42 protein-coding genes and 1 pseudogene (1 of these 43 only partly in view) are annotated in these 57,671 nt (G+C 74.0%); 11 read left to right on the forward strand and 32 right to left on the reverse strand.

The annotated features are described in order from the left end of the window. Window positions 1-340, reverse strand: a pseudogene (locus tag IE312_RS38515) (Ig-like domain-containing protein); the annotation flags it as partial. 192 nt (window positions 341-532) lie between these two features. Between IE312_RS38515 and IE312_RS01945 the strand changes: the two are divergent. Next, complete coding sequence (locus IE312_RS01945; RefSeq protein WP_229898887.1) at window positions 533-1,225, forward strand: phosphatase PAP2 family protein; 693 nt, start codon at window positions 533-535, stop codon at window positions 1,223-1,225. A 17-nt stretch (window positions 1,226-1,242) separates the two neighbouring features. Here the strand turns inward: IE312_RS01945 and IE312_RS01950 are convergent, their stop codons facing one another. The 24 genes from IE312_RS01950 to IE312_RS02065 all read right to left on the reverse strand — a co-directional run bounded on the left by IE312_RS01950 (window position 1,243) and on the right by IE312_RS02065 (window position 33,977). Then, a complete protein-coding gene (locus tag IE312_RS01950; protein ID WP_189977661.1) occupies window positions 1,243-2,568 on the reverse strand; it encodes a glutamate-1-semialdehyde 2,1-aminomutase in 1,326 nt (441 codons plus the stop codon). Between the two features lie 8 nt (window positions 2,569-2,576). After that, the gene (locus tag IE312_RS01955) at window positions 2,577-3,128 is read right to left on the reverse strand and encodes a dTDP-4-dehydrorhamnose 3,5-epimerase family protein (protein WP_189977663.1); all 552 of its coding nucleotides are present in this window, start codon (window positions 3,126-3,128) and stop codon (window positions 2,577-2,579) included. After that, on the reverse strand, window positions 3,125-4,345 hold the full coding sequence (locus IE312_RS01960) for a polysaccharide pyruvyl transferase family protein (protein WP_189977665.1): 1,221 nt from the start codon (window positions 4,343-4,345) through the stop codon (window positions 3,125-3,127). Before IE312_RS01960 ends, IE312_RS01955 begins: the two co-directional genes overlap by 4 nt. Further along, window positions 4,342-5,289, reverse strand: a complete 948-nt coding sequence (locus IE312_RS01965) for a glycosyltransferase family 2 protein (RefSeq protein ID WP_189977667.1) — start codon at window positions 5,287-5,289, stop codon at window positions 4,342-4,344. Before IE312_RS01965 ends, IE312_RS01960 begins: the two co-directional genes overlap by 4 nt. Continuing rightward, window positions 5,286-6,584, reverse strand: a complete 1,299-nt coding sequence (locus IE312_RS01970) for an MATE family efflux transporter (RefSeq protein ID WP_189977669.1) — start codon at window positions 6,582-6,584, stop codon at window positions 5,286-5,288. Before IE312_RS01970 ends, IE312_RS01965 begins: the two co-directional genes overlap by 4 nt. After that, on the reverse strand, window positions 6,581-7,864 hold the full coding sequence (locus IE312_RS01975) for a DUF4910 domain-containing protein (protein WP_189977671.1): 1,284 nt from the start codon (window positions 7,862-7,864) through the stop codon (window positions 6,581-6,583). The genes IE312_RS01970 and IE312_RS01975 overlap by 4 nt, the downstream gene beginning before the upstream one ends. Beyond that, a complete protein-coding gene (locus IE312_RS01980; protein ID WP_189977673.1) occupies window positions 7,852-8,877 on the reverse strand; it encodes an NAD-dependent epimerase/dehydratase family protein in 1,026 nt (341 codons plus the stop codon). The genes IE312_RS01975 and IE312_RS01980 overlap by 13 nt, the downstream gene beginning before the upstream one ends. Before the next feature lie 3 nt (window positions 8,878-8,880). Then, window positions 8,881-9,528, reverse strand: coding sequence for a PIG-L deacetylase family protein (locus tag IE312_RS01985; RefSeq protein ID WP_189977675.1), 648 nt, complete (start codon window positions 9,526-9,528; stop codon window positions 8,881-8,883). Then, window positions 9,525-10,322 (reverse strand): sugar phosphate nucleotidyltransferase, encoded by a 798-nt coding sequence (locus tag IE312_RS01990; protein ID WP_189977677.1) that lies wholly within the window; start codon window positions 10,320-10,322, stop codon window positions 9,525-9,527. Before IE312_RS01990 ends, IE312_RS01985 begins: the two co-directional genes overlap by 4 nt. Then, the gene (locus tag IE312_RS01995) at window positions 10,319-11,554 is read right to left on the reverse strand and encodes a class I SAM-dependent methyltransferase (protein WP_189977679.1); all 1,236 of its coding nucleotides are present in this window, start codon (window positions 11,552-11,554) and stop codon (window positions 10,319-10,321) included. Before IE312_RS01995 ends, IE312_RS01990 begins: the two co-directional genes overlap by 4 nt. Continuing rightward, window positions 11,551-12,759, reverse strand: coding sequence for a glycosyltransferase (locus tag IE312_RS02000; RefSeq protein ID WP_189977681.1), 1,209 nt, complete (start codon window positions 12,757-12,759; stop codon window positions 11,551-11,553). Before IE312_RS02000 ends, IE312_RS01995 begins: the two co-directional genes overlap by 4 nt. 2 nt (window positions 12,760-12,761) lie before the next feature. Next, window positions 12,762-13,994 carry an O-antigen ligase domain-containing protein gene (locus IE312_RS02005; RefSeq protein WP_189977682.1) on the reverse strand — a complete coding sequence of 411 codons (1,233 nt, stop codon included), beginning with the start codon at window positions 13,992-13,994 and terminating at the stop codon, window positions 12,762-12,764. A 1-nt stretch (window position 13,995) separates the two neighbouring features. Further along, a complete protein-coding gene (locus IE312_RS02010; RefSeq protein WP_189977684.1) occupies window positions 13,996-15,531 on the reverse strand; it encodes a right-handed parallel beta-helix repeat-containing protein in 1,536 nt (511 codons plus the stop codon). Between the two features lie 8 nt (window positions 15,532-15,539). Beyond that, complete coding sequence (locus IE312_RS02015; protein WP_189977687.1) at window positions 15,540-17,483, reverse strand: alginate lyase family protein; 1,944 nt, start codon at window positions 17,481-17,483, stop codon at window positions 15,540-15,542. Further along, complete coding sequence (locus tag IE312_RS02020; protein ID WP_189977689.1) at window positions 17,480-19,672, reverse strand: bi-domain-containing oxidoreductase; 2,193 nt, start codon at window positions 19,670-19,672, stop codon at window positions 17,480-17,482. The genes IE312_RS02015 and IE312_RS02020 overlap by 4 nt, the downstream gene beginning before the upstream one ends. Before the next feature lie 17 nt (window positions 19,673-19,689). Further along, window positions 19,690-21,624, reverse strand: coding sequence for an asparagine synthase (glutamine-hydrolyzing) (gene asnB / locus IE312_RS02025; protein WP_189977691.1), 1,935 nt, complete (start codon window positions 21,622-21,624; stop codon window positions 19,690-19,692). A gap of 3 nt (window positions 21,625-21,627) precedes the next feature. Next, window positions 21,628-23,178 (reverse strand): Wzz/FepE/Etk N-terminal domain-containing protein, encoded by a 1,551-nt coding sequence (locus tag IE312_RS02030; RefSeq protein ID WP_189977692.1) that lies wholly within the window; start codon window positions 23,176-23,178, stop codon window positions 21,628-21,630. After that, entirely contained in the window at window positions 23,175-24,527 is a 1,353-nt protein-coding gene (locus IE312_RS02035) for a Wzz/FepE/Etk N-terminal domain-containing protein (RefSeq protein ID WP_189977693.1), read from the reverse strand. The genes IE312_RS02030 and IE312_RS02035 overlap by 4 nt, the downstream gene beginning before the upstream one ends. Further along, window positions 24,517-25,782: a glycosyltransferase family 4 protein gene (locus IE312_RS02040; protein WP_189977694.1), complete on the reverse strand. Its 1,266-nt coding sequence runs from the start codon at window positions 25,780-25,782 to the stop codon at window positions 24,517-24,519. The genes IE312_RS02035 and IE312_RS02040 overlap by 11 nt, the downstream gene beginning before the upstream one ends. After that, window positions 25,772-27,097 (reverse strand): nucleotide sugar dehydrogenase, encoded by a 1,326-nt coding sequence (locus IE312_RS02045; protein ID WP_189977695.1) that lies wholly within the window; start codon window positions 27,095-27,097, stop codon window positions 25,772-25,774. The genes IE312_RS02040 and IE312_RS02045 overlap by 11 nt, the downstream gene beginning before the upstream one ends. A gap of 76 nt (window positions 27,098-27,173) precedes the next feature. Next, complete coding sequence (locus IE312_RS02050; RefSeq protein ID WP_189977696.1) at window positions 27,174-28,652, reverse strand: sugar transferase; 1,479 nt, start codon at window positions 28,650-28,652, stop codon at window positions 27,174-27,176. A gap of 611 nt (window positions 28,653-29,263) precedes the next feature. Further along, window positions 29,264-30,586: an MFS transporter gene (locus tag IE312_RS02055; protein WP_189977697.1), complete on the reverse strand. Its 1,323-nt coding sequence runs from the start codon at window positions 30,584-30,586 to the stop codon at window positions 29,264-29,266. Between the two features lie 8 nt (window positions 30,587-30,594). Then, window positions 30,595-32,607 (reverse strand): PEP/pyruvate-binding domain-containing protein, encoded by a 2,013-nt coding sequence (locus IE312_RS02060; protein WP_189977698.1) that lies wholly within the window; start codon window positions 32,605-32,607, stop codon window positions 30,595-30,597. After that, window positions 32,604-33,977 carry an ATP-grasp domain-containing protein gene (locus IE312_RS02065; protein ID WP_189977699.1) on the reverse strand — a complete coding sequence of 458 codons (1,374 nt, stop codon included), beginning with the start codon at window positions 33,975-33,977 and terminating at the stop codon, window positions 32,604-32,606. Before IE312_RS02065 ends, IE312_RS02060 begins: the two co-directional genes overlap by 4 nt. A gap of 270 nt (window positions 33,978-34,247) precedes the next feature. Between IE312_RS02065 and IE312_RS02070 the strand changes: the two genes are divergently transcribed. The 4 genes from IE312_RS02070 to IE312_RS02085 all read left to right on the forward strand — a co-directional run bounded on the left by IE312_RS02070 (window position 34,248) and on the right by IE312_RS02085 (window position 39,922). After that, complete coding sequence (locus tag IE312_RS02070) at window positions 34,248-35,534, forward strand: PAS domain-containing protein (protein WP_189977700.1); 1,287 nt, start codon at window positions 34,248-34,250, stop codon at window positions 35,532-35,534. Between the two features lie 136 nt (window positions 35,535-35,670). Further along, the gene (locus tag IE312_RS02075; RefSeq protein ID WP_189977701.1) at window positions 35,671-37,137 is read left to right on the forward strand and encodes a hypothetical protein; all 1,467 of its coding nucleotides are present in this window, start codon (window positions 35,671-35,673) and stop codon (window positions 37,135-37,137) included. 101 nt (window positions 37,138-37,238) lie between these two features. After that, window positions 37,239-38,495, forward strand: coding sequence for an AAA family ATPase (locus tag IE312_RS02080; RefSeq protein WP_189977702.1), 1,257 nt, complete (start codon window positions 37,239-37,241; stop codon window positions 38,493-38,495). A gap of 38 nt (window positions 38,496-38,533) precedes the next feature. Then, window positions 38,534-39,922 (forward strand): vWA domain-containing protein, encoded by a 1,389-nt coding sequence (locus tag IE312_RS02085; protein WP_189978217.1) that lies wholly within the window; start codon window positions 38,534-38,536, stop codon window positions 39,920-39,922. Between the two features lie 33 nt (window positions 39,923-39,955). Here the strand turns inward: IE312_RS02085 and IE312_RS02090 are convergent, their stop codons facing one another. Further along, the gene (locus IE312_RS02090; RefSeq protein WP_189977704.1) at window positions 39,956-40,525 is read right to left on the reverse strand and encodes a GNAT family N-acetyltransferase; all 570 of its coding nucleotides are present in this window, start codon (window positions 40,523-40,525) and stop codon (window positions 39,956-39,958) included. 67 nt (window positions 40,526-40,592) lie between these two features. Further along, on the reverse strand, window positions 40,593-40,913 hold the full coding sequence (locus IE312_RS02095) for an alpha-amylase inhibitor (protein WP_189977706.1): 321 nt from the start codon (window positions 40,911-40,913) through the stop codon (window positions 40,593-40,595). Between the two features lie 442 nt (window positions 40,914-41,355). Here IE312_RS02095 and IE312_RS02100 point away from each other — a divergent pair, with 442 nt between their 5' ends. The 3 genes from IE312_RS02100 (at window position 41,356) to IE312_RS02110 (ending at window position 44,478) form a co-directional block, all read left to right on the forward strand. After that, the gene (locus IE312_RS02100; protein WP_189977708.1) at window positions 41,356-41,508 is read left to right on the forward strand and encodes a hypothetical protein; all 153 of its coding nucleotides are present in this window, start codon (window positions 41,356-41,358) and stop codon (window positions 41,506-41,508) included. Between the two features lie 64 nt (window positions 41,509-41,572). Then, the gene (locus IE312_RS02105; protein ID WP_189977710.1) at window positions 41,573-42,187 is read left to right on the forward strand and encodes a hypothetical protein; all 615 of its coding nucleotides are present in this window, start codon (window positions 41,573-41,575) and stop codon (window positions 42,185-42,187) included. 134 nt (window positions 42,188-42,321) lie between these two features. Then, window positions 42,322-44,478, forward strand: a complete 2,157-nt coding sequence (locus tag IE312_RS02110) for an ATP-binding SpoIIE family protein phosphatase (protein WP_189977712.1) — start codon at window positions 42,322-42,324, stop codon at window positions 44,476-44,478. Window positions 44,479-44,503: 25 nt separating this feature from the next. Here IE312_RS02110 and IE312_RS02115 read toward each other — a convergent pair whose 3' ends face one another. After that, window positions 44,504-45,691, reverse strand: coding sequence for a beta-ketoacyl-[acyl-carrier-protein] synthase family protein (locus IE312_RS02115; protein WP_189977714.1), 1,188 nt, complete (start codon window positions 45,689-45,691; stop codon window positions 44,504-44,506). Between the two features lie 401 nt (window positions 45,692-46,092). Here IE312_RS02115 and IE312_RS02120 point away from each other — a divergent pair, with 401 nt between their 5' ends. Beyond that, window positions 46,093-47,097: a hypothetical protein gene (locus tag IE312_RS02120; RefSeq protein ID WP_189977716.1), complete on the forward strand. Its 1,005-nt coding sequence runs from the start codon at window positions 46,093-46,095 to the stop codon at window positions 47,095-47,097. Window positions 47,098-47,175: 78 nt separating this feature from the next. Here IE312_RS02120 and IE312_RS02125 read toward each other — a convergent pair whose 3' ends face one another. The 4 genes from IE312_RS02125 to IE312_RS02140 form a co-directional block, all read right to left on the reverse strand. Further along, window positions 47,176-49,641 (reverse strand): ATP-binding protein, encoded by a 2,466-nt coding sequence (locus IE312_RS02125; protein WP_189977718.1) that lies wholly within the window; start codon window positions 49,639-49,641, stop codon window positions 47,176-47,178. Window positions 49,642-49,763: 122 nt separating this feature from the next. Then, window positions 49,764-50,579: an intradiol ring-cleavage dioxygenase gene (locus IE312_RS02130; protein WP_189977720.1), complete on the reverse strand. Its 816-nt coding sequence runs from the start codon at window positions 50,577-50,579 to the stop codon at window positions 49,764-49,766. Window positions 50,580-50,697: 118 nt separating this feature from the next. Continuing rightward, on the reverse strand, window positions 50,698-53,571 hold the full coding sequence (locus IE312_RS02135; RefSeq protein WP_189977722.1) for a SpoIIE family protein phosphatase: 2,874 nt from the start codon (window positions 53,569-53,571) through the stop codon (window positions 50,698-50,700). Between the two features lie 48 nt (window positions 53,572-53,619). Next, complete coding sequence (locus tag IE312_RS02140; protein ID WP_189977724.1) at window positions 53,620-56,001, reverse strand: SpoIIE family protein phosphatase; 2,382 nt, start codon at window positions 55,999-56,001, stop codon at window positions 53,620-53,622. 141 nt (window positions 56,002-56,142) lie between these two features. Between IE312_RS02140 and IE312_RS02145 the strand changes: the two genes are divergently transcribed. Next, window positions 56,143-56,736, forward strand: coding sequence for a PadR family transcriptional regulator (locus tag IE312_RS02145; RefSeq protein WP_189977726.1), 594 nt, complete (start codon window positions 56,143-56,145; stop codon window positions 56,734-56,736). A 122-nt stretch (window positions 56,737-56,858) separates the two neighbouring features. After that, window positions 56,859-57,671, forward strand: the 5' end (the start) of a protein-coding gene (locus IE312_RS02150) for an acyl-CoA dehydrogenase family protein (RefSeq protein ID WP_189977727.1). It continues 912 nt past the right edge of the window; the window shows 813 of its 1,725 coding nt (coding positions 1-813); the start codon lies at window positions 56,859-56,861; its stop codon lies beyond the right edge, outside the window.

Genomic DNA, 57,671 nt, shown 5'->3' on the forward strand with positions numbered 1-57,671 from the left:
AGTGGGAGCCGTCCGCGGACAGGGTGCCCGGCACCTCGGCACCGGTCGCGACGGCGGTCATGGTCACCTTGGTGAGCGTGCCGTCGCCGACGGTGACACCGACCGGGCCGTCGACCGCGACGCCGTGGGCGCCGTACCCCGGGGTGATCGCTATGCGGGCGTCGGAGGCCTCCTGGGAGCCCGCGGGGGTCGCCTGAGCCGGCGAGGCCGGGCGGTTCCCGGCGTCGTTGCCGCCGGTGGCGGCGGTGCTCGTACCACCGAGGGCCGTGACCGCGAGGACTCCGCCGAGTACGCCGGCCGTGGCGACCAGCCCGGTGCGTCGTTTACTGGGCGTGATCAAACGCTTCTCCAAGCCGTTGTCCGTGCATCCGTGCGCCGATCGCCCCTGGTGGTGCAATCGGCTCTGAAACCACTTATAGACATGCTTACCCCCAAAAAGGGGCAATCTGTGGGGAAGGCCACGCGTGGTAGGGGTCACGCGGTGCGGCTAAGGTGGGGGCCCAGATGCCGGTCCGACACGACGGGGGGCTCCTTGGTGTGGAGGAGCGGGCGGTCCGAGGGCGCGGTGCTGCCCGCGTCGCTGCGCGCGGGGACGGCATGGGCCGCGGTGCTCGCCGCGCTGGTGGTCGCCGTGCTCGGCGTCCGGTACGCCGGGAACAGCCGGCCCGGCAGGCTGGACACGCGGATCTCCGCGGCGGTGGACGGTGTGGGGCCGCCGTGGCGGCAGGTGGCCCTGGTCCTGGACTTCCTCGGCGAGCCCGCCGGATCGGTGCTCGTGATCACCGCCGCCGTGACGTGCTGCCTGCTGCTCCGGCGTCCGCGCGCGGCGGTGCTCGTCGGCGTCGGCGTCGGCGCGACCGTGGGGGCGGCGACGCTGCTCAAGCACCTGGCGGGACGCACCATCCACGGCGACGGCAACCTCTCCTACCCGAGCGGGCACACCGCCTACCTCACCGCGCTCGCCCTCGTCGCCGCGCTGGCCACGACCGGCCGGCTCGGCCTCGGCAGGACGGCCGGCACGTCACTCGTGCTCGCCGCGGCGCTGGTGGCCGGCGCCGCCATGGGCTGGGCGGAGGTCGCCCTGGGCGCGCACTACCCGACCGACGCCCTCGGCGGCTGCTGCACCGCGCTGGCGGTGACACCGGCGACCGCCTGGCTGGTCGACGCGGCGGCCGGCCGGCCCGCCCGCCGGTCGGCCGACGCCGGTCGGCGGGTGCCCCGCTGACGCCACGTCACCACACGTCACACCAGGCGGCGGAAGACGGGCTTCACCGGCCGTCCGCCCAGCCAGGGGGTGGGATCGGCGGCGTCCAGGGCCTTGCGGTACACCGCGCACGCCTGGGCCACCACCTCGACGGTGTGGTCGATGTCGGCGTCGCCGAGCGCGCTGCTCACCACGAACGAGGGGGCCAGCACCCCGCCCGCGAGCAGCCGGCGCAGGAACAGGGTGCGGTACCGCTGCGACGGCTGCCCGTTCTCGTCGAGGGTGGCGAAGACCAGGTTGCTGGCCCGGCCCCGCACCACGACGTGGTCGCCGACGCCCGCGGCCGCCGCGGCCTCGCGGATCCCGGCGGCCAGCCGCTCGCCGAGGGCGTGCAGCCGCGCGGTGACGCCCTCCTCGACGTACGTGTCGAGCACCGCCGTCGCGGCCGCCAGGGAGTGGGTCTCCGCCCCGTGCGTGGTGGACAGCAGGAACACCCGCTCGCCGGAGTGGCGCAGCCCGCCCAGCTCCATCAGCTCGCGGCGTCCGGCCAGCGCGGAGACGGCGAACCCGTTGCCCAGCGCCTTGCCGAACGTGGAGAGGTCGGGGACCACCCCGTACAGGCCCTGGGCGCCCGCCTCGGACCAGCGCAAGCCGGTGATCATCTCGTCGAAGACCAGGACGCAGCCGTGCCGGTCGGCCAGGGCGCGCAGGCCCTCCAGGTACCCGGGCGGCGGCTCGGTGTGGGTGGCGGGCTCCAGGAGCAGGCAGGCGACCTCGTCCCGGTACCGGGTGAGCAGCTCCTCGGTGGCGGCCAGGTCGCCGTAGGGAAACGTCACGGTGAGCTCGTTGACGGGCTCCGGGATGCCGGCGGACATCGGCGTGGTGCCGATGAACCAGTCGTCGACGGAGAAGAACGGGTGGTCGGCGCAGAGGGCCACCCGCGGGCGCCCGGTGGCGGCGCGGGCGAGGCGCACCGCGGCGGTGGTGGCGTCGGAGCCGTTCTTCGCGAACTTCACCATCTCGGCGGTCGGCACCGTGGCCAGGAAGCGTTCCGCCGCCTGGAGCTCCACCACGGAGGGCCGGACGAAGTTGCTGCCGCGGTCGAGTTCGCGGCGCACCGCCTCGGTCACACGGGGATGGGCGTGGCCGAGGCTGACCGACCGCAGGCCGGAGCCGTACTCGACGTAGCGGTTGCCGTCGAGGTCCCACACGTGGGCACCGTGGCCGTGGCTGATGACCGGGGCGAGGTTCTCGGGGTACTGGTCGTCGCCCTTGGCGTAGGTGTGGGCGCCCCCGGGGATCAGGCTGTGCAGTCGTTCGTTCGCCGCCCGCGACCGGGGCAGGTGGAACTCTCCAGTGTCCAAGTCCGACGTCATCCTTCCTGGTGCTGCAGGACCTCGGCGAGGCTCGGTGCCTCCCGGTCCCGCCGGGACATCGAGGTGACCGGCAGTGGCCATGGGACGGCCAGGTCCGGGTCGTCGTGGGCGATCGTCACGTCCTCGGCCGGATCGTGCGGCCGGTCGATCCGGTACGAGGTGTCGGCGGTGTCGGTCAGCGCCTGGAATCCGTGTGCGCAGCCCGCCGGGACGTACAGGGTCACCTGCGTCTCGCCGGACAGCTCGAAGAAGGCCCGGCCCAGGTAGGTCGGCGAGTGGGGCCGCAGGTCCACGACGACGTCGAAGATCCTGCCGTAGGAGCACCGCACCAGCTTGGCCTCGCCGGCGCCGGAGCGCAGGTGGAGGCCGCGCAGCACGCCCCGGACCGAGCGGGACAGGCTGTCCTGGACGAAGGCGTCCGGGTCGAGGCCCACCGAGCGGACCACGTCGGCGTCGAAGGTGCGGCAGAAGAAGCCGCGCTCGTCGCTGTACGGCGTCGGCTCGAACAGGTACGCGCCGTCGATCTCCGGCACGTCGATCGCCTTCATGAGGACTCCCGCGGGGTGTGGACGTGACCGGTCGCCGGGAACAGGGCCGCGGTCAGGGCGGTGAACTGGTGGTCGAGGCGGCGGACGGCGGCCCGGTTCCGCTCGACGAGGGTCTGCCGCAGCTCCGCCGAGCGCTTCTCCAGCGCCCGGAACTGCTCCAGCAGCCGCTCGGCGTCGAACGCGCGCGCCGGGTGGCAGTACGCGGCCAGTCCCATCTCGGCCATGAGCGCGTCGCTCTTCGCCGCGTAGGTGACGGCGAGGGTCGGTGTGCCGGTCTTCAGCGCGCAGATCAGGTTGTGGTAGCGGATCGCCACCACCGAGTCGGCCGGCGCGATCTCCTTCATCAGGTCGGCCAGCGAGGCCGTCTCGGCGGCGGTGACCAGCGGCGAGTCCACCGCGTCCAGGATCGCGGCGACCACCGTCGCGTCGCACCGGTCGCCGGTGAGCAGCCGGACCGGCCGGCCCTCCTCGACCAGCGCCCGGACGAACCGGATCGTCCCGTCGAGGTAGCGCCGGTGGATCTCCTCGGCCCGGGCGCGGTCGTCGTCGCCGCCGTGGAAGTCCATGACGCCGACGCAGACCCGTCCCGGCGGGCCCGGGGCCGCGCCCGCCGGCGGCGTGGGCAGCGAGAACGCGAGGTCCGGGTAGACCTCGTCGTGCGCGGTGTCCACGCCCATCGCCCGCAGCGCGTCACGGGACTGGGCGTCCCGGTAGGACCGGTACGCGGCCAGCCGCGCCGACCAGCGCACCAGGGCCCGGGTCGACCGGTTGCCGATCCCGGCGGCGCCGACACCGACCAGCGCCACCTTGGTGCCGAGCAGCCGGCCGCTCGCGCACAGCAGGAACAGCGCGTACGGGAAGCCCCACGGGCGCAGCGGCAGCGTGGCCTCCAGGACACCCATGCCCGGCACGATCACCACGTCGTGCCGGCGCACCCAGGCGGCCGTGCGGACGGCGTCGACGAGCTTGCCCAGCCCCTTCGTCGCGACCGCGCCCGCGCGTGAGGCGGTCCGGTACTCCCCGCGGTTCCAGTGCATGCGCGTCGCGGGGATCCCGAACCTGGCCGTGACGGCCTCGGGCCCGCCGCACAGCGCGTCCACCACCGCCTCCGGGTGCTCGGCGCGCAGGTACCCGAGCACGGCTTCGAGCGACCCGTCGTTGCCGAGGTTGCCGGAACCGAGCAGACCGAACACCCCCACCCGTGTCGCCGGCCTCATGCCTGCCTCCCCTCCCGCCCGGCGACGAGGGCGTCGACGGAGACGGTGACCCGGTCCGGGTCGACCGGGGCGCGGTCCTCGACCCGCTCGCCGGCGCCCGGCCGGACCCGGCTGGTCAGCCACGCGGCCAGGTGGCGGTGGCAGGCGCGCCGGTCGGCCGGGGACAGCGGCGCCCGCCGGATCGCCGAGGCGAAACCCCAGAGGTACTCGGCGAGCAGCCGGGGCGTCGGGTGCAGCGGGCCCGCCCGGCGCGGGTCCAGGTTGACGCAGCGGGACCGCTTGGAGGGGTTCGCCCGCTCGGCGCGGGCCGGGTGGTCGCGGCGGAAGTACAGCAGCTCGGGCACCTGGTGGAAGCGTCCGTGCAGGGTGATCTCGGCGACGAAGGTCCGGTCCGCGTGGTGGTAGCTGTCGAGGGGCTTCACCCGGCGCAGCATGTCGGCCCGCATCACCCCGTAGAAGTCGTCGCCGCCCGGCTCGAACAGCAGGCTGCGGAAGCGGTCCGGCGCGTGCGGCGAGGAGGTGGCGAGCGTGTACTCGTAGGGGACCTTCACCCGCCCGGCGCCGTCGATGACCGCCTGGTCGGCGTGCGCCAGGATCACGTCCGGCCGCTCGTCCAGCGCCTGGACGCAGCGCCGCAGCAGGTCCCGGCCGTACAGGTCGTCGTGCGAGGCCCACTTGAACAGCTCGCCGCGGGACTCGGCGAACACGTGGTTGTGGTTCGGCGTGGCGCCGATGTTCCGGGACAGCCGCAGGTACCGGATGCGCGAGTCCTTCGCGGCGTACCGGCGGCAGATGTCCCGGGTCCCGTCGGTCGAGGCGTTGTCGGAGATGATCAGTTCGTAGTCCTCGTAGGTCTGGCCGAGCAGGGCGTCGAGCGATTCGGCCAGGTACTCCTCGCCGTTGTACACGGGCAGGCCGATGCTCAGCCTGGGTCGGTCGGTCATGCGGTCCTCACTTCGGGAAGGGGGGTGCGGCGGTGCTCGCCGAGGGCGGACCGCAGCTGCAGCCACCACACGGCCGAGCCGCTGACGGTCGCGGCGGCCACGCCCCAGGCCGAGCCGACCGTGCCGGCCCCCGCCGCCCCGCCGAGCCCGCCGCCGACGTAGCAGACGGAGGCGAACAGCTGGCAGCGCAGGCTGCGCCGGGCCGCGCCGAGCGCGCGCAGCCCGGCCGCCGCGCCGGTGCCCAGGCCCGCGCCCGCGACCCCGAGGGTGATCGGCACGATGAGCCGCGAGGCGGAGTGCCAGACGTCGCCGAGCACCAGCGCGCCGAGCCGGTCCGGCAACAGCAGCACCGCACCGCCCCACAGCAGTGCGGCGGCGGCCTGCCCGCCGCCCAGCAGCAGGCAGAACGAGCGGAGCCGGTGCGGTGCCCGGCGCAGCACCCGCGCCGCCTCCGGGACGGTGACCAGCGACAGTCCCATCAGCACGGCGAGGAACGGCCCCATCAGCAGCTCGGCGCCCCGCACCGCGCCCACCGCGCCGACGCCGGCGAGCGCACCGAGCCCGTACGCCCGCAGCTGGCTCGCGCCGCTGAGGCTGACGTTCTCGACCAGGTAGCGGTAGCCCAGGTCGCGCTGCTCGCGGAGCCACCCGCGCGCCCGGGCCGGCCCGGGCCGGACACCGGACTGCAGGCAGCCGTAGGCGGCGGCCACCGCGGCCGACGCGCCCCAGGCGAGCACGAACGCGGCCACGGTGGCGGCCCGGGCCGCCACCACCATGGCCGGGACGAGCGCGACGCCCCACACGAGGTCGTTGACGAACGCCTTCCGCCCGGCGCCGGCGGCGAAGAACGCGAACCGCCAGGCGTCCTGCAGCAGCAGCCCCGGCAGCGTGACGCCGAGGCAGACGAACGCGGGCCCCACCCGGCCGCCGAGCGCCGGCCCGGCCGCCAGGCAGGCCGCGCCGATGGCCGCGCCGACGCCGAGGGCGGTCCCCGTCGACCGGACCACCGCCCCGCGCCAGGAGGCGTCCGGGACGCCGCTGAAGCGCACCACGAGCGGATCGGTGGCCAGCCCGCGGGAGACATTGAGGACCACGCCGTACGTCACCCACGCCAGGCTGAACACGCCGAACGCGCTCACCCCCAGCGAGCGGGCCACGTAGACGCCCACCACGAAGTTGCTGATGCTGGAGGCCGCCTGGTCGGCCAGGCCCCAGGACAGCCGCCCGGCGAGGGCCCGCCGCGCGGACCCGGCCGGTGCCGTCGCCCTCTCCTCCCCGGTGCTCACCGGCGTCACGCCTTGACCAGTCCGGCGCCGTGCAGGGCGTCGGCCGCGGCGGCGACGGTGTCGAACGGCAGCCCGGCCCGCTCGGCGACGTCCAGCAGGGCGTGCTCGCCGTCGGAGAGGCTGAGCACCCAGAGCATGGCCATCTGGGCCTCCTTGGCGTCGCTGCGGCCGCCGAGCGAGTCGTACAGCCCGCGCCTGCCCAACTGCGGTTCGCCGTACGGGCTGAGGTTGACGTACCGCCGGTTGCGGTCCAGCACGGCGAACGCCTCGCGGCAGACGGCGAGCGTGTCCGCCATCGCCTCCGGGGAGACGAAGTCCAGGTCGTCCGCCGAGGTGTGGTACTCCGGGTAGCCGGCGTACGGGGTCCGGCTGAGCGAGCCCACACCGAGGTCGAAGCCGGGCGAGCAGAACTGCCGCTCGTCGTAGCCGTACGGAGTGAACTCGGTGACGCGGTGCGGGCGTCCGGAGGCGGCCAGCACGTGCCGCATCACCCGGTCGATCTCCGCGTCGCCGCGCCTGCTCTGCTTGTACGTCAGCTCGCCCCGGTCCCCGGCGCAGGCCAGCACCAGTCCGTGCTTGACCCGGTCGACCCGTTCCGCGTTGCGGGCCAGCCAGGTGATCGCCCCGATGGTGCCGGGCGCGAAGAGGAACCGGTAGGTGTAGTACGGCGTCCGCTGTGCCAGCGCCCGGGCCAGGAAGGTGGCCACCGCGATCCCGGCCAGGTTGTCGTTGGCCAGCGACGGGTGGCAGACGTGGCAGGAGACGATCACCTCGTCGGAGACCTGCCCGGGGACCACGTGCTCGGCGTAGGTGAGGTGACCGTCGGCGAGGGTGGAGTCGATGCGCACCTCGTACATGCCCTCGGGCAGCGCGTCCAGGGTCTCCTGGGACAGGCAGAACCCCCACTCCGGCCGGTAGTAGCTGGTGCGGTACGGCACCCAGGACGGGTGGTCCGGCAGCGTGTGCAGGTGTGCGCGCAGCTCGGCCAGCGGCATGGTCGCCGACACCGGCACGCTGTAGCCGAGCACGTGCAGGCTGGACGCGGCGAAGTCGACGACCCGGTGGCCGGCGCTGTCCGCGACGTAGGCGTCCCGGATGTTCCACTCCTGCGGCACCGTCCAGTCGAGCACCTGCGTCCCGGTCGGCACCTCGTGCACCCGCAGCGGCAGGTACTCGCCGACGATCTCCAGGGTGGCGCGCACACCGTCGCCGGTGATGCTCCGGCACAGCGGGTACAGCCGCTCCACCAGCGCGTGCATCTCCTCACCGGCCGCGGTCACCGGCGCCACCGCAGGGTGTCGTCGACCGCGCCGGCGTCGGACGCCGCGCGCAGCACGGCCAGCCGGGTGAAACGCCGGTCGAAGTCCTCCTGGGTCAGCCCGTGCGCGCGGTAGGCCTCGGCGAGTTCGAGCGCGCCGCGCTTCACCGTCCACTCGCAGTCGAAGCCGGGCACCGCGGCACGGAAGCGGGAGAAGTCCACCCGGTACGAGCGCGGGTCCGCACCGGTCTCCCCGGTGATCACCACCTTGGAGCCGGGCACCGCCTCGGCCACCTGCCCGGCGATCTCGGCGACCGTGACGTTGTTGGTCTCGCTGCCGATGTTGAACGCCCGGTCGTGCACCGCCTCCCGCGGCGCGGTCAGCGCGGCCGTGAAGGCCCGCGCGATGTCGGCGGCGTGCACCAGCGGCCGCCACGGTGTGCCGTCGGACAGCACCCGCACCTCGCCGGACAGCAGCGCGTGGCCCACCAGGTTGTTCAGCACGATGTCGGCGCGCAGCCGGGGCGAGAAGCCGAAGGCGGTGGCGTTGCGCAGGTAGACCGGGCTGAAGTCGCCGTCGGACAGCTCGTGCAGGTCGTCCTCCACCCGCACCTTGGACTCCGCGTACGGCGTCACCGGGCGCAGCGGGGCGTCCTCGGTCACCAGGCCGGCGCCGCCGGCGGCGCCGTAGACCGAGCAGGTCGACGCGTACAGGAACCGCCGCACACCGGCGTCGCGGGCCAGCCGGGCCAGCCGTACGGACGCGTGGTGGTTGATGTCGTAGGTGAGTTCGGGCGCCAGCGCGCCGAGCGGGTCGTTGGACAGCGCGGCCAGGTGGATCACGGCGTCCACCCCGGCCACGTGCTCCGCCGTGACGTCGCGCAGGTCCACCCGCGCCCCCGGCGGGTCCGCGGGCGCCGGGCCGAGGACGCAGTCCGCGAACAGGCCGGCGTCCAGGCCGACGACCTCGTGCCCGGCGGCGGCGAGGACCGGGGCCATGACGGTGCCCAGGTACCCCTGGTGTCCGGTCAGCAGTACGCGCAAGGTTCAACCCCCCAGGTTGAGCGTGAGTTTGGTGACGGTGAAGGCCTCGGCGTAGCGCGCGTGGCATTCGATGCCGCGGATCCGGGCGAGACCGAGGAAGGCCTCGCGGTCGTACCAGGGCCGGTGCCGCTGCGAGGGGTAGTGCTCCTGCAGCAGCCGCACCTTGCGTTCGGCGGTCTCCGGCGACAGCGGCTGGTACGCCGCCGGACGGCCCAGATCGCCGTCCCACTTGACGATCTCGTAGCCGAGGACGAGGTGGTCGCGGAAGGCGGTGGGCACCAGCCTCGCCAGGCCGCGGTGGTCCTGGTGGGCGTCCTCGGTGCGCGGGGCCAGGACGAGGTCCGGCTCGGTCTGCCCGCGCAGCTCCTCGACCGCGGCCTTGGCCTCCTCCCAGTGCACGGGCATCCGCCCGTCGGGCAGCTTGAGCACGGTCAGCCGCAGGTCGGCGCCCGGGCAGAAGGCGGCGAGCGCGGCCCGCTCCTCCTGCTCACGCTCGCTGCCGCCGCCGGAGAGCACCAGCGCGTCGACGCGCAGACCCGGCCGCGCCAGGCACAGCGTCAGCAGGGTGCCGCCGGCGCCGATGGCGATGTCGTCGCAGTGCGCGCCCACCGCGGCGATCCGGTCCAGGGGCCCTGCCCCGAGCCGGATCACGCGGTCCTCACCCCGGCGCCGTCGCGTTCCCACACGGCCCACGGGCGGTCGCCCCGCGCATAGGCCTCGTCGAGCGCGGCCCGCTCCTTCACGGTGTCGGTCGGCTTCCAGAAGCCGCGGTGCTGGTGCGCGACCAGCCGCCCCTGCTTGGCGAGCCGGGCGCACCCGTCGGCGACCAGGTCCCCGCCCTCGGGGATGAGGTCGAAGACTTCCTGGCGGAGCACGAAGTAGCCGCCGTTCTCCCACAGCGGCAGTTCGCTCACCGGGGTGATGCCGCCGACCAGGCCGTCCTCGCCCAACTCCACGCAGTGGAAGGAGGACTGGGGCGGCACCACCATCATGGAGGCGCCCGCGTCCCGCCGGGCGAACCGGTCGATCATCTCCGGCAGCGGGGCGTCGGTGAGCACGTCGGCGTAGTTGGCGAGGAACATCTCGTCGCCGTCCAGGTAGGGCCGCACCCGGCGCAGCCGCTCGCCGATCGGCGACTCGATGCCGGTCTGCACGAACGTGATCGTCCAGGAGGCGATGTCGGTGGACAGCAGCTCGGTCCGGCCGCCCCGCAGCACGAAGTCGTTGGACGTCGTCTCCTCGTAGTTGAGGAAGAAGTCCTTGATGTGGTGGGCCCCGTACCCGAGGCACAGGATGAACTCCGTGTGCCCGAAGTGCGCGTAGTAGCGCATGACGTGCCAGATCAGCGGCCGCGGACCGACCATCGCCATCGGCTTGGGCACGTCGTCGGAGGAGCCGTTGCGCATCCGCATCCCGTAACCGCCGCAGAACAGGACGACCTTCATGACGTCACCTCGACAACGCTCAGTTCCGGGATCGGGAAGACCAGCCGGCCGCCCCATTCGTGCACGAAGGACAGCTGCTCGACCAGCTCGTCCCGCAGGTTCCACGGCAGCACGAGCACGTAGTCGGGCCGGTCGGCGGCGATCCGCTCGGGCGGCAGGATCGGGATGCGGGTGCCCGGGGTGAACCTGCCGTGCTTGTAGGGGTTGCGGTCGACCGTGTACGGGAGCAGGTCGGGCCGGACACCGCAGTGGTTGAGCAGGGTGTTGCCCTTGCCCGGGGCGCCGTAGCCGACGACCCGCTCGCCCCGCTCGGCCGCCTCGACGAGGAACCTGAGCAGGTCCCGGCGCACCTTGGCCACCCGCGCGGAGAACTCGGTGTACCCGGACAGCTCCTGCAGCCCGGCGGCCTTCTCCCGGTCCAGTACGTCGGCGACTTGCCGCGTCGGCTCGGCGGCGGCCTCGGCCGGACGGGCCCACAGCCGGATGGAGCCGCCGTGCGTGGGCAGCAGCTCGACGTCCACGAGCGTGAGTCCGCCGCTGGCCAGGGCCCGGATCGCGGAGGCCACCGTGTAGTACTGGAAGTGCTCGTGGTAGATCGTGTCGTACTGGTTCTCCTCGATCAGGGTCAGCAGGTGCTGCACCTCGATCGAGACCCAGCCGTCGTCGGCGACCAGGGCGCGCAGCCCCTGGGTGAACCCGATGACGTCGGGGATGTGCGCGTACACGTTGTTGGCGACGACCAGGTCCGCCGGACCGTGCTCGGCGCGCACGGCGGCACCGGTGTCCGGGCCCAGGAACTCCGTGACCGTCGGCACACCGGCGTCCCGCGCCGCGGCGCCCACGTTCACCGACGGCTCGATGCCGAGGCAGCGGATCCCGCGGTCCACCACGTGCCTGAGCAGGTACCCGTCGTTGCTCGCGACCTCGACCACGAAGGAGTCCGCGCCGAGCGCCAGGCGCCGCACGGCGTCGGTGACGAACGTGCGCGCGTGCTCCACCCAGGAGGTCGAGTACGAGGAGAAGTAGGCGTACTCCTTGAACGTCTCCTCCGGCGTGATCAGCGGCGGGATCTGCGCCAGCCAGCACTCGGTGCAGACCCGCAGGTGCAGCGGGTACGCCGGTTCCGGCAGGTCCAGCTGGTCCGCCGCGAGAAAGCTCTCGCACGGCGGGGTCGCCCCCAGATCGACGACGCTCTCCAGCGCCGCCGAGCCGCAGAGTCGGCATCGTGTCATGTACTGCCCCCCATTGGTTCCGACCGACCCGCGATCGCGGTGCGGTACTCCTCCACCAGGCGCTCCAGCCCGACGGCCGGGCTGAAGTCCTGTTCGTAACGGCGCCGGGCCGCCCGCCCCATCTCCCGGCCCAGGGCCGGCCCGGCCGTGATCCGGCGCAGGCAGGACACGAGCGAGGCGGTCTCGCCCGGCCGGTGCAGCAACCCGGTCACCCCGTCCTCCACGAGTTCGACGAAGGCGCCGTGACCGGCGGCGACGACCGGGACCCCGGCCGCCATCGCCTCCACGACCACCAGGCCGAACGCCTCCAGCCAGGTGGAGGGGGCCACCACGGCGACCGACCGCGCGACGGCCTGCCGGCACTGGGCCGTGTCGTACAGGCCGGCGTAGCGCACGTCGTCCCGGCCCGCCGCCCAGGCGGCCACCTCCCGCTCCAGCGGTCCCGTGCCGGCGATCACCAGCGGCACGCCCACCCCGCCGCCGGCGGCGATCTCGTCCCACGCGGCCATCAGCAGCCGCACGCCCTTGGCCTCCGCGAGCCGCCCCAGGTAGAGCAGGTGCTCGCCGGCTCCGGTCCGGCAGGCACCCGGGTCGGGCACGAAGTTGTGCTTCACCGCGAGCCGTTCGGCCGGCATGCCGGCCCGCACCAGGACCGCGCGCTGCGCGGCGGAGATGCACAGGAACCGCTCCACGCCGGACCACCACCGCCGCCGGTTGACCGACAGGCTCACCGCGAGCGGCACCGTCGCCAGCCGGGAGCCGCGGTAGCAGCCGTGCCGGACGGCGGGCAGCGGCGCGGACCCGACGCACTCGGCGCAGGGCCGGCCGTCCCGCTGCAGCGTGCCCGGCGGGCAGACCTGGGTGTAGTTGTGCAGCGTGGCGACGGCGGGCACACCGGCGTCCGCGCAGGCGGCCAGCACCGCCGGTGACAGCAGCGGGAAGACGTTGTGGACGTGCACCACGTCCGGCCGTTCGGTGCGCAGCCGCGCGGCCAGTTCGGCGCGGACCGCGGGGTTCCACGGCACCAGCAGCGGCAGCGCGGCCTTGCCCAGCAGGGACCGGTCGGCGATGTCGTCGCTGCGCCGCTCGAACACCTCCACCCGGTGGCCGGCCGCGCGCAGCAGCGCCACCTCCTGGTCGACGACCTTGTTCTCCCCGCTCGGCTGCGCCGAGGCGTAGCGGTTGTGCACGACGAGCACGCGCATGCTCAGACCACCTCCGAGGTCCGGGCCCAGCTCGGGGCGCGCCGCCGGCGGACGCCGGGCGCCGGGCCGGGAGGGGCCGGGACCGGCGTCGCCAGCAGCGAGGCGGCCACGGTGAGGTGCAGCAGGTACGGCGAGGCGTCACCGAGCCCGGCCTCGGTGTACGAGGCGATCGCGCAGTAGCTGATCAGGAAGATCGAGCAGGCCCGCTGCAGCGACGGCGGCCGCAGCAACGCCACGGCGCCCAGGACCACGACGGCCGCCGCGACCAGGGTGACGCCGATCAGGCCCTGCTCGTTGTAGACGGCCAGCCAGCTGTTGTCGATCGGCAGCCCGCCGAACGACTTGTCGCCCAGGCCCACGCCGAACAGCTTCTCCGGGGTCGACCGGGGCGCGGCCAGCAGCGCGTCCCAGACCTTGGCCCGGCCCGTCAAGTTGGAGAAGTTCTCCTTGCTCTGTCCGCGCAGGAACCACGCCTGCAGCGCGGAGGCGAACCCCACCCCGGCCACCAGGACGCACAGCACCGCCCAGGTGAAGAACCGGCGGGCGGCGGCGCTGGTCAGCAGGAGCGAACCGATCGCCAGGGCCAGCCCGATGAGCAGGCCGAGCGTGGCCGTGCGGGTGTGGGTCAGCGCGAGCAGGACGAGCGAGGGGACGATGACGATCGCCGCGCTGGTCCTGTCGGTTCGGCGGCCCAGCAGGAGCAGCACGGTGAGCCCGGTGATCACGGCGGCGTACTGGCCGATCTGCGGCGGCGTGAGCGGCCACAGCGCGCCGACCAGCCGCCCGCCGTAGAGGTCGGGCAGGGCGGCGCCCGGCGAGACGACCAGGCCGGCGGCCACCGACCCGAGCACCGCGAAGTACATCCGGATGTGGTGCCGCACGAACGTCAGACCGCCGTCCCACCAGCGGGTGAGCAGCCACAGCGTGCCGACGAAGAGCGCCAGCCGGGCGCAGCGGAACAGCGCGCCGAACCCGGACTCCAGGTGCACGCTGGAGATCACGCTCGCCGCCAGCAACAGCGTGAGCAGGAGCAGGAAGGCGCTGGCCCGGACGCGCAGCCGCAGGTTGAGCGCGAGCGCCAGCGCGAACGCGGCGACCAGCGCGCCCATGGTGACCATCTGGATCAGGGAGCGGGGCAGCGGGACGATGGTCTTCGCGCCGGCGGAGCCGAGCGTGTTGAGGACCAGCAGCCCCCACACCGTCCCGACGATCCTCGCGGCGGGGTCGGCACGCATCTCAACCACCGTCCCGCGCGCGGAAGGTGCTGCCCGCGTCCTGCCGGTACGGCCCGCCCTGCCACTGCCCGGAGTCGACGACCCGGCTGGGGTCGTGGACGACGAAGGTCCACGGTCCGACGTACACGTTGTCGTGCCAGCGGTTGTGCTGCCGGCCGGTGATCGCCTGCGCCACCCGGTCGCCCTTGTACGGCGACCAGTCCGGGTACGTGCCGTAGTTGGCCAGCACCGCCATGCGGTCGCACTTCACCGTGCAGTCGACCACCGACTTGTCCAGCACGAAGCGGTTGCCGTGGATGTCCACCCGCTGGGTCTTCCACCGGCAGTCGGAGTAGAGCGGCTGTCTGGCGATCGCCGGCTGTGCGCAGCGCTTGGTGTTCTTCACCAGCAAGGTGCAGTCGCCGGAGGAGGTGTTGGCCGGGCTGTTGCAGAACCGGTCGGCGTTCTCCCACAGGGTGATACCGGACCAGTTGTTCTCCAGCACGTTCCGGTAGATCTCGATCTTGTCGGTGCGGGCCGGGACCCGTGGTTCGCCGCCGGACTCGGACAGGTAGACGGTCGCGAACGGGAAGTTGTCGCCGCGGGCGGCCGCCTTGCGGCCCTCGACCCAGTTGTTCCGCCGGATCGTGTTGCCGCGGATGACCGCGTTGTAGCTCGTCTCGTATATCAGCGCGGCTCCGTCGTTGGACTCCAGCACGTTGTCCTCGATGCGGAAGTCGTTGTTGTCGGTGTCCGCCCACAGCCCGGCGCCGCGGTTGTCGTGCACCCAGTTGCCGCGCACGTCGGCGCCGTCGACGGCCCAGAACTTCACGCCTCCGGTGCAGCCGCAGCCCGGCCGCCGCCGCTCCCAGTCGTCCTTGTTGTTGCCGGCGATCTCGTTGCCGTCGAGCACCAGGCCGCCGATACGGCCGCCGGCCTTGTACGCGTTCATGCCGTACTGGCCGTTGCCGCGCAGGCAGCTGGCGCGGACCTGCTGGCGGGCACCGGCCATCAGGCCGGCACCGGAGTTGTTCTGGATCGTCGTGTGCTCGATCACCCACCCGTCGGCCGAGTCGTGGTTGACCACGCCCTCGTTCTGCGGGGCGACGAAACCCTGCACGGTCAGGTAGCGGAGGACGACGCCCCGGGCGGTGCCGCCGAAGGCGTACTGGTTCTTCTTCCGGCCGTCGAGCACCGCGCCCGGCGCGCCGAGGTAGGTGTCCCCCTTCTTGGGGATGACCTGGGCGTAGCGGTCGGCCTCGAGCCGGTGCCTGCCGGGCCGGAGCCAGAACGTGGTGCCCGGGGGGGACTTGCTGGTCTTCGCCGCCAGGTCACCGACCACCCCGGGGTCGACCGTCACCGCGCCCGCCGGCGCCTTCTCCGGCCCGGCCGCGGGCCTGGCGCACACCTGGGCCACGGACCGGGCCGCGGACGTGGACGGTGCGGCGGACGGCTCGGCCGCCCGGGCGTCCGGGCCGCTCTCGCAGCCGGTCGCCGTCAGCAGGGCCAGCACCAGCGGTACCGCCACCGGCGCCCAGTGCCCTCTCGTGAATGCCACGCGCCCCCCTAGCCGCGGAACCTGAGCACGGTGGTGAAGCCCTCCGTGCCGTCGGTGACACCGGTGCCGACCAGCGTGGTGGCGGGTTCCCTGCGCCCGAAGCCGGGGGAGTACCAGCCCAGCGGAGGGTCGGTCTCACCGCGGTGCGCCCGCCAGGACAGCCGCTCGGGCAGGTCCAGCACGGCGGAGCGGTCCTCGCCGGCCCGGGTCCAGGTGAGCACGGCCCTGCTGCCCGTCAGATCAGCGGTGACGGCCGGACCGAGGTGGAACGCCAGACGTGCCTCCCGGCGCGGTCCGGACACCTCGTCGACCACCCTCAGCTCCCGGGTCGCGGCCGTCAGCTCCACCCGGCGGCGGTGCACGGAGGGCCGGTAACCGTCGTGTTCGGCGCACCAGCGGGCCGTCCCACCGGTGGACGCGTCCGCGACCAGGACGCGGCTGCGGGCGTGCCGGGTCCACAGGAACGGGCCGCCGGAGACGGACTGGTCGGTGCCGTCCAGCTCCAGGGTGTTGTGGCCGAGCGTCGACCGGAAGTACCGCCGCCACTCGGGCTGCCCGTGGTAGCAGTACGTCCCCGGGTCGGCGAGCACGTCCACCCCGTCGTGCCGTACCTCCACGGACAGCGCGTCCGCGTGGGCGTGCGCGGCGATGGCCAGGAAGCCGTGCGGACCGCCGTCGCAGCGGCACCAGATCCCGCCCGCCCCCCGCAGGATGGTCATGCCCGCTTCGGCGAAATGCGCCGGCCGGCTCGCCGGCCGGGACACGGACGGTTCCGTACGGTTGACGAGCCCGGCCAGCAGCGCGGTACGCACATCGCTGCCGGGCACCTCCGGCCACCAGTCGCGCCTGCCGAACACGGCGTCCCCGGTGGCCAGCAGCGAGGCCCAGCGGTCGGTGCCCGCGCCGTCCACGACCAGCCCGAACCCGTCGTCGCCGTCCCCCTGACGGGGCGGCCGCAGCCGGTCGTCCACCACGGCCGCGAGCGCGTCGGTCATCCGCAGCAGCACCAGCCGTACCGTCGCGGGGACCGGCACGCCCGCCGCATCCGCCTCCGCCAGCGCGGCCAGGCCGAGTTCCAGCACCAGCCCGTGGTACTCGGAGGCCAGCTCCCGGTTGAGTCCGCAGAGGAAGGTGTTGCCGCGCAGCTCCCGCTCCAGCGACCGCAGCGCGTCGGCCCGCCAGCGCGCCGAGGCGGGGAACCACCCGAACGCGCAGGCCGCGGCGAACTGCCCGGCGGCCTCGGCGATGACGTGGTTGTTCGCCGAGGACCCCCGGCTGGGGAAGGCGGCCAGCCAGCGCTGGTGGTGCCAGATCTGTCTCAGCGCCACCGGGTTGCGCTCGAACAGATCGGCGGCGCCCGGCCAGCCGTCGAGCAGCCGGCGGATCCACACCCAGGACAGCAGCCGGATCCCCAGCTCGATGCCGCTGGTCCAGTGCACCCCGCGCAGCGGCGCGTTGCCCGCCCACCACGACCTCAGGTGCTCGGCCACCCGCTCGGCGTACCGCTCGTCCCCGGTGACCGCGTAGGCGGCGGCGAGCACGGTGAGGTACTGGTGCCGGGACGGCTCCCAGATCTGCTTGATGTCCCCGACCGCGTCCTCGTCGCGGTACGGCACGTCGAAGGCGTACCCGAACGGGGCCCGGCGCCCGGTCTTCGGGTCGAACCACCAGTCCGGGGCGGCCATGTCGTCGCGGACCACCCCGAAGTACTCGGCCTGCCCGGACAGCAGCCGGTCCGCCTCGGCGACGAGACGTTTGGCGGCGTCCGGCGGCACCGCGGCGATCGTGCCCGCGGGCAGCACGGCGGTGAACCGGGCGCCGGTCACGCTCGGGCCGGCCGGCCGCGCGGACCGCCACCGACGCCTGCGCACCGCGTCGCCCACCCGGCCGCCGACCTCCCGCGGCCCCATCCGGGACAGCCGCCGCAGGTACCAGCCCGCGCTCATGCTCATGGCGTCCTCGCCAGCGTCACCGGCGCCCCGCCGGCCAGACCGGCCTGCACGGCGAGGGTGGCCGCGGTGGTGGCGACCAGCGACCGGAGCGGCACCGGCATCGGGCCGCCGGTCCGCACCGCCTTGACGAACGCGGCCAGTTCGGCGTTCTGGCCCTTGTCCCGCGCCTTGGGCAGCCGCGAACTGACCCAGCGCTTGCGGCCGTACACCGAGGCACGGACGAAGTCGTCGAGCCGCAGGGCCTTGCCGTCCGCGACCAGGTCCAGCGTCTCCTTGGGGAAGCCGGCCGGGCCGCTGGTGACGTAGCTGATGGTGGCGGTGGATTCGTCCGGGTAGCGCAGCACGACCTGCAGGTCCTCGTTGCCGGACGAGGCGACCGCGTACACCGACACCGGGTCGGCGTCCAGCAGCCAGCTCGCCGTGTCGATGAAGTGCCCGCCCTCACCGGCGAACCGCGAGCCCTCGGTGCCCTGCCGGAGATACCAGCTGCCGTGATCGAGGCGGCCCGCGTTGACGAGGTAGCGCAGGTGCGCCGGGCCGGTCCGGGCACCGAAGCGCTGCCTCGCCTCCCGCAGCAGCGGCGCGAACCGGCGGTTGAAGCCCACCTGCAACCGGTCGTTGCCCGACTCCTCCACCGCCGAGAGCACCCCGGCCAGCTCCTCCTCGGTGAGCGCCAGGGGCTTCTCCACGAACACGGCCTTGCCGGCCAGCAGGGCCCTGCGGGTCAGTTCGGCGTGCGAGCTGTGCCGGGTGACGACGAACACCGCGTCCACCGACTTGTCGCCGAGCACGGCGTCGAGGTCGGTCGTCGCCTCCTCGAAGCCGAACTTGCGCTGCGCGTTGGCCGCGGACAGTGCCGTCGTGGTGACGACGGTCGACAACTCCACACCTTCGCGTCCGGCCAGGTGCGGCAGCAGCATCGACGTCGCGTAGTTGCCGGCGCCGACGAACGCCAGGCGCACCGGGGCGCCCGCGGCCCGGGCCGGGGCGGGCACCCGGCCGTCGCGCGGGCCGGCCGCGGGCACGGCCACCACCGGGGCGGCCGCCTCCCGCGCCGTCCCCGTGTCACCGGGGTAGCGGAACAGCACGGCCACGGCCTTCAGCTCGCCGTCCTTCAGGCGCTGGTACGTCCCGACCGCGTCGGCGAAGTCGGCGATGTGCGAGACCAGGGGCTCCACGTCGACGCTCCCACGGGCCAGGAGGTCGAGGAAGCACGCCAGGTTGCGGCGCTCGGTCCAGCGCACGTAGCCGATCGGGTAGTCGCGGCCCTCCAGTTCGTACTCCGGGTCGTAGCGCCCGGGGCCGTAACTGCGGGAGAACCGGACGTCCAGCTCCTTCTCGTAGTACGCGTTCCACGGCAGGTCCAGGCGGCACTTGCCGATGTCGACGACCCGGCCGCGGTCCCGGCACAGCCGGGCGGCCAGCTCGACGGGCTCGTTGCTGCCGCCGCCGGCGGCCAGGTACACCTGGTCCGCGCCCAGACCGCCGGTGAGTTCGGCGACGGCCGTCTCCACCGCCGCGGACGCCGGGTCGCCGCAGGCCGCCGCGCCCAGGCGCTCCGCCAGCTCGCAGCGCGCCGGGTCCGGGTCGGCCCCGACGACCCGGACCCCGGAGGCGGCCAGCAGCTGGACCACCAGCTGACCGATCAGCCCGAGGCCGATGACCAGCGCCACCTCGCCCAGCCGCGACTCGCCCTGGCGGACGCCCTGCAGCGCGATCGACCCGACCGTGCCGAAGGCGGCATGCCGCGGCGCGAGACCGTCCGGGACCCGGGCGTAGAGGTTCTTCGGCACCCAGTTCAACTCGGCGTGCAGCGCGTGCTCGTTGCCGGCGCAGGCCACCAGGTCACCGACCGCCACGTCGTCGATCCCGGCGCCCACCTGCTCGACCACCCCGCACAGCGAGTAGCCCAGCGGCGTGTAGGAGTCCAGCTTCCCCATCACCTTGCGGTAGGTGGCGGGCACCCCGTTGACGGCGACGCTCTGCACGACCTTGGCCACCTGGTCCGGCCGGGAGCGGGCCTTGCCCAGCATCGACATGCCGGCCTCGGACACCTTCATCAGCTCGGTACCGGTGGAGATCAGCGAGTAGGCGCTGCGGACGAGTACACCCCCCGGCTTGCAGCCCGGCACCGGCACGTCGAGCAGCGCCAGCTCACCGCTCTTGTAGTTCTGCACTACCTGTTTCACCTGAAGTCCTCTTGTCTCTACACCGTCGACGGGGAGTGCTGGCCGGACCGGGAGGTCGCGCCGCGGTACCAGTACTCGAGGGTCAGCACATGCCACAGATGCTTGGAGAAGTCCCGCTGCCCGGCGGCGTCCTCGGCGACGAGCCGGGCCAGCGCGTCACGGCGCAGGAACCCGGAGCGGACCAGTTCACCGTCGTTGACCACCTCCCGGACCAGCGGTGCCAGGTCCCGGCTCATCCAGGCGCGCAGCGGGGCGCTGAACAGGCCCTTGGGCCGGTACACGATCTCCCGGGGCAGGACCGAGGTGGCCGCCTCCTTCAGGACGGCCTTGCCCTGCCGCCCGACGATCTTTTGGTCCCCGGGCACGGCGAACGCCGCCTTGACCACCTCCACGTCCACGTACGGCACCCGCACCTCGGTCGACGCGGCCATGCTCGACCGGTCGGTGTACGCGAGGTTCAGGCCCGGCAGGAACATCCGGGCGTCGGTCAGGCACATGCGGTTGACGAAGTCGTCGAGGTCGTTGTCCCGGTAGGTGTCCGCGTGCTCGGTCAGCACGTCCTCGACCGTCCCGGCCAGGTCCGGATCGAGCAGGGCGAGCAACTCGCCCCGGTCGTACATCGTGTAGCTGCGCCGGAACGCGGTCTCCTCCGGCAGGTCGGCGAAGGAGAGGAACCGCTTGGCGAAGCGCACCGACCGGTACCCCCGGCGGCTCGTGGCCACCGGCAGCCGGTCCACGGCCGCGGACATCCCGCGCCGCAGGGGCCGCGGGACCCGCTGGTAGCGCAGCGCGATCAGGTTGGCCAGGTGCTTGCGGTAACCGGCGAACAGCTCGTCGGCGCCCATCCCGGACAGCATCACCTTGACCCCGGCCTCCCGGGCGGCCGAGCAGATCAGGAACGTGTTGATCGCGGCGGGATCGCCGATCGGCTCGTCCAGGTGGTACGTCATCCGCGGCAGCAGGTCGAGCACGTCCGGGGCGATCTCGATCTCGTGGAGGTCGACGCCGAACCGCTCGGCCACCCGCCGCGCGTAGCGCAGATCGTCCGGCATCGCCTCGAACCGGGCGTCCTCGGCTCGGAACCCGATCGTGTAGGCGGAGATCCCGGGCCGCTCGCGCGCCGCCAGCGCGGTCAGGTAACTGGAGTCCAGGCCGCCGGACAGGAAGGTCGCCACGGGGACGTCGGAGAGCAGGTGACGCCGCGTCGACTCCTCGACCACGGCGGCGATGTCCGGTCGTTCGCCCTCGCGGGCCCGCTGCCGGGCCTCGGCGGCGACGTCCCTCAGCTGCCAGAACCGGCCGCGTTCCACCCGCCCGTCGGGCCGGCACCGCAGCCAGCTCCCCGGCGGCAGCTTCTCCGCCTCGCGGAACGCGCACCGCGAGTCCGGCACCCAGTAGTACAGCAGCGAGGCCACCAGCGCCGCGGGGTCCACCTCCAGCGAGCCGCCAGCCACGGCGGCCAGCGCCTTCAGCTCGGAGGCGAACACCAGGCCGGCGCCGCGCCGGAGCAGGAACAGCGGCTTGATGCCGAGCTGGTCGCGGGCGAGCACCAGCTCACCGCTGCGCTCGTCGAAGATCCCGAAGGCGAACATGCCGCGCAGCCGGGGCAGACAGTCCGTGCCCCAGCGCCGCCACGCCTCCAGCAGCACCTCGGTGTCGGAGGTCCCGCGGAAGCGCACCCCGGCGGCGGCCAGCTCGGCCCGCAGCTCCGGCGCGTTGTACAGCTCCCCGTTGTACGTCAGGGCCAGGCCGTCCGAGACCATCGGCTGGGCGCCGGTCCCGGACAGGTCGATGATGGCCAGCCGCCGGTGCCCGAGGTGCACCTCGCCGTCACCGGCGGGGTGGCTGTAGCGGCCCGCCCCGTCCGGTCCGCGGTGGGCGAGTATCTCGGTGAGCCGGTCGGTCACGGCCTTTCCGTCCGGCCACCGGTACGTGCCTGCGATGCCGCACATGTGTTACCGCGCCTCCTGCTCGCTGTCCGGGACGCGGGCCGCCCTGATCGGCAGCCGCTCCGTCCGATGCCGGCCGTCCCCCACCGACGGGACGGCGTGGGAGGCCCCCCCACCGCTCTGCTGGGCCGGGAGTTCGTGGTGGCCGCGCAGCGCGGTGTACGGCCCGTCCCACAGCGTGCCGTCGGTCCGGTCCCGCGGATCGGGGTCGACCAGCACCACACCGGCCACCGCGATCCGCTGGTCCGCGAGCTGCCGGGCCACGGTGTGCAGCCAGGCCGCGCTGCCGTGCCCGGCCCGCACCACGAGCACCGTCCGGGTGCCGAGGTACCGCAGGTCGGTCCAGGCCGTGCCGGGCGCCACCGAGCCGACGCCGAGGCGGCGCTCCCCGGGCGGCAGGGCCGCGGCACGCTCGGCGCCGACCACCGCGGGGTCTCCCGGCTTCGGGCGGCGGCCCGCGAGCTGCGGACCGGGCAGACCGTCGACGACGGCCACCGGGCCCTGCGCCGCCAGCACCCGGGCGAGGTCCAAAGCGATCCCGCTCGCGCTGCGCGCGCAGCCCAGTTCCAGCAGTGACACCGGTTCCGCGGAGGTGCGCACGGTGCGGGCCAGGGACCCGGTGAGCCGTTCCCGCACCGCCCGGGCCCGCCGGCGCCGCCACGGTCCCGGCCGGCCGGGCAGCTCGGCGACGACCGAGGCACCGAGGTGCGCCGCGATGTCCCGGCGCAGCACGGGACGGTCGGCCACCACCGTGCCGACGGCGGCCACCGCGAGTCCCAGGACGAGTCCGAGGACGAGCCCGATCACACCGTCCGTGGCAGCCGTCCCGGCCAGGGAGTGCCGCACCGCGTGCGGGGCGTCCACCACCTGTGTGCCGGCGACGAGCCGGGGCGTGCCGACGCGTGCCTCGGCGGCCCGCTGGGTGAAGTCGGCGATCCGGGACGTGAGTTCGGCCCGGCGGGTGAAGAGTGACTCCAGGTTCGCCGCCGCCTTCGGTCCGCTCTGCGGCGATCCGTCCCCTATGGCCTTGTTGACCTGGGTGAGTTCGCGCTGCAGCCGGTCACGCTGGTCGAGCAGGCTCTTGGACTCGGCGTCCGCGGCCTCCCGCATCCGCTTCACGTGGTCCGTGACGAAGGCGTCGGCGAGCGCCCGGGCGCGGGCCACCGCCTCGGCGTCGCTGTCGGCCGATGCCGTGATCTGCAGCAGGTTGTTGGTCAGGCCGACGCCCCCGTAGTCCTGCATGAAGTCCTCCGGCTTCACCGGGGACCCGAGGGACTTCAGGGCCGCGCCGGCGATGCGCGTGGTGTGCAGCAGCGCGACGTCGGTGCGGATCAGCGTTCCGGGGTCGTTCGGCTGGTCCTCCTGGTGCGCGACCAGCACCTTGGTCACCGCGGTCGGCCGCGGTGGCAGCAGGACCGCCACCGCCACACCCACGAGCAGCCCCAGAAGCGCCGCGCAGTACCACAGACGGCGCCGTCTGCGCACCGCCACGACCAGTGCCTGCAGGTCCAGCAGCGGAGCGGCGGCCGACGGCTCCGGTGTCGTACTCGTCGTCACCTCGTACCTCCCCCCGCGTCGGCGCCGACCGCGAGCGGCGGCCCGGCCGCGTCCCGGGGACGGCCGGCGCTCCGCGCCGCACGCACCCGGACGGTGCCGGCGACGACGATGCCGACGACCTTGTGCCGGGCGTCCGCGCACGCCTCGGTGACGCCGGCGAGCTCCCCCGCCGTCCAGCGGCCCGCGCTGACCACGGCCAGCACACCGGACTCGTGCTCGCGGTCCGGTACCACCGGCTCCGACAGCGAGACCTCCGCCACCCGCAGCAGCGGGTCGCTCCCCGCCGCGGCGACGAGCTGCTCGGCGGCCCGGCGGGCGGTCCCGTCACCGTCCGGTACGACGACCAGCAACCGCCGGGGGGCGGGCAGCCGGTCCCGGACACGGGCGCACACCCGCCGGTAGCGGAGCTGCCTGGCCGTCTCGTCGGACGAGTGCGGGGCGGGCATGTCCCACCGGACGTCGATGCCCAGCAGCCGGCGGATCCGGGTGCGCGGGCCACGGTCCTGCGGCCGTTCTTCCGGTACGTCGACGCTGCCGAGGACCGCCGAGCCCAGGGCCGCGGCGATCTCCGGTTCGGTGCGCGGGCGGCGGTTCAGCCGTGCGGCGGTGAGCAGGCCGATGAACCCGAGCAGCAGGAACAGCAGCGCCCCGCCGGCGGCGAGCTGCGTCCGTGTCGGCGGTGCCTCGCCGGCCGGCCGGGGCGCCGGCCCCATGACGACCATGCCGGCCTTGTTGGCGGCCGGGTCGGCCTGGTCCAGCTTGGTGATGGCCTCCTGCAGCGTGGTGCGCAGCTTCTCCAGGTCGGTGCGGGCCTGCACGCTCTCCACGGTCCGCCCCGGGTCGGCCGCGCCGGCCAGTTCCGTGATGCGACGGCTGGTCTGCTTCACCGTCTGCCGCAGCGCCTCCAGCTGGGCCGCCGCCTCGGGGTCGGTGTTGTCGCCCACGATCTCGGTGGCGAACGAGACGAACTGCCGGGCCACCTGGTCCGAGAGCTGCTGTGCGCGCTCCGGGGTCTCGGCCGTGCCGGAGATGTCGATGATGTTGCCGTCGGCTGCCCGGGCGCTCACCCGGTCCCGCAGCTCCCTGCCGTCGACCCCGGCCCAGCCGAGCTTGGCGGCAGCGCGGTCGGCCACCACCGAACTGGTCGCGATCTCCGTCTGGGTGAGCAGCTCGCGCTCCTCCCACGCACCCGGCAGCAGCACCGACGCCGACGTCGTGTAGCGCGGCGGGAACAGCAGCGAGGTGCCGTAGCCGGCGAGCGCGCCCACGAGGGCGAGGAGGACGAGGAGCCGCCAGCGGCGGCGGACCATCCGTCCGATCGTGACCAGGCGTATCGTGTCATCGCTCAACTGCGCTGCCTCTTCCCTGCGCGGATCCGGGGGCCGGCACCGCGGAGCGGTCACGGCAGGCAGCGGCGTAGGCGGCGAGCAGCGACGCCTGCGAATTGCGCCAGGAGAGCGGTCCGCTGACCCGCTCCCGGCCGATCTCGCCCATCCGGGCCCGCTTCTGCGGATCGTCCAGCAGCAGCGCGACGAGCTCGGCGAACCGCGCCTCGTCGTTGGCGGGCGCGTAGACGGCGGCGTCACCGGCGGAGACGCGCGCCTCCTTCAGGTCGAACGAGACGATGGGCCGGCCCATCACCATGTACTCCAGGACCTTGTTCATGGTCGACACGTCGTTGAGCGGATTGCGCGGGTCGGGGGAGAGGCACACGTCCGCGGTGGACAGGTAGCGCACCAGGTCGGCGTCCGGGATGCGCCCGGTGAACTCCACGTGGTCCGCGAGCCCGAGTCGCCGGGACAGCTCCACCATCTGGTCGAAGGTGTCACCGGCGCCGACGAACACCGCGTGCCAGTCCGTCCGCCCGACCTCCTCGCGCAGTCTGGCCAGGGCCCGCAGGGCGTAGTCGACGCCGTCCTGCGGGCCCATGACCCCGAGGTAGCACAGCAGGTGGGGCTTGCCGCGCTTCAGCTCCGGCTCGGCCGGCACCGGGCGGAACCGGTCGACGTCGGGCGCGCTGCGCACCACGAAGACGTCCCCCGGCCGCCGGCCGCCCCGGCGCACCGCGACGTCCCGGTAGCTCTCGTTCGTGGCGAGCACGACGTCCGCCGCCCGGTAGGTCAGCCGTTCCAGCGCGCACACGGCGCGGTAGAGCAGGTCCTCGCCGCGGTGGAACCGGGAGAGGTACAGCTCGGGTACCAGGTCGTGCTGGTCGAAGACGAACCGGGCGCCGCGCCGCTTCAGCCACAGCGCGGGCAGGAACAGCAGGTCGGGCGGGTTGCAGGCGTGGACCACGTCGACCGGGCCGACCTTGCGGGCCAGCCGGGCCGTGTGCCACAACGCCGTGCCGTACTCCCGCAGGTAGCCGGCCGGCCCTCCGGTGGCCGCGCGCAACGGGTAGCGGTGGATCCGCACCCCGTCGACCACGGCCTCGGCCTCCGTGTCCCGCTTCGTCCCGCGGGGGCAGATGACGTGCACCTCCCAGCCCGCGTCGCGCAGCGTCGTGCACTCCTGCCACACCCGCCGGTCGAACGGCACCGACAGGTTCTCCACCAGGATCAGCGCGCGCCGGCCCCGGCCGCCGCCGGTCGTGTCACCAAGCAAGGCCCAGGTACCCCGGTTCGGCCCGGCGCGCTTCGGCGTCGGGAAGGCGGACGAGGTCGACGATCACCGGAGCGTCGCCATGGGGGAGCGCCGACAGCACGGCCGGGTCCCGGGTGCCCACCAGGCACACCTCGCCGTGTTCGAGCACCTCCTCGACGGACTCCGCGAGCAGCTGCGCGAGGTGCGGCAGCCGGGTCTCGATGTACTCGCGGTTCGCGCCCAGCAGCCGGGAGAGGCTCACGTTGGCGTCGTAGATCTTCAGGTCGTACCCCTTGCCGAACAGCCGCTCCGCCAGCTCGACGAGCGGGCTCTCACGGAGGTCGTCGGTGCCGGGCTTGAACGACAGCCCGAACAGGCCCACCCGGCGCTTGCCGGTGCGCTCGACCAGCTCCACCGCGCGCTGCAGGTGGTCGGAGTTGGAGGGCAGCACGTGGGCGAGGATGGGCACCGAGACGTCGGCCCGGTGCGCCGCGTGGACCAGGCTGCGCAGGTCCTTGGGCAGGCACGAGCCGCCGAAGGCGAAACCGGGCCGCAGGTAGGCGGGGCTGATGTTCAGCTTGCGGTCCGCCAGGAACACGTCCATCACCTGGTGCGAGTCCACCCCGAGGGCCTGGCACACCGCGCCCAGCTCGTTCGCGAACCCGATCTTGAGGCCGTGGAACGCGTTGTCCGCGTACTTGATCGCCTCGGCGGTCGGGATCGGCACCCGGAACACCTCGCCGGGCAGGCCGGCGTAGAGCGCCGTCACCGCGTCACCGCTCGCCGGGTCGAGCTCGCCGATGACGGTCTTGGGCGGGTCGAAGAAGTCCCGCACGCTCGTGCCCTCGCGCAGGAACTCCGGATTGACGGCGATCCCGATGTCCGCCCCGGCGGTGCCGCCCAGGTACTTCTCCAGGATCGGCACCAGCAGGTTCAGGCAGGTGCCGGGCAGCATGGTGCTGCGGAAGACGACGGTGTGCCGGCCCCCTTGCCCGCCCCCCTCGGCGAGCGCGGCGCCGATCTGCTCGGTGACCCGTTCCAAGTAGGTCGTGCACAGGCTGCCGTTGGGCTCCGACGGCGTGCCCACGCACACCAGCGACACCTCGCTGCCCAGGACCGCCTCGCGCACGTCGCCGGTGGCGCGCAGGGCCCCGCTCCGCACGACGTCGGCGATGAGCTCGCCGATGCGCTCCTCGACCACCGGGGCCTTGCCGTCGTTGACCAGGTCGACCTTCACCTGGTTGACGTCCACCCCGATGACCTCGTGTCCCATGCTGGCCAGGCACGCGGCCGACACGCAGCCCACGTAGCCGAGCCCGAAAACGCTGACCTTCATGACTCGTTCCTCCCCCCAAGGCAGGCCTCCTGGCCTGCGGTTCGCATGCCGGGCCGGACGACGGCCCGGCACGCATTCAGTAGGCGCCCTGCCCGTGGAGCACCGCCCGCAGCGTCTTCCACAAGATCACTGTGTCCAGGGCGAGCGACCAGTCCTCCACGTACCGCAGGTCCAGCCGGACCGCCTCCTCCCACGACAGATCGCTGCGTCCGCTGATCTGCCACAGGCCCGTGAGTCCGGGTTTGACCAGCAGCCGCCGCCGGATGTCCGGGCCGTACGCGGCGCACTCCTCCGGCAGCGGAGGCCGCGGCCCGACGAGCGACATCGATCCGGTGAGGACGTTGAAGAGCTGCGGCAGCTCGTCCAGCGAGTACCGGCGCAGCACCGCTCCCACCCGGGTCACCCGCGGATCCCGGCGCAGCTTGAACAGCGGGCCGGCGCCCTCGTTGCGGTCGGCCAGCTCGGCCCGCGCCCGGTCGGCGTCGGGGACCATGGTGCGGAACTTGAGGATGGTGAACTCGCGCCCGTCCTTGCCGACCCTGCGCTGGCGGTAGAACGCCCCGCCCCGGCTGTCCACCAGCACGAGCAGCCCGACGAGCACCATCAGCGGCGCGAACAGCACCAGCAGGAGCGCGGCGCCCGTCCGGTCGACGACTCCTTTGACCGCCCGGCGGCCTCCGGTGAAGGTCGGCATGCTGACCCGCAGCAGCGGTATGCCGAGCACCGCGTCGACGTGCAGCCGTGGGCCCGCCACCTCCATCAGCACGGGGGCCACGACCATCTCGGCCTCACTGCCCTCGAGGTTCCAGGCCAGCCGCTGCAGCCGGTCCGGTGACCAGTGCGGGTCCGGGGTGACCGCGACGACGCGGTAGCCGTCGTGCCGGACGTGCTGGGCGACGTCCGGCAGCCGGCCGACGACCGGCACTCCGTCCAGGTGGTCGCCGTCGAACCCGAGCCCGTCCGTCGTGCACACCGCCTCCACCCGCCAGCCGAGGTGGGGGAACTTGCGGGTCCGGGTGATCAGGTCGAGCACGGTGGCCGGGCTCCCGGCGGCCAGCACCGGCCGCAGGCACCGTCCTTCCTTGCGCTGCTTGTGCAGCCAGAGGCGCAGCAGATAGCGCGCGGTCATGGTGACGAGCGCGATCGCGGGGATCGCGACGAAGATCCAGAGTTTGATGTTCCGCGAGGTCAGGGCGATTCCGCCGAGAGCCAGTACGACAGTCGCCGTGAACAGTGAGCGGCCGAGCCGGCGGAATTCCTCGGCTCCCTGGCCGAGCACGGCCGGAGCCCACGCCCGGCTGACCGCGAGCGCCCCCAATACCAGCAGTTCGGTGCCGAAGGCGAGAATTCCCCACTTCTCGTGCCAGTTGGCCGCGTCCCGGGCCCCGAAGAAGTTGCCGATGGCCGCTACCACGAAGGCGGTGGCCGCGGTATCGCTGATGATCACGGTACGGCGGTACCGCTGTTCCCATTCGATCGCGGGCCGGCTGATCGCCCCGTTCTCCAGACGCCCGCGCGTCGACGGAAACGAGCTGACAAGTCCCCCTTGCCGCACAGAACCCCCCAGGTTCCCAGTGATTCGACGTTTTCGCCCAACACTGTTTGCTCCCCTCGGGAGGCCCCCGCCTCCCGCCCCCCCTAGCGCGTGACGTCCAGGGTGATTTCAAAAGCCCCAGGTGCTCCCCGCACCCGACGCCCTCTCGTGGCAGCAGTAATGGATCAACCCCCTGAGATCATTACTGGTCGCCTTGCCTCCCAACAGCTGAAGCACGGTCAATGTAGACCATCACAACGGCCATGGAGAGGGGATGTGTGTAATTCGTGTTCAAGGTTTGGAGCTTGATCAATTGAACGGTCACCCATCAAGGGCGCCTTCACGCCACCGCGCGCTCCGGCGGCCCGGCCGGCCGAACACCGTGGAATCGAGCCACTTCATGATCTGAGCTGGTGGATCACGAGAGACGGGGCGCTCTCCCGGTGATCGAATAGGAGATCCGTCGAACAGTGCCCCGTCGATGATCCTTTCCATTCCGGAGCGATCTTCGAACGTATGGGCGGGGAACTGAAGTCCAGTGCGCATGGCCGGAAACAATCCGTACGCCGGAAAGACCGGTGGGCAGTAGTCCGGTTGTCGCAGACACATTTCCGGCCCGCGCGCGGGGGACCTCAGCGGGGTGCCGCACCCTCGTCGGCCGGCAGGGGGACGGGCTGCGCTGCCGCGGCGGTGCCGCCCTTCCCGTGCGGGGGCCTGGTCCGGCCGGCCCGGTGCAGCGCCAGGTGGAGGGCCGGCATCAGGAGGCAGGTGAGCGCGGCACTGTGCCACAGCAGCGCGTCCAGCCGGCCCGCCGCCAGATAGGCGCCCGCGGCCACCGCGGCCAGCGCGCACACCGCACGGTCCACGATGCTCTCCACCGACAGCAGCGTGGCACGCGGCGCGTTCGCCGGCACGGCGTCGTTGACGAGCTTGCGCTGCACCGGGTAGACGAACCCGGTGATCGCGGCGAACGCGCACAGCAGGGCGACCACGGTCCACGGCCCGCCCACGGCGGTGCCCGCCAGGGCGGCGGCGAGAGCCACGCTCAGCAGGGACACCCAGACGACCGGCGGCACCCGGCGGCTCAGCCACTGCGGGCGGGCCGACGCCACCGCCTCGGCGACCGTCATGGCCGCGAGCACGCTGCCGTGCGCGCCCTCCCCGATGCCGTGCCGCAGGAGTACCGGCTGGAACAGGTTGACCTGGCAGATCCGGGACAACGTGAACACGGCGACGCCCTGGACCATGAGCAGGGCCAGCCACGGCGAGGACCGCAGGGCACGCAGGGCGGCGCCCGTGTCCCGCAGGAAGCCCGCGCCCGGCCGCGCCGGGGACCGCGGCCGGACGCCGGGGCCGCCCCCGGCGAGCCGCGGCAGGACGAGGGCGCAGCCGAGGGAACCGGCCGCGCTCGCCGCGCTCAGCACGTACGGGGTCTGCGGCGCCAGTGCCATCAGCGGCCCCACGAGCGGCCAGCAGACGACCTTGGCGCCGAGCCCCAGGGCCCGCGCCGTGCCCTCGGCCCGCAGGTAGTGGGCGCCGGCCCGCTCCGCGCGCAACCCGTCGTAGAGGTAGGCGCTCGCCGCGCCCGACGTCAGCGACCGGCCGGCCGCGATGGCCAGGAAGTGCGCGAGGAAACCGGTGTACGTGGGCGCCAGCACCGGCAGCAGGTTCGCCGCCGTCATCACCACCGCTCCCGCGCGCAGGCAGTTGCGGGCGCCGATGCGGTCGGCGACGATCCCGGTCGGTATCTCGAACAGGCAGAAGGCGATGTAGTAGATGCTCTGGATGCCGAAGATCTGCCCGTCGGACAGGCCGGCGTCGCGCTGGTACGCGTAGAAGACGGGCATCCACCACAGCAGGTTGAACAGCAACTGGAACCCGTTGTTCAGGCGGATGATCCGGCGGGCGGCCGGGGACGGCGCCGGCGCGGAGGAAGCCGACCGCGACGGGGACATACGGCGCCTCACCGGGCGTAGGGGCGGACCTGGACCAGGTGGAAGGTCCCCTCCGCGGTCATCAGCCACTCGATGTCCAGGGCCTCGTCGCAGTCGGCCTCGCTGAAGTGCGACTGCAGCAGGCGCCCCGTCAGCGCGAGCCGGCCCAGCGCGGTGCGTACCGCCGCCGGCAGGTCCTCGCGCGAGGAACCGAGGTCCACCGTGCGCCCGCCGCCCTCGACGGTGTTGTACAGGTACTGCTGGGGCAGGACGGTGCCGTCGACCACCCGCTCGGGCGACCCGGGGGTGCAGTTGAGGTACACGTTGCGGAAGTCCTCGGGCCGGGTCGGGTCGCAGGTCACCAGCACGCCCCCCAGCTCGGCGGGCGTGTACTCCTGGACGATCACCCCCATGTAGGTGTCGTCCAGGGGGATGCCCGCCTGGTGCCGCAGGCGCACGCTGCGCGGCGACAGCAGCGACGCCCACACCTGCCGTACCGCGTCCATGAGCTGGTCCGTGCCGTGCACCGTGGTGACCGAGTCGTAGATGCCGGCGGCGGAGAAGCCGGGCAGGTCCTCCGCGTTGGACGAGGAGCGCACCACCAGCCGGCGGCCGTCCGCGGTGAGGTCCGCCACGGAAGCGGTGATCGCCCGCGCCACCTCCTCGGGCATCGCCGTGGCGCACGTCAGGCGCTGCAGGTGCAGGGACAGCGAGTCGACCACGTCCAGCGCGTCGAGCTCCAGCGCCATCTTCAGCCTGCCGATGCCCTGTTGCAGCGCGGGCGAGGAGGTGAGGAACAGGTGGTGCAGCCGGAACGGCAGCGCCACCCCTCGCGGTGCGCGGACCGTCCGGGCCACGTGTTCCGCCGCGGCGGCCCGCAGCCGCTCCCGCGACGCGTCCGGCTCGCCGAGCCGGGCCGCGAGGTGGCCGAGGAGATCGGGCCGCGGCGGACGCGGGCGGGCGTGGAACCTCGTCAGGTCGGCGGTGCGGCTGTCCAGGACGTGGTGCAGTTCGCCGAGGTTGGCCGCCTTGGTGCCGTACCCGTCCCGGTCGGTGCGCCGCAGCCGGTGCAGCGCCAGGACCGGGGCCTGCCGGAGCAGCGGTGTCTCGATACGGATGCGCTGCCGGTGCCAGGCGGGCCGTTCCAGGGCCGGCGGCCCGGGCAGCCGTTCCAGGGTGACGGCGTCCTCGCGCACGCGGTAGCGCACCCACGCGCCGTCCAGGCCCTCGCGCCGCACGACGGCGTCGAGGTCGCGGACGATCGCGTTCGGGATGCCCCAGCCGGCGGCCAGCACGTTGGTGTGCGAAAGCGGCGTGGTGGGCGCGGTGTTGACGAATCCGGCGGCGCGGGGCACGTCGTCGGGCAGGCGGGGCATGGCGATGATGTCCGGCCAGCCGAGGTCCGCGGCGGCGCTCTCGTACTCGGCGGCGGTGCGGAAGTAGCGCAGCCGTCCCTCTGCCTCACCCGGGTTCAGGCAGGTGCGCGTCCGGTTGCCGAAGAGTTCGTGGCTGAGGACGCGCGGCACCCGGGCCTCGCCGATCGCGGCCAGTTCCTGTTCCTGGCCGTGGTTAGCGGGCTTCAGCAGCAGCGGCAGCCGGCCGTCCACCCGTCCGCGCACGAAGTGGTAGAACTCCTCCAGCAGCGGGCCGGGCATGGTGTCCGCCTCGGTGGTCTCCAGGACCAGGAAGGGCCGTTCGGAACCCCCGGCCTCCTCCTCCGTGTGCAGCGACAGCACGCCCAGCAGGAACCGGCGTTCGGGGTCCATGTACACCGAGGCGTTGAACGCGTCCAGCTCGGCGTCGAGTTCGTCCAGCGTCCTGCCGAGGACACGGGTCGCTATGTAGTCGACGTGGAAGGGGTGCACCCGGGTGTCGAGCAGGTGCCAGGTGTGCTCGGCGCGGTCCACGACCACCTTCAGGTACGGGTGACCGGCCAGCACCCCGGACAGCGCGCGGAACAGCGGCAGCGACAGGTTGGCGCCGACGACCGTCCGGTCGCCCGCGGCGTCCGGCACGCCCGTCTCGTGCAGTGTGCCCGTCATGCCCGCACCGCCTGGGTGACGTCCGTCGGCAGGATCCGCGGCAGGGCGTCCACCACCGCCGTGAAGTCGTCCACCACGGTCTGCGGCCGGTCGGCCGACAGCAGGCACACCGCCGCCATGGTGTTGGCGCCGGCGGCCGGGTCGTACACCGGCACCAGGGAGCCGTCCGGCAGGGAACTCTCGGCGACGACGGACAGCGTGCTGCCGGCGCCGACCGGGGCCGAGCGGACCACCGCGGCGGAGTCCCACCGGTGGCGGCGGGTCCACGGCGAGCCGTCCGCGTTCACGGCGAGCACCACCAGGGACCCGGCCGCACCGTCGGCGTCGTCCGGGGTCAGCGCCCGCGCCGGCCAGGCGGGAGCGCCACCGAGCAGCTGATCGGTGAACATGCCGATCAGGTCCAGCCCGAAGACCTGCTCGATCTGCGGCACCGTCATTGCGCCGCCGAACCGCGCGGCCGTCTCGATCAGCCACATGCGGCCGTCCGCGCCCAGCTTGATCTCCGTGTGCGTGCCGCAGTCCTCCAGGCCCAGGGCGTCCACGGCCTGCCGGGCCAGCTCCACGATCCCCGCCTGCGCGGCACTCCCGAGGGCCGCCGGGGTGATGCCGGCGCGCTCGGTGAACGGCGCCACCGTCGGCATCCGTCCGCTCACGCACACCGGGCGGAACACACCGCCGGCAACGACGCCCTCGACACTGACGTAGTCGCCCCAGCCGGAGCCGTCGAACCACTCCGCGGCGCAGCCGCTGACGATCTCCTCCACGATGAAGTCCCCGTCGGCCCCGGCCACGTGCAGCTCCGCGAAGCCGAGCAGCGCCGACTCCGCCATCACCGCACGCGACCGCTGCCAGGCCTCACGCAGGTCCCCGGGCGTGCCGATGATCTGGTGCGCGGTGGAACCGGCGCTCCACGCCGCCTTCAGCAGCAGCGGGAACGTCAACTCCGCTGCCGCGCGCTCCAGTTCGTCCTCAGTGGTGACCGAGCGGAACCGGGGCTGGGGCAGTCCGCGGCGCTCCCAGGCCGCGCGCATCAGCCGCTTGTCCCGGGCGAGCGCGGCGGTGGACCCGGCGCCCCGCAGCCCGAGCCGCCGGGACGCCTCGGCGACCGCCACCACCGCGTACTCCGAGAAGGTGACGACCGCGTCGGCACCCACCTCGCGGGCGCGGGCGGTGATGAGCTCGACCAGATCGCGTTCCTCCGTGCCGGCGCGGGTGACGACCGAGTGGCACAGCCGCGCGGCATGCGCCGCCACGCCGGCCGGCAGCTCGCTCAGTGCCAGCAGGTGCACCGCGGACCTCGCGGCCACCCGGCTCAGGGCGTGCCCCGCCGGGGGGCCGCCCTTGGCATGCACGTACAGCACCCTGCTCACGAAAAACCCAACTCCCTCGATCGTCCCGACGTCCCGGGCGCGGGCCGCGCCCGAAACGGCTGCGGCGGCCGGCGACGCCCCCCGGTCCGCAGTCCGCCGCGCCGCGCTCTCCTTCCAGCGAAACAGCCGCAACTCACCCCGCCGGCACCGCAATCCGCGGGGCGTTCAGGCAAATGCCGCAATGCCGCGACCGCGCATGACCGGTGCGCTACGGGATACGCATGAGGTGTCACTCACCGTGACATGGTGGACAATTGAAGGAGTTGGGCCGTGGACGAGGCCGATTTCAAGACGCTGCTCGCGCCCCTTCCGGTGTCCTGGTGGGAAGCCGACTGCGGGCAGAAAGTGGTCGACAGCGGAGGCGGCGCGTTCGCCGACGAGCGGACCGCCCGCCGCTTCCTGGAAGCCCTCAGCGCCGACCGCTCCGGACCGTCCGGGGACCCGGACGCGGGTCCCTACCAGACGTCCTTCGAGGGCCGCACCTTCGACGTCAACTGGCCGGCCCGGCAGGCCGGCGGCGCCCGGCAGGGCAGCAGGGGAGTGGCGGTCGAGGTGAGCGGCCGGCCGGAGCAGAACCCGTACGCCGCGTTCGCCGAGCTCACCCCGGCCGCGGCTTTCGTGCGCGACGCGACCGGCCGCTACCTGTGGGCCAACCACGCCTACGCCCACCTGTACGGCACCACGCGCGACGCCGTGATCGGCCGCCACCTCGCCGACGTCGACGGACCCGGCGACGCCACCCGGTTCCTGGCCCTGGACCAGGAGATCCTGACCGGCGCCGGTCCCGTACGGCACACCCTCGCCTACCGGCGCCCCGACGGCTCTCCCGGACAGGCCGCCGGGTACCGCTTCCCCGTCCGCTGGGCGGGCCGCCGCTGTGTGGCCGGCATCTACGTCGACGTCACCGACGCCACCCGGGCCCTGGACCAACGACGCCGCGCCGAACAGGACTTACGGACCCTGCGCGACCACAGCGGGCTGCTGTGCGCCCGCCTGTCCGCCGACGGACTGGTCGGAGAGGCCGGCACCACCGTCGCCGACCTCCTGCGCGTCCGCCTCCCCGAACTCATCGGGCTGCCCGCCGACCGCCTCCTCGCGCGAACACCCGAACGCGGGGCCCTGCACCGGATCTGGGACGACCTCGTCGGCGGCCGGCGCAGAAGCGCCCGGACCGCCGCGGTCCTGGTCGACGGGGACAGCGGGCTGCGCCGTGTGTGCGTCCACCTGAGCGCGGTGCCCGGTGGGGCGCAGCGCGTGTCCGGGGTGTGGGCCGTCCTGACCCATGTGGGACCGCGTCAGGAGGCGCAGCCGCCGCTCACGCCCACCCAGGTGCGCATCCTCGCCCTGCTGGCCGGCGGGCGCAGCAACGCGGACATCGCGCGGACGCTGCACCTGTCACGGCAGACGGTCGACTACCACCTGCGCCGCCTGCGCCACCTCCTGGGCGCCGCCACCCGCCCCGCCCTGGTCGCCCGCGCCTATGTGCTCGGCATCCTCTCCCCGCAGACCTGGCCGCCCCGGTCCACCAGCGCCGCGCACCCGCTCAGCCCGGTCTGAGGCGGCAAACGCCCCAGGACGCGCGGGCACGGGAAAATCACCGGGGACAGTTGCTCACCCGTGTGGTTATGATGCGCGGGATGAAGAACTTCTCCTCGTACGGATTGGGGGAATCGTCCGCGCAAGGTGAGTGCTGATGGCACCTCACTGCGCGAACGACGTCCCGTCCCACCTCGCGATGTGGCAGCGCGTACGCGAGTACGCCGTACCACCGTCCATGATCGAGACCGCGACCGCGCGGCGTGCGGCCGGTGACTGGTCGGGGGCCTGCGCCGCCGCCCGCGTCGACACCGATCTCGATCTGCGCGCCGTGCGCGACCGCCACGGCACCGAAGTCGCCACCCGCCTCCGGGCGGACCTGCGCCGGCTGGCGCCCGACCTGCTGCGCTGGCACATGCCGCGCAGCGCACCCGACGGGCGGCTCCGGCCCGGCCTCACCCTCTGCCTGGCCCGTTACGGCGGCCCGGACGCCCCACCGCTGCAGCTGGTGGTGCGCACACCGCCGGCCTGGGCCGATGCCGGCCAGCGGATGTCCCTGGCGCTGTGGGAGGGGACCGCGGCCGGCGCCCCCCGGCACCACCCGCACCCGCATCCCGACCGGCGTTTCCGCCTCGACCTGCACCGGCACCTGTGGGACGCCGGACGCAGCGGCGAACTCGCGCGGCGCAGCGGAGCGGACACGACACCGCCCGGCCGGGCCCGCGCGGACGCCGGCACCCTTCCGCCGGACCTCGCGGACCGGGCCGCCGGCTCCGGCGCGTCGTGGGCGGTGGACCGGTGGGCGGCCGAGGCGGAGCTGCTGTTGCGCGCCGAGGGGCTCCCCCGGGGGCCCTTCACCGTGCGGCTCGGCGCGCGCAGCCGTGCCGTCCTGGAACTCGTCGCCCCCGACGACAGCCACGCCCCGGCGTTGCGGCCGCTGCCGGAAGCGCCCCCCGTGCACCAGGTGGCGGCGCTCCCGGTGCTCCCCGAGGCCGCGGCCCGCGTCCTGCCGGACCTCCAGCTGCTGCGGGCCGGGCTCGTCCCGGCCGGCCGGCTGCATCCGCTCGTCGCCGCGGCACTGGCGGGTCCCGGCCCGGCACCGGCGGCCCTGCCCGCCCGCGCACCCGGCGATCCGCACCAGGTGGAGTGCCGGGGCGAGATGCACCGGATCGCGCTGCGGGACGGGCTGCTCACGGCGATCGACCACGAGCCGTCCCAACTCCGGCGCGAGGAGATCCTGGTGGCCCTCGGCGGGCCGGCGCTGCCCTGCGTGCGAGTGATCGACTCCGTCCACCGCGACCCGGAGGAGCTGCCCGCGGTGCGGGAGCGGCTGCTGCACGGCGACATCGCCGGCGCGCTGGCCGTGGTGGAGGGGCTGCTCGGTCCCGGCGCCGTCCTGCCCGACGGCCCGCTGCGGCGGGAACTGGAGTCGGCCGCGGCCCGCCGGGTCGACCACGGTCTCTTCCGCTCGGGGCTGGTCCGAGTGCACCCCGCCGCCGAGGCCGCCCCCGGCACGGGACACGCCGACGCCGGCCATCGTCCCCGGCTCGGCCGCCGCGTGCCCGACGACCTGCTCCGCAAGCGCATCAGCCGGACCCGGCCGCGCACCGGCCTGTCGCGCTGACCCCCTCCCGACTCCCGCGCGCCTCCGGCGTGTTCGGACGCCGCGCAGCCCCATGCCGACCGGACGGGCCATCCCGTTCCCCGACACCACCAGGTGATGCCATGACCTCCAGCGCCCTCCTGCCCACCCCTGTGACGGACACCCAGCTCTCCCTCGCCGACGACCTCCTGCAACTGCTGCGGACGACCACCACCGAGCCGCGCCCCGACGAGCAGCTCGAAGCGCTGACCCTGGCCGTCGCGGCCGACCTGCCGGTGCTGCTCTGGGGGGAACCGGGCATCGGCAAGACCGCGGCCCTGACCCAGCTCGCGGACACCCTCGACCTGCCGCTGACGACCGTGATCGCCAGCGTCCACGAGCCGTCCGACTTCTCCGGGCTCCCCGTCGTCGGCGACGACCCGGCGGTGCGGGGCGTGCCGATGGCGCCACCGCAGTGGGCCGTGGAGCTGGTACGGGCCGGGAAGGGGCTGCTCTTCCTGGACGAACTGTCCACCGCCACCCCGGCCGTCCAGGCCGCACTGCTCCGGGTCGTCCTGGAGCGGAAGGTCGGTGCGCTGCAACTGCCGCCCGGCGTACGGATCGTGGCCGCCGCCAATCCGCGCGCCTCGGCCGCGGACGGCTGGGAGCTCAGCCCGCCGCTGGCCAACCGGTTCGTGCACCTGTACTGGGTGCACGACCCGGACGTGGTGGTCCGCGGACTCGGCGGGGTCTGGCCCCGCGCGCGGCTGCCCCGGCTCGCGCAGGAACGGCTGCCGGACGCGGTGGCGTACGCCCGGCGCGCCGTCTGCGGCTTCCTCCGGGCCCGGCCGACCCTGATCCACCGGTTGCCGAGCACCGAGACCCGGCGCGGCGGCGCCTGGCCGTCACCGCGCAGCTGGGAAGCCGCCTTGACCCTGCTGGCCTTCGGCACGGCGGCCGGGGTCTCCCGGGAAGTGCTCGCCCTGCTGGTACGGGGCGCGGTCGGGGACGGCCCGGGGCTCGAACTCCTCGCCCACCTGGACCGGATGGACCTGCCGGACCCCGAGTCGCTGCTGTCCGATCCCCCCTGCGCCGAACTGCCCGAACGCGGCGATCTGCGGCAGGCCGCGCTGGAGGCCGTGGTGGCCGCCGTCGGCGCCCGACCGGAGCGGGACCGGTGGGAGGCCGCCTGGAAGGTGCTGGCCCGGGCCCTGGAGACCGGTCCCCCGGACCTGCTGGTCGCCCCGGCGACCGCGCTGGCCGGACTGCGGCGTGACGACTGGGAGGTGCCCGAGACGGTGGAGCGGCTGGCCGGGGTCGCCGGCGTCGCCCGCCGCGCGGACCGGTCGGTGGTCCGGGCCACGGCAGGTGCCGGGCGTACCACGGGGTCGCGCCGGTGACGGGGGCCGCGAAGCGCCCGGTCCCGCTGCCCTACCCGATGGCCCCGCCCACGCCGCCCCGCCCGGTGCGGGCCGCCGTACCCGGACCGCCGGCCGGCCCCGGCGGCCGGCACGAGCAGGCCGGACCGCCCCTGGACACCGAGAAGTTGCTGGCCGCGCGGCTGCATGCGGTGAAGGTACGGCCCTACCTGGCCGCCGCCCTCTTCGCGCTGCACGTCGTGGAGGACCGCTCGGTGCCGACGATGGCGGTGGACGCGCACTGGCGCTGCTACGTCTCGCCCGGCTTCGTGGCGCGCACCCCGGTGGAACAGCTGGCGGGTGTCTGGGTGCACGAGGTCTCCCACCTGCTCCGGGACCACCACGGACGCGGCGAGCGGTACGCGCGGGAGTACGAGCAGCACGAGGGGCCCGGGCAGCACGAGGGGCCCGGGCCGGGGGAGGGGCACGGGCCGGGGGAGGACACCGGGGCGGGGACCCCGGCGGCCGGGGGCTGGGAGAGGCTGCGACGCAACATCGCCGCCGACTTCGAGATCAACGACGACATCTACGGCGACGGTCTGCCCCGGCCCGCCGGAGCGGTCCTGCCGTCGTTGCTGCGCCTGCCCGACGGCCTGTTGATGGAGGAGTACCTGCGGACGGCCTCGATGTCCGGGCTCACCGCCGACCTCGCCTGGCTGGACTGCGGCAGCGGTGCCGACGGGCAGGCCCGGCCGTGGGAGCTGGGACCCGACGGCGCCCACGGGCTGAGTCGGCAGCAGCGGGACGCGGTCCGCTTCCGGGTCGCCGAGGGCATCAAGGGCCGGCCGGGCGACGCACCGGAGGGCTGGCGCCGGTGGGCGCAGGAGGTGTTCCACCCACCGCAGCCGTGGCGGCAGTTGCTGGGCGCGGCCGTCCGTTCGGCGGCGGCGGCGCCGGGAGCGGGCGAGAACCACAGCTACCGGCGCCCCTCCCGGCGCTCGGCGGGCCTGCCCGGCGTCCTGCTGCCCAGCCTGCGCCGTACCCCGCCCCGGGTCTGCGTGGTGATCGACACCTCCGGGTCGGTGAGCGACGCCGAACTGGGCAGCGCCCTGCTGGAGGTGGCGGCGATCGCACGGGCGGTGGGCGGGCGGCGCGACCTCGTCTCGGTGATCTCCTGCGACGCGGCGGCCGACGTCGCCGTGCCGCTGTGCCGGGCCGAGAACATCGAACTGCTGGGCGGCGGCGGAACCGATCTGCGCTCCGGCTTCGCCCGTGCGCTCGGCTCCCGGCCCCGCCCGGACGTGATCGTCGCCCTCACCGACGGCCAGACGCCCTGGCCGGCCGCGCAGCCGCCCTGCCGCACCGTCGTCGGACTCTTCGCGCGCCCCGCGCGCGCCGTGGACGAGGACGATCCCGACTACCTCCCCGGCGCCCCACCGCCCTGGGCGCGGGTCGTCACCATCGGCTGAGCCCCCGTCCGCCCCTGGCCGGCCTGCCCCGGCTCAGCTCGTCCACTCGCGTGCCAGGACGGCGTAGACGTACTCGCTGCCCCAGCGGTCGCCGTCGAGGTCGTTGTCGACGAGGTGCGCCTCCCGCCGCATCCCGAGACGCTCGCACACGCGCACCGAGGCGGTGTTGAGGACGTCGAGCCGGGCGAAGAGCCGGTGGACGCCCAACCGGCCGAAGGCCGCCGAAGCGAGGGCGCGCGCCGCCTCGGTGGCGTAACCGTGCCCGGCGTGGCGCGGGTGGAGGACCCAGCCGATCTCCGCCTGCCGGGCGCGGGCGTTCGCGAGGGTGAGGACCACCTCGCCGATGACGACGCCCGGCTCCTGCGCCCGGCACACGGCCAGCAGCAGCGCGTCGCCGTCCGCCTGCCACGGCGTCCCGCCGGCCCGCGCGGCGATGGACTCGGCGCAGCCCTCGCGCGTGAGCGGCGGCCGGTACAGGAAACGGGCCACGTCCGGCAGACGCTGGTAGGCGTACCGGTCGTCGACGTCGTCAGGGGTGAAGAGCCGCAGGACCAGCCGCTCGGTGACGACCGGTGCCCGGACGCCGGGCGGGACAGCGGTCATCGGACCTCCCCGTGTGCTGCCAGTGAGTCACCGGCAACCCTAATCGGCCCGCGTCCCGGCCCCGTTGTCAGGAGGCCTCGCAGAGGACAAGGCGGTCGGGGTGACCGTGCTGACCGAGGTACCCCTCGCCGACCGTGCGGTGCGCGCCCGGCGGCAGGGCGTAGCACAGGCCGGTGGCACCGTCCTGGTAGACCACGCTCACCCCGACGGTGCCGGAGCAGTCGCTGGCCGCGTCGGTGTAGCGCCAGCTCTGGTACATGGTGACGCAGGCGGGTGCCGGCTCGGGCTGCTCCGGCCCCGCGGAGGCGGGCCCCGCCAGGGCGACGGGAGGAATGCAGGACATGACGACGACCGCTGCCCTTACCGACCACTTCATCAGACTTCGCACGATGTGACTCCCTGACTTGTCGACAGAAGACGTAGGCACGACGGCAGAAGGCACAGGCACGACGGCCGAAGCCGGGACCGGAGAACCCTCGCGCGTTCAGGTGTCGAAGGAATCAGAGCGTGCGTCATGCCGCAACACGCCGGTGCCGGCTTCGGACACGGTGGTGGTTGCACGGTGCGGACGGCCACCACCCGGCGGGAAGGCCGGACGGGCCGCGCGGCGAGCCGCATGACCCTTCAACCATTTCGGCGCCGCGCGGCGCGTCCGCCCCGTTCCGCCAGGCAGCACGCCCGGCCACCGCCCGCACCCGCGGCACCTCTGCAAGCGGCGTGGACGCCGTGACGGCCCGTTCCCGGCCGAAAGAGGCTGGACCGTCCGTCTCCGGGTAGCCGAACCCCGTGGGGCCCGGCACGAGCGGGGCACCCCCGGCGAAAGGAGTGTCATGGCAGGCGTCTTCCAGAAGGTGAAGGAGTTCGCGCGCAGTCCGCAGGGCCGGCGGACCATCGAGCAAGTACGACGTACCGCGTCCGACCCGCGCCGCCGGGCCCAGGCCCAGCGCCTCGTCGGCAAGCTGCGCGCCCGCCGCTCGGCCTGAGGCAGGCGATACCGCCGGTACGGCCCGAGCCGTGGCCGGTCTGGACGCCGGCGGGACCTGACGAGTGCCCGGCAGGTATGAGCGCCGGGGCGACGTCCACGGCCTGGGACGCGCCCCGGCCCGCTCGGCATGCGCCCGGGAGAACGCCCTCACCGCATCTGGGCACGTGCTGCGCTTCCTGCTGCGCAGAGGCTGGTCGAGACTGACCCGCATCCCGAGGAGCGAGGTGGGGCGCCAGTTGTCCGGCGCCGTGAGCAAGGGCCTGTTCACGGCCACGTCGTTGCCGCTCCTCGGCATGGGCCGGGACATGCCGACCGGCCGGATGCGGCTGCGCTACCGCCTGTTCTTCACCGACGCGGCCGGGCAGCCGCTCACGCTGAGCGGCTGCAAGATTGTGGACGAGGACTCCGGCCACGGACCGTGGGCCGACACCACGACCCTGCACACCCGCATCCTGCGCGGTACCGTACCGGCCGGTGAGGAGGCGGACGCCCAGGTGGTGGCCACCGGAGTCCTGCGGCTGCGGCTGCCGGATCTCGTCCGCGAGCTCGCGAGCTTCCGGGTGCGGGCGGACACCACCCGGGGCCGGCTGGCCGCACTGGGCAGGTTCGGCCAGTTCTTCGCCGGCCGCCTCTGGGACGTGTACGTCCAGGACGCCCTCGCCTGGTCACCGGTGTGACACCGGGCCGGGACGCCCGCCGGGCCGGGACGCCGGCCTCCCCTGTGTGGGCGAAGCGACCCGTGCTGTTATTCAATGAGGTGTGGTCCGAGTACGGCCCCGGCGCCGTGCCGGGGGATTGCTGAGAGAGCCGCATGGACGCCACCCCCTCCCCCTCGTCCTCCTCGGCGTTCGACCTGGTCAGCAGCGCCCTGGGGCGGTACATCCCGCGCGGCGCAGCGGCCGGGGACGCCGGTTCCGCCGACGCGCGGGGCGACCGCGGGACGCGGGTGGCCGGCGATCCGGCGGCCGGCCGGCAGGAGCAGATCCTCGGCGCGGTCAACCTGGACAGGGACCTGGTCATCACCCGCTGCAACGTGGACGCCCCCGTGTTCGCGGGTCTGGACGCCCGGGTCGGGCGGCCGTTCGCCGATCTCCTGCCGCCCGGGGACGTACCCACGGTCACCCGGCGGCTGCGGCAGGTCCTGGAGACCGGTGAGGCGCACGTGGCCCGGATCCAGCGGCTGCGCCGCGGCGACGGATCGGAGCTGGTGGTCTCCATGAGCATCCTGCCCGCCGCGCACCCCGAGGAGGGCCTGACCGTCTCCGTGATCGCGATGGCCAGGAGGTTGCACCTGTACGCCGCCGAGACCGCGATCGGCACCTCCCTGGACATCGGCGAGACCGCGCAGTCGCTGGCGGAGTCCCTGCTGGCCTGGGGGGACGTGGCCGCCGTCGACCTCGACTTCGCCGTGTGGACGGGCGAGGGGGTCACCGGCCAGGCGAAGGGGCGCATCCGGCTGCGACGGGCGGCTCTGGTGCCGGACCGGGCCTGGCCCGAGGGCTACGTCACCCCCGGCGACGATCTCCCCGGCGACGCCAGTCGTCTGCTGGCACAGGCGGTGCTGCGGGACGACGCCCCGCAGACCATCGTCATACCCGACCGGAAGGCGGTGGAGCGGGTGCTGGGCAGTCCGCGCGTGGTGCGCGCCCTGGTGCCCGGCGAGCGGTCGGCGGGCGTGGCGTGCGTACCGCTGGTCCTGGACGGCACCCCGCCCGTCGTGCTGGGCGTGGCGGAGGTCTGGCGGCGGTCGGACTGCCCCTTCCGCGACAGCGAGCTGTTCGACCTGCAGGAACTGGTGGCCAGGACCGCCCACCACGTCGACCTGGCGCGTCAGCACCAGCGCGAGCACACGCAGGTGCTGGCCCTGCAGAGCCGGCTGCTGCCCCGGTCCGGCGGCGACACCGTCGACATCGCCAGCGTCTACCAGCCCGCCACCCCCGACAGCGCGGGTGTCGGCGGCGACTGGGTGAACAGCTTCCCGCTGCCGGACGGCCGTACCGCGCTGGTGGTCGGTGACGTCGTCGGACACGGCCTGGGAGCGGCGGCGACCATGGGCCAGCTGAGCATGGAGGCCCGCGCGCTGCTGTCCGCGGGCCTCGCGCCCGACGAGGTGCTGGAACACCTGGACGAGACGGTGTCGCTGCTGGACGACGCGGACACCGGGCTGACGGCCGGCTACAGCGCCCTCGGGTCGACCTGCTGCATCGCCCTCTACGACCCGGTCGGCCACCACGTGACGCTGTCCAGCGCCGGCCACCTCCCCCCGGTCCTGGTCCTGCCGGACGGCCACGCGGGCCCGCTCGCGGTCCGTCCGCACCCCGGCCTGGGGGCCGAGTTCGCGCTGCGGGAACCGTTCGACGTGCACACGTTCGACGCGCCCCCGGGCTCCCTGCTCGCGCTGTACACCGACGGTCTGGTGGAGGACCCGTCCGTGCCGATCGACGAGGGCATCGGGAGACTGGCGGAGGCCGTGTCCGCGGTGCACCCCTGGGACACCCTGCAGGAGGCCGCACGGCACGTCGTCTCCGCGCTGGCACCCGCGCACCCGCGCGACGACGTCGCCCTGCTGCTCGCCCGGACGATCGGCTACCGCAACGAGGACACCGCGACCTGGCGGCTGCCCGCCCGCTACGACGCCCCCGCCCGGGCGCGCGCGCAGGTCGCCGCGCTGCTGCGCCAGTGGCACACCCGGGACGACACCCGGGACGCCGTGCTGGTGCTGGTCAGCGAGCTGGTGACGAACGCGGTGCGCTTCGCCACCGGCCCCGTCACGGTACGGCTGATCAGGGCCGGCCACGGCCTGCTGTGCGAGGTGGGCGACACCGGGAACGGCAGGCCGCGTCTGCGGCGGGGCGGCCCCTTCGACGACACCGGCCGCGGCCTGCACGTCGTGCACCGGCTCACCAGCCGGTGGGGGGTGCGGTGGACGGACACCGGCAAGGTGATCTGGGCCGAGGTCACGAGGTGACCTGGGCCACGCGCCGGGGACCCGGCTACAGCCACTCCGCTTCGAGGGCGGTGGCGGTGAGGCCCGGCGCCGCCGCGTAGAGCACGGCGCGGTCGCCCGGCTTGCGCCGGCCGGAGTCGTGCGCCCGCCGCAGGATGTCGAACACGGCGGCGCCCCCGCGGTTGCCGCCGGCGTAGCTCTCCCGGCTGTGGTCGAGCAGCCCCGACGGCCAGGTGTCGGGCATCGTCTGCTCCATGTACTCCAGCACGCGCGTGCCGCCGGGGTGCGCGAGCAGCACGTCGGGGTGCCAGCCGTCGGGGGAGTCCGCGTTCCGGGTGCGCAGCCACTCCCACATCGCGGTGACCGTCTCCTGCACGGCACGCGGACCGCGCCGGTCCATCACGAAGTGGGTGCCGTCCGCCCGTGTCTCCAGGCGGTGCAGGTCCTGGGTGCCGGGCAGGGTGTGGTGCCAGGCGGCGTCCAGCCGCAGCACCGACTCGCGCCGCGGACGGCCCGTGACCACCGCGGCGACGGCGGTGTCCGCGAACAGCAACCGGACGATCAGCGACTCGAGGGTGTCGTCCGCGGGCTGGTAGGTGGTGCTCAGCGCCTCCGAGACGACGACCAGCACGACCCGGTCGGGGTCGGCGGCCACGAGGTCCGCCGCCAGCGCCAGTGAACGGGTCCCCGCGACACAGGCCCACTGCGTGGCCGGCAACAGCATCACGTCGTCGCGCAGCCGCAACGTGTTGGCCAGGGCTATGTCCAGGCCCGGCAGCGCCGGGGTGGTGGAGTTACTGGTGATCAGACAGTCGACGTCCGCGACGTCCAGTCCGGCGATCTGCAGGGCCCCGCGCGCCGCGTGCTCCCCGTAGGCCCGCACGGCCTCCCAGGCCGGGGCGGTGCGTTCCTGGACGGTCTGCGGCGCGGGCACGGTGTCGAGGGCGGCGATCGCGCGCTCCACGTCCTGCGGGCTGAATCCCGCGCCGGCCAGCGCCTCTTGGGCCGGCTCGGTGCCGACGGCGCGCAGTGCGCCGCCGTTGCCGGGTGCGACGGCGGTCTCCAGCGGCAGCATCCACCCGCGGGTCTCGATGCCCGTGCCGGCCGCGATGCTGTCGATCCGCGGCGCCCAAGCTGCGTGCGGGTGGCGGCCGCGCACGTCCGCCACGATCTGGCTGGTCTTCACGGCGTGCTTGCCGTGTATTACGGCAGGAGGACACAGGTAAGCGGCCATCATGGGGCACCTTTTCAAGGGGAACGGGCGGAAATGGGGGAGAAGGCACGAGCGCTGTGTCATGGGTCACTTTGCTGTGCCATGCCCAAAGGGATCCCGATAAGCCCCACTTCGTGGGTCGGCATCCGTTTCGAGCATGGCCGCTAAATGGACATTTCCGCTGTGATGCAGACAACTTAGGCAGGCGTTGAATGCGTGACACGGCACACACCGCGGAGCCGGACCTTCACCTGACCGACCGTCAGGCGGATCGGTGCAACCTAATGGGCGGGTGGTGAGTCTCCTGATCGATCACACCGTGATCGGATCCACGAGGAGACACCATCAACGCCATACGCAAGACCCTCACCGCCACCGCCGTCGCCGGCACCGTCCTCGCGGGCGCCGCCGCCTGCGGAACGGTGGAGCAGCTCTCCGCCGGCAAGAAGCTCGACCGGGCCTTCGAGAAGCTGGGCGAGAGGAAGACGCTCTCCTTCGAGCTCGACCTGGACACCGACGCCGCGTCCCTGAAGGCGCTGGACGCCGCGTCCGGCCCCAGGCCCGGCGAGGAGATGCCGGACGAGGCCGCCAAGCTGATGAGCGGTGCGAAGATCGCCTTCACCGTGCAGTCGAAGAAGCCGATCGACGCGTCGAAGGAGAAGGACTTCGTCGGCATGGCCATGAAGATCAGCGGTCCGGACGGCGACCTCGCCGAGTACCGCGTGATCGGCGACCTCGTCTACCTCCGCCTCGACGCCCGCTCCCTGGGCGACATGACGGGCAGCCCCGTACCGGCCGCCGAGGACCTGCCCCCTGAGGCCGGGGTCGTCAAGGACGTCCTGAAGGGCAAGTGGGTCAAGTTCAGCACGAAGGAGATGGACAAGGCGGCGGGCGGCGGTGTCCGGGGAGGTTCCGCGCGCGACCGGTCCCTCGACGCCGGGACGCGAGCCAAACTCGTGCGGTCCCTGCGCGAGGTCGTCGCCCGCGAGGTGCGGTTCAAGACGGCCGGCGGCGAGGACGGCACCGAGCACGTCACCGCCACGGCTCCCTTCCGTACGCTGCTCACCGAGCTGTTCCACGAGATCCGCCCGCTGGCGAAGGGCCTGCCGCCGGGCATGGGGCTGCCGACGGACAAGGACCTGAAGGACGCCCCGAACGCCAAGGTGACGGCCGACTTCACGCTCAAGAACGGTGAGCTGTCCGAGGTGGACGTCGACCTCGCGGCCCTGGCGGGGAAGGCCAAGGTCAAGAAGCTGGGCCTGATCCTGCGGATGGGCGGCGGCACCAGGCCCACCGCCCCGGCCGGCGCCAAGGAGCTGGACCTCAAGGGACTCATGGGCGGCTTCTTCGGCGCCCCGGCGACGAACGGCGCCGAGTTCGACGACCTGGACCTCGCCGGACAGGACGTCCCCCAGGACGAGTTCTGAGCCGGCCCGCTCCGGCGCGTGCCGCCCCGGCGGACGCGCCGGGGTGACCCGCGAGCCGTGTCCCGGAGCGCGCACGCGTCACCCGGGCGCGCGCTGCCCGGACTCGGTCCGCGCGGCCACCCACAGGGCGATCTGCGTGCGTGACCGCATGCCCAGCTTGTCGCGCACCTTGTCCAGGTGCGTGGCGACCGTGTGGGCCGAAAGGCCCAGGCGCTGGGCGATCTGACGGTTGGTCAGTCCGTCGGCGACCAGCTCGGCCACCATGAACTCCCTCCCGGTCAGCGTGCACTTGCCGGCGGCCGCCGTCCCGCCCGCCGCCTCTCGCCGGCCGTCGCTCCGCGTCCGCAGCGCGTACGCCACGAGCCGTTCCCCGCGCAGCCGGCGGCCGACGCCGGCGGCTGCCTCCCGGGCGGCGGCCGGCAGCGCCGCCCGGGCAGCGGCCGCGGTCCGCTCCAGCCGCAGGCGCCACGGAGCCTCGGACACGGTGTCGAGCCGACGGCGTGCCCCCGCGCTCGCCTCGTACAGCAGGAGGGCCCGCCGCGGGTCGCCGCTCTCGGCGGCCACCATGGCCAGGCCCTCCACGGGGTAGAGCGCGTGGAAACTGGTGGCGGGGACGATCTGCAGCGCCTCGGCGAACAGCCTCTCGGCACTGTCCGGCCGCCCCAGGACCAGCCGCACGGCGCCCGCCGTGTGCAGAGCGGCCGCGACCCGGCTCCAGCGGGCGTCGGCCCGGAGCACGGGCAGGCAGCGGGACATGAGCGTCTCGGCCTCCCGGGCCCCGCCCGCCTGCAGCAGCGCCCAGGCCAGATGGTGGGTGCACCACGCGACGCCCTGGGGGGTGTCCAGTGCCGCCAGGACGTCCAGGCACTCGCGCAGATCCGCGACGGCCGCGGCGAACTCCCCGCGGCACAGCCGCGCCGCGGCGCGCGCGTCCAACGCGTTGGCGAGTCCGGCGGGGTGCCGGCGCGCCCGCTCCACGCTCACCGCCCGCTCCCCGAGGCGCAGGGCCCGCGCCAGGTCGGCCCGCTGGCAGGCGACGCGCGCGGCGAGCGCCGCTACCGCCCCGCCCAGCGCCCCGGCGCCGGTCTCCCGCGGCAGTTCCCCCAGCAGGGCCTGGGCGGCCGAGGGCTGCTCCTGCTCGTAGTGCACGCGGGCCAGTTCCAGCACCAGCCGGGACCGCACGGCACCGTCGGGGACGGTGGTGCGGGCCAGGGCAGCCGCGAGGTTGTCCCGCTCCGCGGCCAGCGGGCTGCCGGCCTGGTCGGGGAACACCTCGTCAGCGGCCCCGTCGGCCAGCCCGTTCAGCCACTGGACCATCCGGTGTCCGGTGGCGGGCAGTTCGCCCGATGCGCGCAGGCACTCCAGCGCGTAGGCGCGGACGGCGCCCAGCTGCCGGAACCGTGCCGTTCCCCCGTCCCCCGCCAGCCGCACGAGCAGGGACTTCGCCTCCAGGGCACACAGCAGGCCGAGCACCCGTTCCGGTGCGACCGCTCCGCCGGAGCAGACCGTCCGCGCCGCGGCCGTGTCGAACCCGCCGACGAGGACCGCGAGACGCCGGAAGACCGCCTGTTCGGCCGGGTCGAGCAGCCGGTGGCTCCAGTCGATGGTGGCGGCCAGTTCACGGTGGCGCCCGGGGCCGGTCCGGTGGCCGCCCGCCAGGAGGGACAGGGGGGACATCCGGCCGTCCAGCCCCGCGAGGATCTCGTCGAGCGGCAGGGTCCCGGCCCGGCGGGCCGCCAGTTCGACGGCGAGCGTCAGTCCGTCCAGCCTGCGGCAGATCTCGGCGACCGTCCGGCCGTTCCCGCGGTGCAGCCTGAATCCCGGTGAGCAGCCGGCGGCACGCTCGACGAACAGCCGGACGGCGTCCGCCCGCAGCAGCACCACCGGGTCGTCACCGGCGTCGGCCGGCGGCAGGGTCAGTTCGCCGACCCGGAACACGGTCTCCCCGGGCACCCGCAGGGCCTCCCGGCTGGTGGCCAGGATCCGCAGCCGCGGGCACCGGCTCAGCAGGGTCGCGACCAGCCGGGCGCACGGCTCGGCCACGTGCTCGCAGTTGTCCAGGACCAGCAGCCGGCGTGCGTCACCGATCGCGTGGACCAGGACGTCGGCACCGGACCGCCCGGCCCGTTCCGGCGCGGCGAGTGCGGCGGCGACGGTCTGCGCGAGCGCGGCGCCGTCGTGCAGCGCGTCGAGTTCCACCAGGTCCACCGGTTGGTGACGGCCGGTCAGGCCCCGGGCGAACTCCAGCGCCAGCCGGGTCTTGCCGACGCCGCCGGCGCCGGTCAGCGTCACCAGCCGCGACGTCCTGGACAGGGCGCGCAGCCGGGTCAGCTCCGCCCGCCGGCCCACGAAGGAGTCGAAGGCCGGCGGCAGACCGCCGGCCGGGGAGACGGTACCCGCCGCGGGTGGTGCCGTGGCCGTCCGCGCCCGGTGCGCCGAGCGCTGCCGGAACGCCCTTTGCCGGCAGGCGCCGGAGCAGTAGCGGGCCGGCCGGCCGCGACGGGGCCGGCCGGTCAGGGGCGCGCCGCACGACTCGCATGTCATGCTCCGGTCAACCTCGATTCCCGCGCGCCCATTCCGGCCTCCCGCACGGCGTCCTGCGACCCGCGGCGCCGGGCGGTGACCGGCGCCGCGCCGCCACGCCGGTCACCGCCCGGGCCGGGGCGTCAGGGCACGGCGTCGGGGTCGATACCGAGCACGACGGTGCCGGTCACCCCCTTGCCGAGGTCACTGCCGGCCTGCGTGAGCGTCAGCAGGGTGGAGGATCCGCCGTTGCGGTAGATGCCGTCCCTGGCGTTGAGCGTGCGGGTGGCCGTGTTGTTCCGGTAGGGGGCCAAGGTGGCGATCCGGCTGTTGTAGGTCTCCGGGAAGTAGAGCTGGCCGGTGTGCGAGACATGGCCTCCCCGGTACCTGCCGTCGGAGACCGTGCCCCCGACGTGCGTCTTGACGTGGATGTGGAGGGCGCGGCCCACGTACCAGCCCGGGTAGACGGTGGTGAACTCCGCGACGCCCGTGGAGTCGGTCAGTTGCACGCCGCGCAGGAACGTCGTGTCCGGCGTGGAACCGCCGGCCACATAGCCCGAGTAGACGCCCAGCGCGTCGCAGTGCCAGATGTCGACCGCCGTACCGGGCAGCGCGGCGCAGGTGGCGGTGTCGATCACCTTGACGCGCAGGGTCAGCGGTACGCCGGCCTTGCCCTCGGTGATGTTCTTGCGGACCGTCTCCAGGTCGAGGTAGTAGGGCCCTTCGGTCTGCTCCGGGGTGAGGACGCAGTCGGCGGCCTCCCCGGCCGGGGCGGGTGCCGTGCCGTCCCGGTGCGCGGCGGCGGTCGCCTGCCCGGACGTGAGCCCGAGAGCGGCGGCCGTGAGGGTCGCGCCGCCCAGGGCGGCTATGACGGTCCTGCGGCGCGCGCCGAGCGGGCCGTCGGCCGGCCCGGGGTCGCGCTCGCGTCCTGCGGAGTGGGGGCGGGGGGTGTCAGTCATGGCGTCAGGATGGCGGGCGTGACGGCCGGGTGACATCGGTCGGACGACCGGTGAATCGGCGGGCGTTACGAAACTCGCGGGGGCCGGTGGGCGCCGGCGGCACGGGGCGGCGCACGGCTCACGGGGCGGGACCGTCCGACTGGTCCCGTTCCGGCTGGTCCTCTTCCGGCTGGTCAGGTTCCAGTCGGCCCGGGTCGAACTGCTCCGGGTCGAACTGGTCGAGGAGGAAGTCGACCGGCGCGAGGGGCGAGGCGGCCGGAGCGCCGCCGTGCAGGACCAGTTCCGCCCAGATGACCTTGCCGCGCCCGGTGTACCGCGTCCCCCACCGCTGGGCGAACTGTGCCACCAGGAACAGCCCCCGCCCGCCCTCGTCCGTGGTCGCCGCCCGCCGCAGGCGCGGCGAGGTGCCGCTGCCGTCCGACACCTCGCAGATCAGGCAGCGTCCGCGCAGCAGCCGCACGGTCACCGGCGAGCCGTACCGGATCGCGTTCGTGACCAGCTCGCTGACGATCAGCTCCGTGGCGAACGCGGCCTCGTCCAGCCCCCACTCCCGCAGCGTCTGTCTGCACCGCTTGCGCACCGAGGGGACGAGCGCGGGGTCCGGCGGCACCTCCCACTCGGCCACGCGCGAGGGCGGGAACGTCCGGGTACGCGCCGTCAGCAGCGCGATGTCGTCGGCGGACTGCGACGGCTTCAGCGCGTCGATCACGACCTGACAGGTCTCCTCCGGGGTACGGTCGCCGGACCCGGCCAGCGCACGGCGCAGCCGCTCCATCCCGACGTCGATGTCCTGGGCGCGGTCCTCCACGAGGCCGTCGGTGTACAGCACCAGTTGGGAACCCTCCGGCAGGGACACTTCCGCGGTCTCGAACGGGTAGCCGCCCAGACCGAGGGGTGCCGAGGCCGGCACCCCGGCGCACCCGACCGTCCCGTCCGGGCGCACCACGACCGGTTCCGGATGTCCCGCGCGGGCCATGGTGCAGACCCCCGCCACCGGGTCGTAGACCGCGTAGAGGCAGGTCGCCCCGGTCACACCCCCGCCCTCGTGGTCGTCCGCGGCACCACCGGCGTGCTCCTCGTTGTCCATCTGGACGACCAGGTCGTCCAGGTTCCCCAGCACCTCGTCCACGGGCAGGTCCAGCACGGCGAAGTTGTGCACCGCGGTACGCAGCCGGCCCATCGTCGCCGCCGCGTGCAGACCGCGCCCGACGACGTCGCCCATCACCAGCGCCACGCGCGCCCCGGGAAGCGGGATGACGTCGAACCAGTCCCCGCCGACCCCCGCCTCCGCGGGCAGGTACCGCCAGGCCACCTCCAGCGCGTCCTGGTCCGGCTGCCCCCGCGGCAGCAGACTGCGCTGCAGCGTCACCGCCATCGCGTGCTCCCGGGTGAACCTGCGGGCGTTGTCGATCGCCACCGCCGCCCGTACGGCCAGTTCCTCCGCGATGGCGAGATCCTCCGGTTCGAACGCCGGGGAGCCCGCCGTCCGGTAGAAGTTCACCACCCCCAGCGCCACGTCCCGGGCCCGCAGCGGCACGGTCACCAGCGACCGCAGCCCGCTCTCCAGGGCCTTTTGGGCGCGCTCGGGGTCCTGTTCCCGCCAGCCCCGGGCTTGCCGCAGGTCGGCCACCAGCAGGCCCCGCCCCTCCTGCAGCGTCCGCATCTGGGGGCCGCGGACCGAGAACGTGATCAGCTCGCCCAGCGGGTACACCGGCATCATGTCCCGGGCGCCGCCGATCGCCGCCCGGCGCAGGTGCCGCCAGCCCTCCGCGGTCGGCTCCCACCCGCGCAGCACCGCGTCGAGCAGGTCCACCGTGACCAGGTCGGCGAACTGGGGCGCCGCCACCGAGGCCAGCTCCTGGGCCGTGTGCTCCACGTCCAGCGTCGTGCCGACGCTCATCCCGGCCTCGTACAGCAGCTCCAGCCGCTCGCGGGCGACCTCGGCCCGTCCCGAGACCGCCGCCAGCTCCGTGGTGTCCCGCAGGGTCACCACGCTGCCCCCCCGGCCGTCCCGCGGGTACGTCGGCCGTTTGTTCACTGCCAGCAGCCGGTTCCCCGCGCGGTACACCTCGTCGGTGACCGCCTCCGGCGACGACAGCAGGCGCAGGACCGGCTCCGGCAGTCCCACCTCCCGCACCGGGCGCCCCTGCGCGTCCTCCGGCAGCCCCAGCAGCCGCCTCGCCTCGTCGTTCGCGAGCAGCAGCCGCCCGTCGGCGTCGGTGATCAGCACCCCCTCGCGCACCGCGTGCAGGACCGCGTCGTGGTGCTCGTACAACTGCGCCAGCTCCACGGGGGACAAGCCGTGCGTGTGCCGCCGCAGCCGCCGGGACACCAGCGTCGTCCCGGTCATGGCGAGCGCCACGGCGGCCGCGCCGCTGCCCAGGATGATCGGCAGCTGCGGCAGCCACAGCGCCGCCACGTTCCGGACCGTGAGCCCGGCGGAGACCAGACCGACCACCGTGCCGCGCGCGTCGGTCACCGGGACCACCGCCTGCACGTCCGTGCCCCTGCCCGAGGGCAGGGGCGGGCCGCCGGCCTGCTCGACGAGGGTTTGGCCCCGCAGCGCGGGTTCGATGGTGCCGACGAACTTCTTCCCGATCTCGGACGGGTAGGGGTACGTGTAGCGGATCCCCGTCGTGCTCAGGACGACGATGAAGTCCACGCCCGCCCGCTTGCGCGCGGCCTCGGCCCGGGGCTGGAGCACCGCCGACGGGTGGCGGCTGCGCAGAGCCGCGGCCGTGCCCGGCGCGTTCGCGAAGGTCTGGGCCGCGATCACCGCCTCCCGCCGGCCCCGCTCCACGGCGTCCCGCGCCGCCTGGAGGATCATGCCCACGACCGCGACCAGCACCAGCAGCACCACGATGACGATCTGGAGAAGGAACACCTGGCCGGCCGCACTGCGCACGTCCAGCAAAGAAGCGCGGCGTCCGCGCGGGCGACCGAACGGCGCATGACGTTCCGGGCTTCGAGGGCGCCCGGAAAATACCTCCATACACCCTTGATAACACCACCGAACACCAGCGGCGGCCGGGGCGGGGCCTCAGGGGAGAGCCAGCTCGGCCCAGATGGTCTTCCCGGACGCGGTGTACCGGGTGCCCCAGCGCTGGGACATCTGGGCGACGAGGAACAGCCCGCGGCCCCCCTCGTCGTCCCGGCGTGCCCGCCGCAGATGGGGCGCGGTGTGCGCGTTGTCGGAGACCTCGCACAGCAGCGAGCGGTCCTTGATCAGCCGGAGCGTGACGGGTCCGGTGGCGTACCGGATGCCGTTGGTGACCAGCTCGCTCACCACGAGTGCCGCCGGGAACGCCAGCTCGGACAGGCCCCAGTCCGCCAGCCGGCGCTCGGTGTCCGTGCGGGCGCGCGCCACCATGGCCGGGTCGGGCGGCAGCTCCAGGTCCGCCACCAGGTCGGGGCCCAGCCGCCGGGTGCGGATGAGCAGCAGCGTGGCGTCGTCCGCCTGCGGCCCGGGCGGCCGGGCCGACAGGGCGCGGTCGCACAGCTCCTCCAGCGGGCAGCGCTGCCAGGTGAGCACCTGGGAGAGGCGGTCGATCCCGCTGTCGATGTCGGTGCTGCGGTCCTCCACGACCCCGTCGGTGAAGAACGCCACCACGCTGCCGCCGGACAGGCTCAGCTCGACGTTCTCGTACGGCAGGCCGCCCAGCCCCAGCGGCGGCCCCGGCGCCAGCGCGGACAGGGCCACCGAACCGCTCGCGTCGGCCACGACCGGCGGGGGGTGCCCCGCGCTCGCCCAGACGCACCGGCCGCTGACCGGGTCGTAGATCGCGTACAGGCAGGTCACCCCGAGCGTCTCGTCGCCCAGCCCGTCCTCGGCGTCGGCCACGGAGTCCTGCGCGACCAGGCCGTCCAGCCGGGTGAGCAGCTCGGCCGGGTCCAGGTCCAGCAGGGCCAGGGTCCGCACGGTGGCGCGCAGCCGCCCCATGGTCGCGGCCGCGTGCATGCCGTGGCCCACCACGTCGCCGACGGTCAGGCCCACCCGGGCTCCGGACAGCGGGATCAGGTCGAACCAGTCGCCGCCCACGCCCACGCGGCTGTCGGCCGGCAGATAGCGGTACGCCACGTCGACCGCGCTCTGCTCGGGCAGGTGCTGGGGCAGCAGGCTGCGCTGCAGCACCAGGGCGGCCGCGTGCTGGCTGGTGTAGCGGCGGGCGTTGTCGATGCCGACGGCGGCCCGCTCGGCCAGTTCCACGGCGAGCGTCTGCTCCTCGGGCCCGAAGCGGTCGGGGTTGCTGCTGCGCCGGAAGGTGGCCAGGCCCAGTACCGCGTTGCGGGTGAGCAGTGGCACGAACAGGCAGGAGTGGGCGGCGTCCGCCCCCGTGCCGTCGGGGGTTTCGGACGGGCAGGTGTCGATGACGGGGCGGCTGGTGGCCAGGCTCTGCGCCTGCGGTGACCAGGGCGGGTAGGAGACGGGGCTGGTCCGGAACTCCTCCGGCGTCCGGCCGTGCATCCGCAGCAGGCTGTGCCCCGGTGCCGAGCCGGTGGGCGGCTGCCGCCCCTCGATGATCGCCGGCGGCAGGTCCACCAGCACCTCGTCGGCCAGCTGCGGCACCGCCACGTCCGCCAGCTCCGCGGCCGTACGGCGCACGTCCAGGGAGGCACCGATGCGCTTGCCCGCCCGGACGAGCAGCGACAGCCGTTCCTGGGCGCGGTAGCGCTCGGTGATGTCCAGCGACTCCTCGAAGAGTCCGAGCAGTTCGCCCCGGGCGTCCACCAGCCGGTGGTACGAGCAGGACCAGACGTGCTCGCGCACCGGGTCGGCGGGGGCGCGCCCGCGGTAGTGCATCCCCGTGATCGGTTCCCCGGTGGTCAGCACGTGCTCCATGATCTGGTCCTCGTCCGGAGGGTGGTGGCGGGAGATGAACTCGCCCTCGGGGAAGAGGTCCGCGGCCGGCCGGCCGATGTACTGGGCGACGCCGGACAGCTCCAGGTCGGTGGCGGTGTTCGCCCAGACGACGCGCAGGTCGGTGTCGAAGATCGTCAGGCCCACGTCGGACTCGGTCGCCAGCCCCTGCAGCATCGCCAGCTGCGCCTCCCAGCCGCGCAGCGTCTCCAGGCCCGCCGCGACCACGACGGTCGCGGCGGCCCCCTGGTGCGCGAGCGGGCTGAAGGTGACGGCCGCGCGCAGGGTGCGTCCGTCACGGCAGCACAGGTCCAGCACCGCGCTGCGGGGCCGGCGCGCCGTGCACAGCTTGGCGAGGGCGGCCGGCCGCTGTCCCGGGGCCGCCGCCAGCAGCCGGGCGGCCGGCTGCCCGAGCACGTCCTCGGGGGAGTGGCCGAGCAGCCGCTGGGCCGAGGATCCCCACCCGGACACGCGGCCTTCGGCGTCCAGTACGGCGGTGGCGGCCTTGGAGAGGTCCAGCGGACTGTGGAAATCGACGTGGGGGGCGTTCGGAAAACGATCCATGGCACCGCTTCCCTCCGTGCCTCCTCAGGATCCCGTGCCGCGTCACGGACGACAACCGCACACCGTCCGCGCGGGGTGAGCCGCGTCGCACCGGCGGGAGCGGCCTTGCTATGCAACGAGTTGCATAGCATGATCGGCGTCATGGCGCTCGAACACGCGATCCTGGTGTCGCTGCTGGAGAAGCCGGGCTCCGGCTACGAGCTGGCCCGGCGCTTCGAGCGGTCCATCGGCTACTTCTGGACCGCCACCCACCAGCAGATCTACCGCGTGCTCAAGCGTATGGAGAACGACGGCTGGATCGACGTCCGCGACGTCCCGCAGCAGGGCCGGCCGGACAAGAAGGAGTACTCCGTCGCCGACCTCGGCCGGGCCGCGCTGACCTCCTGGCTGCACGATCCCATCGAGCCGGAGAGCGTCCGCCACGACCTGGCCGTGAAGATCCGGGGCGCCGCTTTCGACGACGACCCGGCCGCCCTGACCCGCGAGGTGGAGCGGCACCGCCGGGCCCACCGGGACCGGCTGGCGCACTACCTCGCCGGCCAGGCGCGAGACTTCCCGGACTCGGACTCCCACTCGGACTCCGCGCCGGGCGGGGCCGCCCCCGGGGCTCCGCTCGACGCGGAGCGCGAGCTCCAGCACGTCGTCCTGCGCGGCGGCATCGCGTACGAACGCATGATGATCGACTGGCTGGAGGACGTGCTGGCCACGCTGGCCCGCTTCGGTCCGGACCGCTGATCCCGCCGTCCCCCTCGGCCGCCGCGTCCGGCGCGCCCGGCCGTCCCGCCCCCGACCTGTCGTCCCGCCCCGCCCATCAGCCGAAACCCGCCCCGTCCACCAGCCGAAAGGCGTCAGCTCCCATGGCCGACCAGCTGCTGTTCAACCCGCGTACCTACGACCCCGCGCACTTCGATCCCGAGACGCGCCGCCTGCTGCGTGCCACCGTCGACTGGTTCGAGGAGCGCGGCAAGGGCCGGCTGATCGAGGACTACCGCAACCGCGCGTGGCTCGGCGACTTCCTCGCCTTCGCGGCGAAGGAGAACCTGTTCGCCACGTTCCTGACCCCGTCGTCCGCCGCGGGGGAGGGGGAATCCGACAAGCGGTGGGACACCGCCCGGATCGCCGCGCTCAACGAGATCCTGGGGTTCTACGGCCTCGACTACTGGTACGCCTGGCAGGTCACGATCCTCGGCCTCGGCCCGGTCTGGCAGAGCGACAACGCCGCCGCCCGCGCCCGCGCCGCCGAGCTCCTCGCCCAGGGTGAGGTGTTCGCGTTCGGCCTGTCCGAGAAGGCCCACGGCGCCGACATCTACTCCACCGACATGCTGCTCGAGCCCGACGGCGAGGGCGGCTTCCGCGCCACCGGCTCCAAGTACTACATAGGCAACGGCAATGCGGCGGGCCTCGTCTCCGTCTTCGGCCGCCGTACCGACGTCGAGGGACCCGACGGCTACGTGTTCTTCGCCGCCGACAGCCGTCACCCGGCCTACCACCTGGTCAAGAACGTCGTCGACTCCTCGAAGTTCGTCAGCGAGTTCCGCCTGGAGGACTACCCCGTCGCGGCCGAGGACGTCCTGCACACCGGCCGCGCCGCCTTCGACGCCGCCCTCAACACGGTCAACGTCGGCAAGTTCAACCTGTGCACCGCCTCGATCGGCATCTGCGAGCACGCG

This window comes from Streptomyces capoamus (assembly GCF_014654935.1).
Classification (GTDB): Bacteria; Actinomycetota; Actinomycetes; order Streptomycetales; family Streptomycetaceae; genus Streptomyces; species Streptomyces capoamus.

Coding starts and splice junctions, on each gene's coding strand:
- IE312_RS01955 (WP_189977663.1), bottom strand. CDS start 3,128: ATGAAGGCGATCGACGTGCCGGAGATCGACGGCGCGTACCTGTTCGAG.
- IE312_RS01960 (WP_189977665.1), bottom strand. CDS start 4,345: ATGAGGCCGGCGACACGGGTGGGGGTGTTCGGTCTGCTCGGTTCCGGC.
- IE312_RS01965 (WP_189977667.1), bottom strand. CDS start 5,289: ATGACCGACCGACCCAGGCTGAGCATCGGCCTGCCCGTGTACAACGGC.
- IE312_RS01990 (WP_189977677.1), bottom strand. CDS start 10,322: ATGAAGGTCGTCCTGTTCTGCGGCGGTTACGGGATGCGGATGCGCAAC.
- IE312_RS01995 (WP_189977679.1), bottom strand. CDS start 11,554: ATGACACGATGCCGACTCTGCGGCTCGGCGGCGCTGGAGAGCGTCGTC.
- IE312_RS02000 (WP_189977681.1), bottom strand. CDS start 12,759: ATGCGCGTGCTCGTCGTGCACAACCGCTACGCCTCGGCGCAGCCGAGC.
- IE312_RS02005 (WP_189977682.1), bottom strand. CDS start 13,994: ATGCGTGCCGACCCCGCCGCGAGGATCGTCGGGACGGTGTGGGGGCTG.
- IE312_RS02015 (WP_189977687.1), bottom strand. CDS start 17,483: ATGAGCATGAGCGCGGGCTGGTACCTGCGGCGGCTGTCCCGGATGGGG.
- asnB (WP_189977691.1), bottom strand. CDS start 21,624: ATGTGCGGCATCGCAGGCACGTACCGGTGGCCGGACGGAAAGGCCGTG.
- IE312_RS02045 (WP_189977695.1), bottom strand. CDS start 27,097: ATGAAGGTCAGCGTTTTCGGGCTCGGCTACGTGGGCTGCGTGTCGGCC.
- IE312_RS02055 (WP_189977697.1), bottom strand. CDS start 30,586: ATGTCCCCGTCGCGGTCGGCTTCCTCCGCGCCGGCGCCGTCCCCGGCC.
- IE312_RS02060 (WP_189977698.1), bottom strand. CDS start 32,607: ATGACGGGCACACTGCACGAGACGGGCGTGCCGGACGCCGCGGGCGAC.
- IE312_RS02075 (WP_189977701.1), top strand. CDS start 35,671: ATGGCACCTCACTGCGCGAACGACGTCCCGTCCCACCTCGCGATGTGG.
- IE312_RS02080 (WP_189977702.1), top strand. CDS start 37,239: ATGACCTCCAGCGCCCTCCTGCCCACCCCTGTGACGGACACCCAGCTC.
- IE312_RS02085 (WP_189978217.1), top strand. CDS start 38,534: ATGGCCCCGCCCACGCCGCCCCGCCCGGTGCGGGCCGCCGTACCCGGA.
- IE312_RS02090 (WP_189977704.1), bottom strand. CDS start 40,525: ATGACCGCTGTCCCGCCCGGCGTCCGGGCACCGGTCGTCACCGAGCGG.
- IE312_RS02100 (WP_189977708.1), top strand. CDS start 41,356: ATGGCAGGCGTCTTCCAGAAGGTGAAGGAGTTCGCGCGCAGTCCGCAG.
- IE312_RS02110 (WP_189977712.1), top strand. CDS start 42,322: ATGGACGCCACCCCCTCCCCCTCGTCCTCCTCGGCGTTCGACCTGGTC.
- IE312_RS02115 (WP_189977714.1), bottom strand. CDS start 45,691: ATGGCCGCTTACCTGTGTCCTCCTGCCGTAATACACGGCAAGCACGCC.
- IE312_RS02125 (WP_189977718.1), bottom strand. CDS start 49,641: ATGACATGCGAGTCGTGCGGCGCGCCCCTGACCGGCCGGCCCCGTCGC.
- IE312_RS02130 (WP_189977720.1), bottom strand. CDS start 50,579: ATGACTGACACCCCCCGCCCCCACTCCGCAGGACGCGAGCGCGACCCC.
- IE312_RS02135 (WP_189977722.1), bottom strand. CDS start 53,571: ATGGAGGTATTTTCCGGGCGCCCTCGAAGCCCGGAACGTCATGCGCCG.
- IE312_RS02140 (WP_189977724.1), bottom strand. CDS start 56,001: ATGGATCGTTTTCCGAACGCCCCCCACGTCGATTTCCACAGTCCGCTG.
- IE312_RS02145 (WP_189977726.1), top strand. CDS start 56,143: ATGGCGCTCGAACACGCGATCCTGGTGTCGCTGCTGGAGAAGCCGGGC.